The 56,816-nt window shown below is 67.9% G+C and carries 47 protein-coding genes (2 of these 47 cut by a window edge); 19 read left to right on the top strand and 28 right to left on the bottom strand.

Annotated features, from left to right (window positions below):
- The 6 genes from AC1DSC_RS07405 to AC1DSC_RS07380 form a co-directional block, all read right to left on the bottom strand.
- Nucleotides 1–152, bottom strand: partial view of a YjbF family lipoprotein gene (locus tag AC1DSC_RS07405; protein WP_436289126.1) — the beginning only. 487 nt of this gene lie to the left of the window's left edge; the window shows 152 of its 639 coding nt (coding positions 1–152); it begins with the start codon at nt 150–152; its stop codon lies beyond the left edge, outside the window.
- A 709-nt stretch (nt 153–861) separates the two neighbouring features.
- Nucleotides 862–2,226: a four-carbon acid sugar kinase family protein gene (locus AC1DSC_RS07400; RefSeq protein WP_436298342.1), complete on the bottom strand. Its 1,365-nt coding sequence runs from the start codon at nt 2,224–2,226 to the stop codon at nt 862–864.
- Entirely contained in the window at nt 2,226–3,497 is a 1,272-nt protein-coding gene (locus AC1DSC_RS07395) for a ribulose-bisphosphate carboxylase large subunit family protein (protein ID WP_436298343.1), read from the bottom strand. Before AC1DSC_RS07395 ends, AC1DSC_RS07400 begins: the two co-directional genes overlap by 1 nt.
- Entirely contained in the window at nt 3,494–4,033 is a 540-nt protein-coding gene (locus AC1DSC_RS07390) for a VOC family protein (RefSeq protein ID WP_018902920.1), read from the bottom strand. Before AC1DSC_RS07390 ends, AC1DSC_RS07395 begins: the two co-directional genes overlap by 4 nt.
- A 37-nt stretch (nt 4,034–4,070) precedes the next feature.
- A complete protein-coding gene (locus AC1DSC_RS07385; RefSeq protein WP_436289129.1) occupies nt 4,071–5,978 on the bottom strand; it encodes a TRAP transporter large permease in 1,908 nt (635 codons plus the stop codon).
- Nucleotides 5,979–5,984: 6 nt separating this feature from the next.
- On the bottom strand, nt 5,985–7,013 hold the full coding sequence (locus AC1DSC_RS07380) for a TRAP transporter substrate-binding protein (protein WP_436289130.1): 1,029 nt from the start codon (nt 7,011–7,013) through the stop codon (nt 5,985–5,987).
- Nucleotides 7,014–7,138: 125 nt separating this feature from the next.
- Between AC1DSC_RS07380 and AC1DSC_RS07375 the strand changes: the two genes are divergently transcribed.
- Nucleotides 7,139–8,194, top strand: coding sequence for a LacI family DNA-binding transcriptional regulator (locus tag AC1DSC_RS07375; RefSeq protein WP_012747082.1), 1,056 nt, complete (start codon nt 7,139–7,141; stop codon nt 8,192–8,194).
- A 25-nt stretch (nt 8,195–8,219) separates the two neighbouring features.
- On the opposite strand, the gene hpaI is transcribed toward AC1DSC_RS07375, so the two are convergent.
- Genes hpaI through AC1DSC_RS07355 form a run of 4 tightly spaced genes read right to left on the bottom strand, consistent with a single transcriptional unit; the run spans nt 8,220 to nt 13,070 of the window.
- On the bottom strand, nt 8,220–9,023 hold the full coding sequence (hpaI, locus tag AC1DSC_RS07370) for a 4-hydroxy-2-oxoheptanedioate aldolase (RefSeq protein ID WP_018902917.1): 804 nt from the start codon (nt 9,021–9,023) through the stop codon (nt 8,220–8,222).
- Nucleotides 9,024–9,059: 36 nt separating this feature from the next.
- On the bottom strand, nt 9,060–10,529 hold the full coding sequence (locus AC1DSC_RS07365; RefSeq protein ID WP_018902916.1) for an NAD-dependent succinate-semialdehyde dehydrogenase: 1,470 nt from the start codon (nt 10,527–10,529) through the stop codon (nt 9,060–9,062).
- A 22-nt stretch (nt 10,530–10,551) separates the two neighbouring features.
- Nucleotides 10,552–12,075, bottom strand: a complete 1,524-nt coding sequence (locus tag AC1DSC_RS07360; RefSeq protein ID WP_018902915.1) for a UxaA family hydrolase — start codon at nt 12,073–12,075, stop codon at nt 10,552–10,554.
- On the bottom strand, nt 12,075–13,070 hold the full coding sequence (locus tag AC1DSC_RS07355; protein WP_012747086.1) for a tripartite tricarboxylate transporter substrate binding protein: 996 nt from the start codon (nt 13,068–13,070) through the stop codon (nt 12,075–12,077). Before AC1DSC_RS07355 ends, AC1DSC_RS07360 begins: the two co-directional genes overlap by 1 nt.
- Before the next feature lie 134 nt (nt 13,071–13,204).
- Here AC1DSC_RS07355 and AC1DSC_RS07350 point away from each other — a divergent pair, with 134 nt between their 5' ends.
- Entirely contained in the window at nt 13,205–14,146 is a 942-nt protein-coding gene (locus tag AC1DSC_RS07350) for a LysR substrate-binding domain-containing protein (protein WP_018902914.1), read from the top strand.
- A gap of 79 nt (nt 14,147–14,225) precedes the next feature.
- Nucleotides 14,226–14,645, top strand: coding sequence for a Crp/Fnr family transcriptional regulator (locus tag AC1DSC_RS07345; protein ID WP_018902913.1), 420 nt, complete (start codon nt 14,226–14,228; stop codon nt 14,643–14,645).
- An 8-nt stretch (nt 14,646–14,653) separates the two neighbouring features.
- Here AC1DSC_RS07345 and AC1DSC_RS07340 read toward each other — a convergent pair whose 3' ends face one another.
- The 5 genes from AC1DSC_RS07340 to arsC form a co-directional block, all read right to left on the bottom strand.
- Nucleotides 14,654–14,860, bottom strand: coding sequence for a hypothetical protein (locus AC1DSC_RS07340; protein ID WP_012747089.1), 207 nt, complete (start codon nt 14,858–14,860; stop codon nt 14,654–14,656).
- 46 nt (nt 14,861–14,906) lie between these two features.
- The gene (locus AC1DSC_RS07335; protein WP_012747090.1) at nt 14,907–15,167 is read right to left on the bottom strand and encodes a hypothetical protein; all 261 of its coding nucleotides are present in this window, start codon (nt 15,165–15,167) and stop codon (nt 14,907–14,909) included.
- A gap of 329 nt (nt 15,168–15,496) precedes the next feature.
- Nucleotides 15,497–16,777: an NUDIX hydrolase gene (locus AC1DSC_RS07330; RefSeq protein ID WP_018902911.1), complete on the bottom strand. Its 1,281-nt coding sequence runs from the start codon at nt 16,775–16,777 to the stop codon at nt 15,497–15,499.
- A gap of 92 nt (nt 16,778–16,869) precedes the next feature.
- On the bottom strand, nt 16,870–17,607 hold the full coding sequence (arsH, locus tag AC1DSC_RS07325; RefSeq protein ID WP_018902910.1) for an arsenical resistance protein ArsH: 738 nt from the start codon (nt 17,605–17,607) through the stop codon (nt 16,870–16,872).
- Complete coding sequence (gene arsC, locus AC1DSC_RS07320) at nt 17,573–18,019, bottom strand: arsenate reductase (glutaredoxin) (protein WP_018902909.1); 447 nt, start codon at nt 18,017–18,019, stop codon at nt 17,573–17,575. Before arsC ends, arsH begins: the two co-directional genes overlap by 35 nt.
- Nucleotides 18,020–18,048: 29 nt before the next feature.
- Here arsC and AC1DSC_RS07315 point away from each other — a divergent pair, with 29 nt between their 5' ends.
- From AC1DSC_RS07315 to AC1DSC_RS07300, 4 genes are all read left to right on the top strand, one after another.
- Nucleotides 18,049–18,363 carry an ArsR/SmtB family transcription factor gene (locus tag AC1DSC_RS07315; RefSeq protein ID WP_018902908.1) on the top strand — a complete coding sequence of 105 codons (315 nt, stop codon included), beginning with the start codon at nt 18,049–18,051 and terminating at the stop codon, nt 18,361–18,363.
- Nucleotides 18,357–19,436 carry an ACR3 family arsenite efflux transporter gene (gene arsB, locus AC1DSC_RS07310; protein ID WP_018902907.1) on the top strand — a complete coding sequence of 360 codons (1,080 nt, stop codon included), beginning with the start codon at nt 18,357–18,359 and terminating at the stop codon, nt 19,434–19,436. The genes AC1DSC_RS07315 and arsB overlap by 7 nt, the downstream gene beginning before the upstream one ends.
- 62 nt (nt 19,437–19,498) lie before the next feature.
- Entirely contained in the window at nt 19,499–20,281 is a 783-nt protein-coding gene (locus tag AC1DSC_RS07305; protein ID WP_012747096.1) for an exodeoxyribonuclease III, read from the top strand.
- Nucleotides 20,282–20,374: 93 nt separating this feature from the next.
- A complete protein-coding gene (locus tag AC1DSC_RS07300; protein ID WP_012747097.1) occupies nt 20,375–21,121 on the top strand; it encodes an EAL domain-containing protein in 747 nt (248 codons plus the stop codon).
- A 12-nt stretch (nt 21,122–21,133) separates the two neighbouring features.
- Here the strand turns inward: AC1DSC_RS07300 and AC1DSC_RS07295 are convergent, their stop codons facing one another.
- The 3 genes from AC1DSC_RS07295 to AC1DSC_RS07285 all read right to left on the bottom strand — a co-directional run bounded on the left by AC1DSC_RS07295 (nt 21,134) and on the right by AC1DSC_RS07285 (nt 28,044).
- Nucleotides 21,134–23,062, bottom strand: a complete 1,929-nt coding sequence (locus AC1DSC_RS07295) for a GspE/PulE family protein (protein ID WP_436287655.1) — start codon at nt 23,060–23,062, stop codon at nt 21,134–21,136.
- A gap of 109 nt (nt 23,063–23,171) precedes the next feature.
- A complete protein-coding gene (locus AC1DSC_RS07290; protein ID WP_436287656.1) occupies nt 23,172–26,258 on the bottom strand; it encodes a sensor domain-containing diguanylate cyclase in 3,087 nt (1,028 codons plus the stop codon).
- Between the two features lie 121 nt (nt 26,259–26,379).
- Nucleotides 26,380–28,044, bottom strand: a complete 1,665-nt coding sequence (locus tag AC1DSC_RS07285; protein WP_012747100.1) for an alpha-amylase family protein — start codon at nt 28,042–28,044, stop codon at nt 26,380–26,382.
- Between the two features lie 60 nt (nt 28,045–28,104).
- Here AC1DSC_RS07285 and AC1DSC_RS07280 point away from each other — a divergent pair, with 60 nt between their 5' ends.
- Complete coding sequence (locus tag AC1DSC_RS07280) at nt 28,105–29,715, top strand: alpha-amylase family glycosyl hydrolase (RefSeq protein ID WP_018902902.1); 1,611 nt, start codon at nt 28,105–28,107, stop codon at nt 29,713–29,715.
- Nucleotides 29,716–29,750: 35 nt separating this feature from the next.
- On the opposite strand, the gene AC1DSC_RS07275 is transcribed toward AC1DSC_RS07280, so the two are convergent.
- The 5 genes from AC1DSC_RS07275 to AC1DSC_RS07255 all read right to left on the bottom strand — a co-directional run bounded on the left by AC1DSC_RS07275 (nt 29,751) and on the right by AC1DSC_RS07255 (nt 33,207).
- The gene (locus tag AC1DSC_RS07275; RefSeq protein WP_369664411.1) at nt 29,751–31,097 is read right to left on the bottom strand and encodes an erythromycin esterase family protein; all 1,347 of its coding nucleotides are present in this window, start codon (nt 31,095–31,097) and stop codon (nt 29,751–29,753) included.
- Nucleotides 31,098–31,109: 12 nt separating this feature from the next.
- On the bottom strand, nt 31,110–31,775 hold the full coding sequence (locus tag AC1DSC_RS07270) for a phosphoribosyltransferase (RefSeq protein WP_369664412.1): 666 nt from the start codon (nt 31,773–31,775) through the stop codon (nt 31,110–31,112).
- A gap of 143 nt (nt 31,776–31,918) precedes the next feature.
- On the bottom strand, nt 31,919–32,293 hold the full coding sequence (locus AC1DSC_RS07265) for a hypothetical protein (RefSeq protein WP_369664413.1): 375 nt from the start codon (nt 32,291–32,293) through the stop codon (nt 31,919–31,921).
- Nucleotides 32,294–32,307: 14 nt separating this feature from the next.
- On the bottom strand, nt 32,308–32,727 hold the full coding sequence (locus AC1DSC_RS07260) for an Hsp20/alpha crystallin family protein (RefSeq protein ID WP_012747105.1): 420 nt from the start codon (nt 32,725–32,727) through the stop codon (nt 32,308–32,310).
- A gap of 42 nt (nt 32,728–32,769) precedes the next feature.
- Nucleotides 32,770–33,207 carry an Hsp20/alpha crystallin family protein gene (locus AC1DSC_RS07255; protein WP_018902897.1) on the bottom strand — a complete coding sequence of 146 codons (438 nt, stop codon included), beginning with the start codon at nt 33,205–33,207 and terminating at the stop codon, nt 32,770–32,772.
- Between the two features lie 275 nt (nt 33,208–33,482).
- On the opposite strand from AC1DSC_RS07255, the gene AC1DSC_RS07250 reads away from it, so the two are divergent.
- The 9 genes from AC1DSC_RS07250 (at nt 33,483) to AC1DSC_RS07210 (ending at nt 51,619) form a co-directional block, all read left to right on the top strand.
- The gene (locus tag AC1DSC_RS07250) at nt 33,483–33,842 is read left to right on the top strand and encodes a hypothetical protein (RefSeq protein WP_369664414.1); all 360 of its coding nucleotides are present in this window, start codon (nt 33,483–33,485) and stop codon (nt 33,840–33,842) included.
- 105 nt (nt 33,843–33,947) lie between these two features.
- Nucleotides 33,948–34,268 carry a hypothetical protein gene (locus AC1DSC_RS07245; protein ID WP_012747109.1) on the top strand — a complete coding sequence of 107 codons (321 nt, stop codon included), beginning with the start codon at nt 33,948–33,950 and terminating at the stop codon, nt 34,266–34,268.
- A gap of 194 nt (nt 34,269–34,462) precedes the next feature.
- Complete coding sequence (glgB, locus tag AC1DSC_RS07240; RefSeq protein WP_369664415.1) at nt 34,463–36,361, top strand: 1,4-alpha-glucan branching protein GlgB; 1,899 nt, start codon at nt 34,463–34,465, stop codon at nt 36,359–36,361.
- Nucleotides 36,358–38,412, top strand: a complete 2,055-nt coding sequence (locus AC1DSC_RS07235) for an alpha-1,4-glucan--maltose-1-phosphate maltosyltransferase (RefSeq protein WP_369664416.1) — start codon at nt 36,358–36,360, stop codon at nt 38,410–38,412. The genes glgB and AC1DSC_RS07235 overlap by 4 nt, the downstream gene beginning before the upstream one ends.
- Before the next feature lie 10 nt (nt 38,413–38,422).
- Entirely contained in the window at nt 38,423–41,752 is a 3,330-nt protein-coding gene (gene treS, locus AC1DSC_RS07230; protein ID WP_012747112.1) for a maltose alpha-D-glucosyltransferase, read from the top strand.
- Between the two features lie 58 nt (nt 41,753–41,810).
- Nucleotides 41,811–42,551 (top strand): mechanosensitive ion channel family protein, encoded by a 741-nt coding sequence (locus tag AC1DSC_RS07225; protein WP_012747113.1) that lies wholly within the window; start codon nt 41,811–41,813, stop codon nt 42,549–42,551.
- A 26-nt stretch (nt 42,552–42,577) separates the two neighbouring features.
- Complete coding sequence (glgX, locus tag AC1DSC_RS07220; protein WP_012747114.1) at nt 42,578–44,743, top strand: glycogen debranching protein GlgX; 2,166 nt, start codon at nt 42,578–42,580, stop codon at nt 44,741–44,743.
- The gene (treZ, locus tag AC1DSC_RS07215; RefSeq protein ID WP_012747115.1) at nt 44,740–46,575 is read left to right on the top strand and encodes a malto-oligosyltrehalose trehalohydrolase; all 1,836 of its coding nucleotides are present in this window, start codon (nt 44,740–44,742) and stop codon (nt 46,573–46,575) included. The genes glgX and treZ overlap by 4 nt, the downstream gene beginning before the upstream one ends.
- 22 nt (nt 46,576–46,597) lie before the next feature.
- Nucleotides 46,598–51,619, top strand: coding sequence for a malto-oligosyltrehalose synthase (locus tag AC1DSC_RS07210; RefSeq protein WP_062361900.1), 5,022 nt, complete (start codon nt 46,598–46,600; stop codon nt 51,617–51,619).
- Nucleotides 51,620–52,353: 734 nt separating this feature from the next.
- Here AC1DSC_RS07210 and AC1DSC_RS07205 read toward each other — a convergent pair.
- Nucleotides 52,354–52,926 (bottom strand): helix-turn-helix domain-containing protein, encoded by a 573-nt coding sequence (locus AC1DSC_RS07205; RefSeq protein ID WP_012747117.1) that lies wholly within the window; start codon nt 52,924–52,926, stop codon nt 52,354–52,356.
- Nucleotides 52,927–53,230: 304 nt separating this feature from the next.
- Here AC1DSC_RS07205 and AC1DSC_RS07200 point away from each other — a divergent pair, with 304 nt between their 5' ends.
- Nucleotides 53,231–53,494, top strand: coding sequence for a helix-turn-helix domain-containing protein (locus AC1DSC_RS07200; RefSeq protein ID WP_307597013.1), 264 nt, complete (start codon nt 53,231–53,233; stop codon nt 53,492–53,494).
- Between the two features lie 457 nt (nt 53,495–53,951).
- Here AC1DSC_RS07200 and AC1DSC_RS07195 read toward each other — a convergent pair whose 3' ends face one another.
- Nucleotides 53,952–54,272 (bottom strand): helix-turn-helix domain-containing protein, encoded by a 321-nt coding sequence (locus AC1DSC_RS07195; protein WP_018902889.1) that lies wholly within the window; start codon nt 54,270–54,272, stop codon nt 53,952–53,954.
- Nucleotides 54,273–54,497: 225 nt separating this feature from the next.
- On the opposite strand from AC1DSC_RS07195, the gene AC1DSC_RS07190 reads away from it, so the two are divergent.
- On the top strand, nt 54,498–55,061 hold the full coding sequence (locus AC1DSC_RS07190; RefSeq protein ID WP_174545069.1) for a helix-turn-helix domain-containing protein: 564 nt from the start codon (nt 54,498–54,500) through the stop codon (nt 55,059–55,061).
- A 401-nt stretch (nt 55,062–55,462) separates the two neighbouring features.
- On the opposite strand, the gene AC1DSC_RS07185 is transcribed toward AC1DSC_RS07190, so the two are convergent.
- From AC1DSC_RS07185 to AC1DSC_RS07175, 3 genes are all read right to left on the bottom strand, one after another.
- Nucleotides 55,463–55,594: a hypothetical protein gene (locus AC1DSC_RS07185; RefSeq protein ID WP_018902887.1), complete on the bottom strand. Its 132-nt coding sequence runs from the start codon at nt 55,592–55,594 to the stop codon at nt 55,463–55,465.
- Between the two features lie 296 nt (nt 55,595–55,890).
- Nucleotides 55,891–56,229, bottom strand: a complete 339-nt coding sequence (locus AC1DSC_RS07180; RefSeq protein ID WP_012747121.1) for a PRC-barrel domain-containing protein — start codon at nt 56,227–56,229, stop codon at nt 55,891–55,893.
- Between the two features lie 155 nt (nt 56,230–56,384).
- On the bottom strand, nt 56,385–56,816 hold the 3' portion of the coding sequence (locus tag AC1DSC_RS07175; RefSeq protein ID WP_012747122.1) for a helix-turn-helix domain-containing protein. 12 nt of this gene lie beyond the right edge of the window; only the last 432 of its 444 coding nucleotides appear in the window; its start codon lies off the right edge, out of view; it ends in the stop codon at nt 56,385–56,387.

Raw genomic sequence — 56,816 nt, 5'->3', positions numbered from 1 at the left:
GGACCTTCGGGATGGGGGTCGACGTATCCGAGCACGAGAAACACGGTGCGGCCTTCGAACGTGGCCCGCAAATAGCTGAATTCCGGACGGAATGTGTGGGAGTCCGACGGCGAGGCGTTGTTGTTATAGAGGTGCCGGGCCGTGGCAAGCATTGCCGAGGAGCCCGAGGAGCATCCGCCCAAAAAAAAGGATGATGCGAGTACGCAACATCCTAGTTTTTGCACCGCGCTGGCGGTGCTTTGGAATCTCGCTGGGAACCCCCCCTTGCGGAGGGCTCCGATCATTACCTGGTGCCGGTGGTACCGGTGGTGCCAGTGCCGCCAGGGCCACCGGGGATGATGAAACCGCCACCACCACCGCCGCCGCCACCGCCGAGAGCCGCTGCCAACAGCACGCCGCCGCCAGCTGCCGCACCGATTTGCTGGGTGGTCAGGCCGCCACCGCCAGCAGCGCGAACGGCATCAGCGGCGGTTGTCGGGGGCACAGGCAGTTGTTGTGCAAGGGCCGGCGCAGAGGCCAGGGCTGCAAGAGCCATGGCTGCGATCAGGTGACTATGTTTCATTGAGTTTTTCCCCGTTCGGATGAAGCTTGGAAGTGAGCGACAGCGTCGACAACCGATAGTAACCGGCGATTGCGCATTGTTACCCTAGTCAACGGGGCCGATCTTACCACTGCACAGAGGGAAACAGGTACCTAAAACAGGGGAGGCGGGGCAGGTGGCGGGCCGCTGTACCGAGGCTATTTTGGTGTTACAGGCAGAAACTTAGCCCGGAATTAGAACTTTTGCTCTGCAATTTCAAAATGTTTGACAATTGCAACTTGGTTGCTGTAAATCGGTTATTACCATTGAATTGTTTTGTTTCAACAATTGCGTGACGAGACGGCGCTGCCTGCATCGCCATGCACCAGCCGCTCGAACACATCCTCCGAGCCCATCTGGCCCCCCTTGAGCATGATCTCCATGCCATCCAGCGCGGCATCGTCGCTGTGCACGCGGCACAGCGACGCGCCGGCGCCCATGTCGGCCACATAGGAAAGCCCCCAGGCGTCGAGCGCCTGCACGGCGTGGCTCGAGGTGTCGCCGCCGGCAATGCCGACGCGCTGGAGCGGCGCCATGGCCAGCACCCTGGCGAGCAGGTCGCCGCCGGCGCGCGAGAGGGCCTGGGCGTCGACCTCGTTGTCGGCCTCGGGGGGCGCCTCTTCGGCGGGCCGGGTGCAGGCCAGCACGTTGCGGCCGCGGGCGAGGCCCTGCGCGATCTCGCGCGCATGCCGCTCCAGCGTGGCCGCGTCGCGCTGCGCAAGGCGCGGCGCGTCGAGCCACACGGTGTCGAATGAGTGCGCCGCCGCCACCTGGCGCGCGGTGACGGGCGAGAGGCTGCCGGCAAGCACCAGCACGGGGCTGCGCGCTGGGCCCGTACGGTGTGGGTCCGCTTGCGCACCGGCTCGTGTGCCGAGTGCGCCGGCCAGCGCATCGACCACGCTGCTCGGCCCCACGGCCAGCAGCGTGGCGCGCCCAGCTTCGGCCCACAGCACCTGGCCGATGGCGGCGAGCTGCGGCGCATCGGCCACATCGAACAGCACGGCTTCGGCGGTGTTGCCGGCGTCCGGGCGCAGCGCGCGTTGCAGTGTCTCGCCGAGCACCTGCGGCCCCTGCGACGCGGCCGTGAAAGGAATGGAGCGCACGCCGGCCAGGCCCTGCTTGGCCAGGTGCAGCCTCAGGTCCGCCTCATGCATCGGCGTGACCGGATGCCGGCTCATCGTCGGATGGCGGTCGATGCGGAACACCTCGCCGCCGGCGCCGGCTGCGGCGAACAGGTTGCCGAACAGGCAGTGCCGGCCGATGTTGGGCTGGCCGCCGACGATCGCGGTCCAGGGCTGTTCGACGGCGCCGCGCAGTGCCCGCATGGCCGCGCCGATGGAGCCGATGTGCGGCGCGCTGTCGAAGGTGGAGCAGGTCTTGTAGTGCAGCACGCGCGCGCCGAGCGAGCGGAACAGCGCGGCGACCGGGGCCAGCTCGGCCCGCATGGCTTCGGGCGCCATGGCGCGCGCGGCGCCCGCGATGCCCAGCACGTCGAGTGGCCCGGCCTGCGCGAGCCGCGCGGCGTCGGGCGTCTTCAGGAAGAGCAGGGCACGCAGGCCGGCGCGCGCGGCGGTGCCGAGGGTGTCGGTGGCGCCGGTGAAATCGTCGCCGTAGTAGACGATGGCCGGCGCTTGCGTGGCTGGCATCACGGCTTGCCGAAGAAGGCCAGCGCGCGCGCCAGCTCGGGCGCGCCGCGGGCGGCTTCTTGCAGCGCGGTGCCGGCACGCGCGGCCGACCAGGCCTGGCGGATGCTGGTGACGCCGGCCGCCGCGCCATCGGGATGCGCGAGGATGCCGCCGCCGGCCATGAAGAGCAGATCGTCGCTGCCGATGGCGGCCCAGGTGGCGGGCACGGTGCCGGCCCACTGGCCGGACGAGAAGGCCGGCATCACGCGGTCGTCCGCAGCATCGGTGAGCGGCGTGAAGCAGTCGCGCGCCGATTCGATGACTTCGCTGTCGGGCTGCGAGAACTTGCCCTGCAGGCCATGCACGTGCATGTGGTCGACGCCCGTGAGCCGCCAGAGCGTCTGGTAGGCCTGGAACGAAATGCCCAGCAGCGGATGGCGCGACAGCGCGCCGTAGCCGTTGCGGTGGCCGTGCAGCGCCAGGCCGGTGTGGCGGCGCAGCGTCTGCATGCCCGAATGGCCGCACCAGTTGAGGCTGGCCATGACGCACGAGCCGCCTTCGCGCTCGACGAGGTCGGCATGCCGCTTCATCGCATCGGTTTCGTCGGTGATGTTGAAGGCCACCATCACGTGCTTGCCGGTGCGCTGCTGGTGCGCGCGCACCACGGCCATCACGGCGGGCACGCGCTCGGCGAGCGGGGCGTGCGCAGGGTTGGCGCAGACCTCGTCGTCCTTGATGAAGTCGACGCCCGCGGCGCAGAGCCTGGCGACCAGCTCGGCGGTTTCGCTGGCGGACAGCCCCACGTTGGGCTTGATGATGGTGCCGACCAGCGCGCCGCTTGCCACGCCGGTGATGCGCCGCGTGCCCGCGATGCCGGCGCGCGGCATTTCGAACTGGGCGCGGTAGGCGGCCGGCAGCTGCAGCGATTCGAGCCGCAGGCCCGTGACTTCGCCCAGGTCGTAGAGGTTGCCCGACACGGTGGCCGCGAGCGTCGGCAGGTTGGCGCCGATGTTCGCCACGGGAAAGGAGATGTCGATGTGCGCACGCCGCCATGGGCCGCGCGTGCCTTTGCGCTCCAGCAGTGCATTGGGCAGGCTCGGTGCCTCGGCGGGCGCCAACTCGGTGACCGCCTCGACCGTGGCGCGGGCACGTTCGCGCAGCGCATCGGTCTCGCCCTCGACGCGCGTGAAGGTGCCGCACGATTGTTCGCCGGCCATCACCTCGGCCACGGCGGCCGGGTCGAGCGGCGTCTCGACGAGGTAGCGCGCGCGGATGCGTTCGGCCACGGTCACAGCTTGCTCAGGTCAGGAAAGGGCCGTACCGGCTCGCTGCCGTCCCAGCCTTCGGAGGCGCTGCGGATCAGGTCGAACATCTTGCCCTTGGGCCCCGCCACTTCGGACAGCTCGATCACCGTGCCCGGGTGGTACTCGGTGTCGAAGTAGATGAAGCGGCCGCGCTCGCCCACCTCGCCGCTCATCACGGGCTTGAAGCCCTGCGCGGTGAGGCGCGCCAGGTCGGCGTCGTAGTCGGCCGTCCAATAGGCGACGTGCTGCAGGCCCGTGCGGCCGGCCTGCAGGAAGTCGCGGTACATCGAGGGCACGTCGTTGCGCGTCTGGATCAGCTCGACCTGCACATAACCCGAGTTGGCCAGCGCCACCGAGTTGTGGGGCTCGTGCGCCTGGCCGTTGTAGCGGTAGTTCTTGATGGGCACCTTGGGGTTGTAGAACCACGGGCCCACGCCCAGCGTGGTGCTCCAGTAGTCCATGGCGGCCTCGATGTCGTGCACGACATAGCCCAGCTGGCGAATCTCGCCGAGGAATCGACTCATTGCGGTTGGCTCCGTTGATGTGAGTGTGTTGTTGTGATCAGAACTTGAGAAAACCGGTCGAGAACCACGGGAACGCGGCCACGATCACCAGGCCCACCAGCATGGCGGCGATGTAGCCCCAGATGTGCTTGATGCCTTCGTCGGGGCTGACCTTGCTGACGGCGCAGGCGCCGTAGTAGCCCACGCCGAAGGGCGGCGCGAACAGGCCGATGCCCATCGCAAAGATCACGACCATGGCGTAGTGCACTTCATGCACGCCCGCGGCCTTGGCAATGGGAAAGAGAAGCGGCCCGAACAGCACGATGGCCGGAATGCCCTCGAGCACGCTGCCCAGCACGATGAAGGCGACGATCGACACCGCCAGGAAGCCGTAGGCGCCGCCCGGCAGCGCGCCCATGACGCGTGCCAGGTCCTGCGAGAAGCCCGACTGCGTGAGGCCCCAGGCCATGGCGGTGGCGCAGCCAACGATGAAGATGATCGCGCCCGAGAGCGAGGCCGTGTCGACCAGCATCGGCTTGAGCCGCTTCCAGTCGAACTGCCGGTACACCACCAGCCCGACGATGGCCGAATAAACGATGCCGATGGTCGACACCTCGGTCGCCGTGGCCACGCCCTCGACCACGGCGGCGCGGATCACGAAGGGCAGCAGCACCGCGGGCAGCGCCACGAGCAGCAGCTTGCCGATCTCGCGCTTGCTGTGGCGCTGCACACCGCGGAGGTCTTCGCGCCGGTAGCGCCACCACACCACGATGCACAGCGCCGCGCCCAGCACCACGGCCGGCAGCAGGCCGCCCGTGAACAGCGCCGCAATCGAGATGCCCGTGACGGAGCCGATGGTGATGAGCACGATGGACGGCGGAATGGTCTCGGTCTGCGCGCCCGTGGCCGACAGCAGCGCCACCAGGTCGCCGGGCTTGGCGCCGCGCTTGACCATCTCGGGGAACAGCACGGGCGCAATGGCCGCCATGTCGGCGATCTTGGAGCCCGAGATGCCCGACACCAGGTACATCGCACCAATCAGCACGTACGAGAGGCCGCCGCGCACGTGGCCCAGCAGGCTCGCAAGAAACTGGATCATGGCGCGCGCCATGCCCGTCATCTCGATCAGCGCGCCCAGGAAGATGAAGAGCGGCACCGCAAGCAGGATCAGGTGCGACATGCCTTCGTCCAGCCGCCCCACCATCACCAAGAGCGGCGTGCGCGTGGTGAGCGCCAGGTAGCCGAAGGTGGCCAGCGCAAAAGAGAACGCGATGGGCACGCCTGAGAGAACGGTGGCCGCCACCACCACCACGAAGAAGATCACCAGGTTGAACTTGCCGAGCGTGGCAAAGACCGGCGCCGCCAGCCAGAAGGCCGCCACCAGCGCTGCCATGCCGAGCACCGCGACGGCAATCTGCCGCCCGGTGCACACGCGCACGAGCCGCAGCAGCGCCATCGCCAGCATGATGGCGATGCCGGCCGGAATGGCCGCGGCGCGCCAGGCGTTGCTGATCTCCAAGGCGGGCGTGACGATGAACGATTCTTCGTGCGCATAGTCGACCGAGGGCCAGACGATCAGCACCAGGAAGGCGACCGAAGCCGCGATGGCAAAGGCGTCGAGCATGGCGCGGGTCGAGGGCTGCACCTTCTGCAGCAGCGCCGTCATGCGCATGTGCTCGCCGCGGCGCAGCGCCACCACCGCACCCAGCATCGAGAGCCACAGGAAGAGGATGGACGCGAGCTCGTCCGACCACACCAGCGGTGCGTGGAACACATAGCGCGACACCACGCCCGCGAACAGCACGCAGATCTCGGCCAGCACCAGCAGCGCGGCCGCGGCCTCGACCAGGCCGCCGAGCACACGGTCGACGCGCCCCGCGATGCCGCTCAGCGCGTTGGCGGACGGCCCGGCGCCCACGTCCCCGTGCAGGAGGGGCGCCGCCTCGAAAGTGGATTCATGCACCATGGCCGCTCAGGCCAGCTTGCCGACGGCGCCTTCGAGCAGCGCCCACGCCTCGGGGCCGAAGCGGCCCTTCCACTCGCCGTAGAAGCCCGATTCGCGCAGCTTGGCGCGAAAGCTCTCGGCCACCGGGCGGTTGATGCTGAGGCCCTTGGCCTGCAGGTCGCCGACCACCGATTCGTTGAGCTTCCTGATGTCTTCGCGCTGCTGCATGCCGGCGTCGTTGATGGCGCGCGCGACGATGGTCTTGAGGTCGTCGGGCAGGGCGTCCCATGCGCGGCCGTTGGCAATGAACCAGTAGCCGTCCCAGATGTGGTTGGTGAGCGAGCAGAACTTCTGCACCTCGAACAGCTTGGCCACCTGGATGATGGGTAGCGGGTTTTCCTGCGCATCGACGATCTTGGTCTGCAGGGCCGAGTACACCTCGCTGAACTGCAGGCTCGCGGGCGCGGCGCCCAGGCCCTTGAACATCGAGATCGACAGCGGGCTCACGGGCACGCGGATCTTCAGGCCGTCCATGTCCTTGGCGCTGGTGACCGGCGCCTTGCTGCTGGTGGTCTGGCGAAAGCCGTTGTCCCACATCTTCTCGAAAGCGTAGAGGCGCGACTTGGCGATGGCGCCGCGCACATGCGCGCCGAGCTTGCCGTCCATGGCGCCCCACACCTGCGCGTAGTCGTTGAACGCAAAGCCCACCGCGTTGATGGCGGCCACCGGCACCAGCGTGGCAATTACCAGCGCGGAGGGCGTGAAGAACTCGATGCCGCCCGAGCGCACCTGCGCCAGCATGTCGGTGTCGCCGCCGAGCTGGTTGTTAGGGAAGATCTTGATCTCGACCCGGCCCTTGCTTTCCTTGGCGATGCGGTCGGCCGCCTCTTGCGCGCGGATGTTCAGCGGATGGCTGAGCGGCAGGTTGTTGCCGTACTTGTACGAGAACTCCGCGGCGCGCGCGATGCGCGGCAGGGCCGACACGATGCCGGCGGCGGGGAGGGCGGAAAGCGTGCGCAAGGCACCGCGGCGGTTCAGGCGAGTGAGCGAGGTCATGTCTTTTGTCTCCAGGATCTTCGGAATGCGGTTGATGCAATCTGATGCACCATTGGATTCGAGCCACAGCGAAGATAAAAGCATGCATGATCCGGGTCAAACTCGATCTTGATGGTTTTTGATGTATGCGGGATAACCCTTCACCTCCTGCCGATGCGCGGCGTGCGCGCGTGGTCGACATCGCGCGGGCCGCGCAGGTGTCGACCGCCACCGTCGACCGCGTGCTCAACCGCCGCCCCGGCGTGCGCGACGCCACGGTGCAGCGCGTGCTCAAGGCCGCGGGCGAGCTCGACTACCTGCCGGGCCCCGAGCTCTATGCCGCGCTCACGCCGCCGCCTTTGCGGCTGGTGTTCCTGCTGCCGGCCGGCACCAACCGCTTCATTCGTATGCTGGGCGACATGGTGGGCTATTCGCAGGAGCACTGGGCGCCGTTCAACGTGCAATGCCGCACGGTGTTCATCGAGAGCTTCAATCCGCACGAGCTGGCGGACGCGTTGCGCAAGCATGGCCAGCGTTGCGACGGCATCGCGATGATGGCGCTGGAGCACCCCGCGGTGCGCGAGGCGGTGGCGGCGCTGGCGGCGCGCGGGCTGCCGGTGGTCACGCTGATCTCCGACCTGTCGAACTCCGAGCGCGCCGCCTTCGTGGGGCTGGACAACCGCGCGGCCGGCCGCACCGCGGGCTACCTCATCGGCCGCTTCATCGGCGCGCGCGCCGCAAAGGTCGCGCTCATCGCGGGCAGCCTGAGCTACAAGGCCCATGAAGAGCGCGAGGCCGGCTTCCTGCACGTGATCGACGAGATGTTTCCGCGGCTCGAAGTGGTGGGCCTGCGCGAAGGCCAGGACGATGCCGGCAAGAACTACCGGCAGACGCGCGCGCTGCTGGAGCAATACCCCGACATGGGCGGCATCTACAACATCGGCGGCGCATCCGACGGCGTGGCGCGGGCGCTGAAGGAGGCGGGGCGCGAGCAGAAGGTGGTGTTCATCGGGCATGGGCTCACGCCCGACACGCGCACGCTGCTGATCGACGGCAGCATGGACGCGGTGATCACGCAAAGCCCGCACACCACGCTGATGAGCTGCGTGCGCATCTTTGCCAACCTGCGCGACGGGCGCGAGGCGCTCAGCGGCGTGGAAACCACGCGCAGCCAGGTGATCTTCCGCGAGAACCTGCCCTAGGTTTTTCTCGCGCTTAAGCCTTCGATCAGTAGGCCGCGCGCGGCGCGGGCTCTTCGGCCGGCGGCGCGCCGCTGAAGTCGGCCGCGAGCTTGCGAGCCGCGCCCGCGAACAGCAGCACGTCGACACCCACCGCAACAAAGCTGCAGCCCAGCTCCAGGTAGCGCCGGGCCAGCTTCGGATCGGAGGTCAGCGTGCCCGCGGCCTTGCCCGAGGCCACGATGGTGCGCATGGCGGCCTCGATGGCGGCCTGCACTTCGGGGTGGCCGGGCCGGCCGCGGTGGCCCATCGACGCGGCCAGGTCGGCCGGGCCGATGAAGACGCCGTCGATGCCGTCCACCGCGCAGATCTGCGGCAGGTTGGCAAGCGCCGCCACGGTTTCGGCCTGCACCAGCAGGCAGACTTCCGCATCGGCGATGTCGAGGTAGTCGGTGCGCGCGCTCCACTGCGAGGCGCGGCCCACCGCGCTGCCGACGCCGCGGATGCCCAGCGGCGGATAGCGCGTGGCCGACACCAGCGCGCGCGCCTGTTCGGCCGTGTCGACCATGGGCACCAGCAGGTTCTTGGCGCCGATGTCGAGCAGCTGCTTGATGAGCGCCGTGTCGCCCTGCACCGCGCGCACCACGGGCTGGGCGCGGTGGGGCGCCACGGCCTGCAATGCGGCCAGCGTCGAGCGCAGGTCGTTGGGCGCGTGCTCGCCGTCGATCAGCAGCCAGTCGAAGCCGGCGGTGGCGCTCACCTCGGCCATGTAGGGGTCGGCCATCGAAAGCCAGAGGCCGATCTGCGGTTGTTTGGCGGCCAGGGCTGTCTTGAAGGCGTTGAGGGCGGGCATGTTTTTTCCGTTGATGTGTGGGGCGTAGGCGCGGCGTCAGTCGAGCTGGCCCTGGCAGACGTATTTGGTGTGCAGGTAGTCGTCCAGGCCGTGCACCGAGCCTTCGCGGCCGTAGCCTGAATCCTTCACGCCGCCGAAGGGCGCGGCCTCCGCGGCCAGTGCGCCTTCGTTGATGCCGACGATGCCGGCTTCGAGCGCATCCGCCACGCGCCAGATGCGGCGCACGTCGCGCGAGTAGAAGTACGCGGCCAGGCCGAAGGGCGTGTCGTTGGCCTGGGCCACCACCTCGGCTTCGCTGGCGAAGCGCGTCAGCGGAACGACGGGGCCGAAGGTTTCTTCGCAGGCGCAGGCCATGGTGGCGTCGGCGTTGACCAGCACGGTGGGCGCGAAGTAGTTCGGCCCGAGCGCGGGCAGCCGCGCGCCGCCCGCGAGCACGCGTGCGCCGCGTGCCACGGCGTCCTGCACATGGCGCTCGATCTTCTCGATGGCACGCGCATTGATCATTGGGCCGATCTGCGAAGCGGGGTCGCTGGCCGGACCGACGCGCAGCGATCCGACACGGGCCGCGAGCAGCCCGGCAAACTCGTCATGCACGGCCTCGTGCACGAACACGCGGTTCGGGCACACGCAGGTCTGGCCGCCGTTGCGGAACTTGGCGGCCATCAGGCCGTCGACCGCGGCGTGCAGGTCGGCATCCTCGAACACGATGAAGGGCGCATTGCCGCCCAGTTCGAGCGACAGCTTCTTGAGCGTGTCGGCCGAGGCGCGCGCCAGGTGCTTGCCGACCGGCGTCGATCCGGTGAAGGTGATCTTGCGCACGCGGGCATCGCCCAGCCACGCGTCGACCACCTCGGGCGTGCGCTCGCGCGAGGCCGTCACGATGTTGAGCACGCCCGCGGGCACGCCGGCCTGCGCGGCCAGCGCCACCAGCGCGAGCGAGGTGAGCGGCGTGTCCTCGGCCGGCTTGCACACCACGGTGCAGCCCGCGGCCAGCGCCGGCGCGATCTTGCGCGCGATCATCGCGGCCGGAAAATTCCAGGGCGTGATCGCGGCCACCACACCGACCGGCTCCTTGATGGCGAACATGCGCCGGCCCGGAACGGGCGCGGGAATCACGTCGCCATTGGCGCGCGTGGCCTCTTCGGCAAACCACTCGATGTAGCTCGCGGCGTAGGCGACCTCGCCGATGCCTTCGGCCAGAGGCTTGCCTTGTTCGCGCGAGATCAGGCGGCCGAGGTCGTCTTGATGCGCGAGCACCAGGTCGTTCCAGCGCTTGAGGATCTGCGCACGCTGCTTGGCCGGCGTGCGGCGCCAGGCGGGGAAGGCGGCGTGCGCGGCATCGGCGGCGGCACGGGCTGCATCGGCGCCGGAGTCGGGCACCTGCGCGATGAGCGCGCCGGTGGCGGGATCGGTCACGTCGAGCGTGCGGCCGGCGGCAGAGCACCATTCGCCGGCGATGAAGTTGGCGGTGCGCTGCAGGTCGGGGCGGGTGAGATTGAGAGGCATGTCCGTCGGTATCAAAAGAAGGTCAACTCACGATGCCGAGGTGCCACGGCACGAACTCGTGGTCGCCCAGGCCCAGCGCTTCGCTGCGTGTCCGCTCGCCGGAGGCATGGCGCAATATCTGCTCGAAGATCCGCTGGCCCAGCTCGGGCACCGAGAGCTCGCCGTCGAGCACCACGCCGCAGTTGATGTCCATGTCCTCCTCGAGGCGCTTGAACATCGGCGTGTTGCTGGCCAGCTTGATGGTGGGCGCGGGCTTGCTGCCGAACATCGAGCCGCGCCCGGTCGTGAAGCAGATCAGCTGCGCGCCACTCGCGATCTGTCCGGTCACGGCCACCGGGTCGTAGCCCGGCGAATCCATGAAGACGAAGCCGGCCTGGTCGATCGGCTCCGCGTATTCGTACACGGCCTGCAGCGGCGTGGTGCCGCCCTTCATGGCCGAGCCGAGCGATTTCTCGAAGATGTTGGCGAGGCCGCCGGCCTGGTTGCCGTGCCCGACCACGCCGTTGAACTGCGCGTTCTGGCCGGCCGCATAGCGCTCCCACCAGGCCAGCCGGTCGAGCAGCTTCTGGCCGACCTCGGGCGTGGCGGCGCGCCGCGTGAGCATGAATTCGACGCCGTGGATCTCGGGCGTTTCCGAAAGAATGGCGGTGCCGCCGTGGCGCACCAGCACGTCCATGGCCGCGCCCAATGCCGGGTTGGCCGTGATGCCCGAGAAGCCGTCGGAGCCGCCGCACTCCAGGCCGATCTTCAGGTGGTTGGCACCCACGCGGGTGCGCTCGGCGGCATTGGCCTCGGGCAGCATTTCTTCCACGGCGCGGATGCCGGCCTCGATGGTCTGGCGCGTGCCGCCCACCTCCTGCATGACCATCGTGCGCATCAGGCGGCCCTGCTGCAGGCCCTGCGAGTCGACCAGCGCATCGACCTGGTTGCGCTCGCAGCCCAGGCCCACGATCAGCACGCCGGCCAGGTTGGGATGGCGCGCATAGCCGGCCAAGGTGCGGCGCAGCACGTCGAAGTGCTCGCTCGGCGACGACATGCCGCAGCCGCTGGTCTGCGCGAAGGCGGCCACGCCGTCCACGTTGGGAAAGGCCGCCAGGCGCTCGGGCGTGAAGTGCGCCGCGATGCGCTTGATGACAGTGGCCGAGCAGTTGACCGACGACAGGATGCCGATGAAGTTGCGCGTGCCCACGCGGCCGTCGGCCCGCACAAAGCCCATGAAGGTGGCGCGCTCGGCCTCGGGCACGTAGGCCACCGGCCGCAGGTCCTGGCAGAAGGCCGGGTCGCGGTAGGAGTCGACCAGCGTGAGGTTGTGGCTGTGCACGTAGTCGCCCGCCTCGAGGTCGCGCGAAGCCACGCCAATGACGGTGTCGTACTTCTTCACCTGCTCGCCGGCCGCAATGGCGCGCGACGCAATCTTGTGCCCCGCGGGAATCTGCGCGCGCGCCCGCACGCCAAACTCGGCAATCGTTTCGCCGAGGGCGATGGGTGTCTTGGCAACCAGCACGTTGTCGTGCGGGTGCAGGCGAAGCAGGGGGCTGTCGGCCATCAACCTTTCTCCATCAGTTCCTTGAGATTGAGCTTGCGGATCAGCTCGGTCTCCTGGCGGTAGACGGCTTCGACGTACTTGCGGTACTCGGGGCCGTCCTGGTACATGACCGGCGCATCGATGCTGTCGGCCACCTTCTTGAATTCCTCGCTGGCAACGGCCACGCGGAACGCATCGCGCAGCTTCTTTTCCACCGCGGGCGGCAGGCCGCGCGGCGCGCCGATGCCGTTGGGTGCTTCCACCACCACGTCGTAGCCCAGTTCCTTGAGCGTGGGCGTGTCCTTGAAGCGCGGCGTGCGCGCCTCGCCCCAGGTGGCGAGCAGCCGCAGCTTGCCGCTTTCGACGTGCGGCGCCCAGGAGCTGCTGTCGGCCAGCATGTCGACCTGTTCGCCCAGCACGTCCTGCAGCGCGGCCGAGCCGCCCTTGTAGGCAATGGCGTTGAACTTGACGCCGGCCGCCTGCGCGAACTGCTCCATGCCCACGTGGGTGGCGCCGCCCACGCCCGCATGCGCGTAGCTGACGACGCCCGGCTTGGCCTTGGCCTGCGCCACCATGTCGCGCAGCGACTTGAAGGGCGAACTGGCCGGCACCGCGATGCCGAAGGTCTGGCCCGAGGTGCGCGCGAGGTAGCTCAGGTCCTTGAGCGGATCGATCTGCACGGTGCCGATCTGCGCGAAGCGCGTCACCGAGATCGGGATCTGCCCGATGGTGTAGCCGTCCGGCCGGGCCGAGGCCAGCGCCTTGGTGCCGATCATTCCCGAGGCGCCCGCGCGGTTCTCCAGCGCAATGGGCTGGCCGAGTTCGCGCGCTGCAATCTGGCAGATGGCGCGCATCGAGCGGTCGGCCGTGCCGCCGGCGGGCCACGGGCAGATGAAGGTGATGGGGCGTTCCGGATAGTCGGCCGCAAAGGCGCGGCCGGTGGCGGTGGCGAGCGCGGCGGCGCCAAGGCCGCCCAGCACCAGTTGGCGCCGCTGCAGGGTGCGATGCAAGGTCATGCGTATGTCTCCGACGATTGTTGTTCGAGAAAGCTGGGCGCATTCTTCAGTAGACAATCATTGCAATCCAATGAAATAGCGGACTCGCTTCATAGCCCGGAGGTTATGAAGCGGAAAACACCGCACCCACCACGATGAGCCAGATCGACCGCGTCCTGCGTTCCAACCTCAAGTTGCGCCACCTGCAGATGCTGGTGGCGCTCGACCAGTTCCGCCACCTGGGCCGTGCGGCCGAGTTCCTGTCGGTCACGCAGCCGGCGGTGTCCAAGTCGCTGGTGGAAATCGAGCGCATGTTCGGCCTCGCGCTGTTCGAGCGCTCCACGCGCGGCACCGAGCCCACGCCCTATGGCGAGAGCGTGGTGCGCTTCGCGCGCTCGGTGCTGGCCGACTACGACCGCACGCGCGACGAGATCGCCGCCGTGGCCAGCGGCGCCGCCGGCCGCACCAGCGTGGGCGCCATGGTGGTGGCCATGCCGGTGCTGCTGGCGCGCGCGGTCGAGATGCTCAAGGCCAACTCCTCGCAGACCACGGTGCTGGTGGAGGAGGGCGACCTCACGCGCCTCTTGCCCAAGCTGCGCCTGGGCGAGCTCGACCTGTTCGTCGGGCGGCTGGAGCCCGGCTACGCCGCGCCCGACCTCGAAACCGAGGCGCTGCTTGCCGAGCCCATGCAGGCGGTGGTGCGGCCGGGGCACCCGCTGGCCGCGAAGCGCCGGCTGGGCTGGGCCGACCTGGCGAAGGAGCACTGCGTGATGCCGCCGCCCTGGGCTTCCTTGCGCGTGAAGCTCGACCAGATGTTCTTTCGCGACGGCGTGCATCCGCCGGCCGACATCATCGAATCGGCCTCGTTCCTCGCGCAGATCAGCTTTTTGCAGCAGCGCGACGCGGTGGCCTTCATGGCGCGCTCGGTGGCGCGGCATTTCCAGCAGCAGGGCATGCTCAAGGTGCTGGCGCTCAAGGTGCCGATCGAGCTGCCGCCGGTGGGCCTCATCACCATGCGTGGGCGCCGGCGCACGCCCAGCACGCAGCAGCTGATCGAATGCCTGCGGCGCGCGGCCAGGGTGAAGTCCGCGGCTTGAGGCGGCGCCGTGGCTTTCCTGCACCGAATACCCAATTCATGGGAATGCACTCTGCAGTGCCTTCGGCGACCATTCGGGCATGTATTTGCATACCCTGGTCGCCGATCTGCCGCATGCGGACCGCACGGCATTGGACGAGGCCAGCGAACTGCGCGCCTACCAGTGCGATGAAACCGTTCTTGCCTCTGGCGAGTGGACCGACCGGGTCTATTGCGTGGCGAGCGGGCTGCTCCAGGTGGTGAGCCACGGACGCGCGAGCGGCGCCGATGTCGTCACCGACCTGATCTGCCAGCACGACTTCTTCCTTGGCCCTTCGCTCGGCGAAAACCGCTACCAGGCAAAGCACACGCTGGTGGCGGCCGAGGCTTCGTCGGTCTACCTGATTCCCGTGGCGGCCCTGCGCGGGCTCTGCGAGCAGTACCCGCAGATGGCGCTGAAGCTGCTGGGCATGGCCATCGAGCGCACGAGGGCGATGCGCGGGCAACTCGGCCTGGGGTAGGCCACGCGCTATTTGCCCGGCGGCGGGCTGGCCGGAGCCGTTTGCGGCGCGCTCTGGGTCGGCGTCGACGGCTTGACCGGTGCTTCCTCGCGCGTCTGCGCCAGGAAGTTGTAGGCCAGCGCCAGGATGAACACGAAGATGGCCGCGCCGATGCCCCAGCGGAACAGCCGCGCATTGTCACGCTCGTCGGTCTTGAGTTGTCGAGAAGACTTCATTCTTGCGATTTCCCTTCAGTGCAGAAGGCGGGGGCCAGGCGCCCGGTCAGGCCGTGGCCTTCGCGCGTTCGATGATGCCGCGCACTGCAAACGACAGGGTGCAGAGATAGCGGGCGTCGGCCGAAAGCGACCGGCTCATGGCGTGGATGAGTTCGTCGAAATCCTCGTCCGCGGGGCCGCTGCCGAGATCGCGGTTGCGGCGGGACAACGAGTCGCGGATCCGGCTCTGGACCTGCACGTAGTCGGCGCGCAGCAGTACGCTGCGCGCGAGCAGTACATCCAGGTTCAGCAGGTCCAAGGCGTTCATGGATGTTCCTTCCAGCGCGGTGTCGACATCAAAGATTCGGATCGCGATCGAAGGTGCCGCGTAGGAACCTTTCGCATGTGAGGTGGCAGCGCAGACTACATCCAGCGGCCGCGGCAAGATGCTGCTTACGGGATTACACGAGCGGTGGCTGGAACTGCTCGAGGCGGCGGCGCCCGGCCACGCGCGAGCTGCCTTCGATCGCGATGTCCGGCTTCGGCCGCCGCGCCGATGCACGCCGGGCGCTGGAGGCCGGCTTCAACGCGCATCTGCCGAAACCCGCTTCGCTCGAGGAACTCAAGGCCGCCATCGGCCGGCTGTGAGAGCTTGCGCTAGCGCTGCGCGCGGAAGATGAAGCCGCTGGCCGGAGCGATCCATTCGGCCTCGCCGGTCGCATGCGCTGCGGGCGCCGCGGCGCAGCCGGTGAACAGCATGCGTTCCTCGGCCAGCAGGAACTGGCGCGCGGGGACGCCCCGATCGGCCGCTTGACTGACGTGCAGCGTTGCGCCCGCAAGGCGCAGGGTGTCCCCGGGCTGCGGCCACAGCACGGCAGCATCGGGCCATGCGGATCGAAGCGCATCGAGCGTCGCGGCCGAGGGCTGCGTACCCGCCGCGGTCCAGAGCAGCCACTTCACCTGGCCCGGCGCTGCGTTCTGCGCAAGGCCGTGCGGCAGGGGATCGATCAATGCCCAGTGGCCGCCTTCGCCGCCGACGAAATAGCCGTGGTGCGAATCCGCTGCGCCCGCCACGCGCACGACGCGCGCCGACAGCCGCGTGACCAGGCCCGGCTCGAGCGCATAGTGCGCATGGCCCTTGCCGTCGGGGTCGAGGTGGCCGATCTCCTCGTAGGCGGCTTCGTCGATGTTCACCGCGCGGCGGCCCGCAGGCCCGTCGGCCAGCCGCGGCATGTTCAGCACGATCCGCGTCAGCGCCCGCGCATGCGCCATGCAGTCGGCAGCGCTGCCGAAGCCTGCCAGCTCTTCGAGCGTGCGCCGTGTCACGTTCATCAGCTTGAGGCCGCGGCGCGGGTCTGCTGCCTCCGCGGGCTTGAGCCACATGTGCGCCACGGTCTCGCGGCCGTCGGGCTTCACGGCCTGTGCCGGCGGCATCTGCGCAATGAAGAAGCGGGTGTCGAAGCGGCGCGGCATGCCGGGCGGCGTGAGCCAGTGGCTGAAATAGGCCAGCCGGTCCATCGCAAGGCGCCAGCCCTGCGCCTCGCACATGGCCAGCAGCGCATCGGTGCCTTGCTCGGCGGCATGCCGCATCGATTCGAGCCGGCTCGGCGGCAGGCCGTCGAGTTCGACCAGGCGGTCTTCGGCATCGCTTGCAAACAGGACGCCCGCTTCCTCGAAGCATTCGCGCACCGCGGCGGCGTAGTAGTCGAGGCCGCCGTCGGGCAGGCCCAGGCGCGCGCTGGCCGCGGCGTCGTCCAGGCCCTTGCACATCAGGTGCAGGCGGCGGTCGTGCGCGTCGACCACGCCGCCCGGAAAGACGCTGGCGCCGCTGTTCTGGTCGTTGGCCTTCTCGGCGCGGCGCAGCAGCAGCACTTCCATGCCGTCGGCGCCGTCGCGCAGGAGGATCAGGGAGGCCGCGACGCGGATGGGGCGCGGCATGGACGGCGCTGGACCCGGCGGGGTCGTTGTCGTCGAAGGCTTGGCGTTCATGGGCGCCGATTGTCGGGCCAACGACGGCCTCGGGCACCGCGTCAGATCGCGCGCTGGTTCACCCGCCTGGAGAACTGCTCGGCGCTTTCCTTGCGTTCGCTGTAGCGGTCGACAAGGTAGGCGGCCGCATCGCGTGTGAGCAGGGTGAACTTCACCAGCTCTTCCATCACGTCGACCACCCGCTCGTAGTAGGCGGAGGGCTTCATCCGTCCCGCTTCATCGAACTCCAGGAAGGCCTTGGCGACCGACGACTGGTTGGGAATGGTCAGCATGCGCATCCAGCGCCCGAGCACGCGCAGCTGGTTCACGGCATTGAACGACTGCGATCCGCCCGACACCTGCATGACGGCCAGCGTCTTGCCCTGCGTGGGCCGCACGGCGCCCATGCTGAGCGGAATCCAGTCGATCTGCGCCTTCATGATGCCGGTCATGGCGCCGTGGCGCTCGGGCGAGCACCACACCATGCCTTCGGCCCATTGCGCGAGCTCGCGCAGCTCTTGCACCTTCGGATGATCGTCCGGTGCGCTGTCCGGCAGCGGCAGGCCGGCCGGATCGAAGATGCGCGTTTCGCCGCCCATGGCCCGCAGCAGCCGCGCGGCCTCTTCGGTCAGCAGCCGGCTGTAGGAGCGATCGCGCAGGGAGCCGTACAGCAGCAGGAAGCGCGGGGCGTGGCGCGACGGTGCCGCATGGGAGAAGCGCTCGGGCGAGGGCCTGTCGAACAGCTCGGCATCGATGTTCGGAAGCTCAGGCAGCGCGGTCGACACGGCGGCCCTCCGCATCGATGACCAGCTCGCCGTCTTCCTTGGTGAACGGGCCTTTTTGCGGCGAGGGCAGGATGTCGAGCACCTCTTCCGAAGGGCGGCACAGGCGCGTGCCGATCGGCGTGACCACGATGGGGCGGTTGATGAGGATCGGATGCGCGAGCATGAAGTCGAGCAGTTGCTCGTCGGACCACTTGGGATCGTCGAGTCCGAGTTCGTCATAGGGCGTGCCCTTGCGGCGCAGCAGTGCGCGCGGCGCCATGGCCATGGCGGCGAGCAGTTCGCGCAGCGTTTCCCTGGTGGGCGGGGTCTTCAGGTATTCGACGACCCGGGGCTCTTCGCCGCTGTTGCGGATCAGCGCGAGCGTGTTGCGCGAAGTGCCGCACGCGGGGTTGTGAAAGATGGTGATGGAGGGGCTGGTCGGTTGCATTCTTGCAATTATGCAACTATTATTGAAATATGGAAGAACAAGACATCGTCAGATCCCTGGCCGCGCTGGCCCAGCCGGTGCGCCTGCAGGTGTTCCGTGCCCTGGTGGTGGCGGGCCCGGCGGGGCTCACGCCCGGCGCGCTGGTGGAGGCGCTCGACGTGCAGGCCACCAGCCTCTCGTTCCACCTGAAGGAGCTGACCCATTCGGGGCTGGTGACGCAGGAGCGCAGCGGCCGCAACCTGATCTACCGCGCGGCCTTCGAGCAGATGAACGCGCTCATCGGCTACCTCACCGAAAACTGCTGCCAGGGCGAGGCTTGCCTGCCCCAGGCTTGTGCATGCTGAACCCCACCGCCGCCGCTGCACCGTCCGCACCGCCGCCCGCCATCGGCTTCTTCGAGCGCTACCTCACGGTGTGGGTTGCGCTGTGCATCGTGGTGGGCATTGCGCTGGGCCAGTGGCTGCCGGGCGTGTTCCGCGGCATTGCGTCGCTGGAGGTGGCCAAGGTCAACGTGCCGGTGGGCGTGCTGATCTGGGTGATGATCATCCCGATGCTGCTGAAGATCGACTTCGCGGCGCTCGGGCAGGTGAAGGCGCATTGGCGCGGTATCGGCGTCACGCTCTTCATCAACTGGGCCGTGAAGCCGTTCTCGATGGCGCTGCTGGGCTGGATCTTCATCCGGCACGTGTTCGCGCCGTTGCTGCCGCCAACGCAGCTCGACAGCTACATCGCGGGCCTGATCCTGCTGGCGGCGGCGCCCTGCACGGCGATGGTGTTCGTGTGGAGCCAGCTGTGCAAGGGCGACCCGTACTTCACGCTGTCGCAGGTGGCGCTCAACGACGCAATCATGGTGGTGGCCTTCGCCCCCGTGGTCGCGCTGCTGCTCGGGCTGTCGTCGATCACGGTGCCCTGGGACACGCTGCTGACCTCGGTGGGCCTGTACATCGTGGTGCCGGTGGTCATTGCGCAGCTGCTGCGCAGGCATCTGCTCAAGAGGGGCACGGCGCACTTCCAGGCGGTGGCGGCGCGGCTCGGGCCTTGGTCGATCTCGGCGCTGCTGCTCACGCTGGTGCTGCTGTTCGCGTTCCAGGGCGAGGCCATCCTCCGGCAGCCGCTGGTGATCGCACTGCTCGCGGTGCCCATCCTGATCCAGGTGTTCCTGAACTCGGGGCTGGCCTACGTGCTCAACCGCAGGCTGGGCGTGGCGCACTGCGTGGCCGGCCCGTCGGCGCTGATCGGCGCGAGCAATTTCTTCGAGCTCGCGGTGGCCACGGCGATCAGCCTGTTCGGCTTCCAGTCGGGCGCCGCGCTGGCCACGGTGGTGGGCGTGCTGATCGAGGTGCCGGTGATGCTGCTGGTGGTTTCGGTGGTCAACCGGTCGCAGGGCTGGTACGAAAAAGGCGTGCGGGCCGCCTGAGGGTCCGCAGGGCGTGTTCTCCGACATGGGCCGGCGGGCTTTGGGGCCATGATCGGCCACGCATGAAGATCGCGACCTTCAACGTCAATGGCATCAACAGCCGGCTTGCGCTTGTGCTGTCCTGGCTGGCCGAAGCCCGCCCGGACGTGGCCTGCCTGCAGGAGCTGAAATCCCCGGACGAGAATTTTCCGGCCGCGGCCATCCGCGAAGCGGGCTACGGCGTGCTGTTCCATGGCCAGCGCGCATGGAACGGCGTGGCCATTCTTGCGCGAGGCAGGGAGCCGATCGAAACCGGCCGCGGGCTCGACGGCAACTCCGAGGACAGCCAGAGCCGCTATCTCGAAGCGGTGGTGAACGGCGTGATCGTCGGCTGCCTGTACCTGCCCAACGGCAATCCGCAGCCCGGCCCCAAGTTCGACTACAAGCTCGAATGGTTCGAGCGGCTCAACGCCCATGCGCGCCTTCTCTACGGCTGCGGCATGCCGGCGGTGCTGGCCGGCGACTTCAACGTGGTGCCCACCGACGCGGACATCTACAACCCGGCTTCATGGCAGGACGATGCGCTGCTGCAGCCGGAAAGCCGCGCGGCCTTCGCCCGCCTGCTGAAGCAGGGATGGACCGACGCGATCCGCACGCGCCACCCCCGCGAGGCGATCTACACCTACTGGGACTACTGGCGCAACCGCTGGCCGCGCAATGCGGGCCTGCGCATCGACCACCTGCTGCTCAACCGCGAGCTCGCACCCTTTCTGGCCGATGCGAACGTGGACCGCGAGGTGCGCGGGCGCCCTGGAGCGAGCGACCACGCGCCGGCCTGGGCCCTGCTCGACCTGCCCGCCGGTTGATCAAAAGGAGGGGGTTGTGAACAAAGGGGTTACATTTACGTACTTATCAAGCCGCCTGAACGACGCGTCCCCTTTCCCGCGAGATCCACTCCAGTGACCATCGGAACAACGGCGGATGCCTGCTTTCCCGGCTTCGACAGCGGGTTCGTCATGGCTTTCCAGCCGATCGTGGATTTCCAGCGGCGCGAAGTGTTCGCGCACGAAGCCCTGGTGCGCGGCACCTCGGGAGAGGGCGCCTTCGAGGTGCTCTCGCGCGTCAACCCGCGGCTGCGCTTCGCCTTCCACGAGGCCTGCCGCGTGAAGGCCATCGAAACCGCTTCGGCGCTGGGCATGGAGTCGCGGCTGAGCCTCAACATCCTGCCCAACGACGTGGCGGGGCATCAGGACGAGTGCTTCCACACCGCCATGCTGGCCGCGCAGCGCTGCAACTTTCCGGTGGACCACCTGATGTTCGAGATCACCGAAGGCGAACGCGTGGCGGACCTGCCCGCGCTGGCGTCGGTGTTTCGTACCTACAAGGACTACGGCTTCACCTCCGCCATCGACGACTTCGGCGCCGCCTATGCGGGCTTCGAGCTGCTGGCGGGCTTCCAGCCCGACGTGGTGAAGATCGACATGGGCCTGGTGCGCAACATCCACAACGACGCGGTCCGGCTCAGCATCGTGAAGGGCTTCGTGGGCACCTGCGGCGAACTCGGCATCCGCGTGGTGGCCGAAGGCGTCGAGGCCTCGGAAGAGGTCCATGCGCTGCGCGCGCTGGGCGTGGACCTGTTCCAGGGCTTCCTGTTTGCCAGGCCCGGCATCGCCATGCTGCCGGCCGTGGCGTGGGACGCGGCCTGAGACTTCAGCAGCTCAGGCGTTGCTGGTTGCGCGGACTTCCTCGATGGTGGTCTGCCCCGACAGGACCTTGCCGATGCCGTCCTGGCGCAGCGTACGCATGCCCTCGCGCAGCGCCGCTTCCTGCAGTTCCTCGGCGCGCGCGCCGCTTTGCACCAGGCGCCGCAGCGTCCTGGAGATCACCATCAGCTCGTGGATGCCGACGCGGCCGCTGAAGCCGGTGTTGTCGCAATGCGTGCATCCGGGGCTCGAAAAGGCCTGCAGCCGGCCGTCGCGGCCGTGCTGGCCGAGCCAGCCGCTGTGCACGGCCTCGCGTTCGGCCGGCGTCTCCTGACCCGCGAACGCGTGCATGTAGTCGGCCAGCAGCTCCTCGACTTCCTCGGGGCGCATGGGGCGGCTCTGCAGGCAGTGGCTGCACAGGCGCCGCACCAGGCGCTGCGCCAGCACCGCGAGCAGCGAGTCCGCGAAGTTGAAGGGGTCCATGCCCATGTCCAGCAGCCGCGTCACGGTTTCGGGCGCGCTGTTGGTGTGCAGCGTGGAAAGCACCAGGTGGCCCGTGAGCGAGGCCTCGATCGCCGTCTTGGCCGTTTCCTCGTCGCGGATCTCGCCGACCATGATGACGTCGGGATCGGCGCGCACGAAGGCCCGCAGCGCCTTGGCAAAGGTCCAGTCGATGCGCGGATTCACCTGCACCTGGCGCAGGCCGGGCTGGGTGATCTCGATCGGGTCTTCGGCGGTCCAGATCTTCCGCTCCGGCGTGTTGATGTGCATCAGCGCCGAATGCAGCGTGGTGGTCTTGCCCGAGCCCGTTGGCCCGACGCACAGCACCATGCCGTAGGGGCGCTCCACCGCCTTGGTGAGCTCCAAGAGATTGCGCGGCGAGAGCCCGAGCTTGTCCAGCGCAATCGGCTTGGCCGAGGCCAGGATGCGCATCACCACGTCTTCCAGCCCGTTGGCCGTGGGGATGGTGGCCACGCGCAGCTCGATGCGGTGCTGCGGCGAGTACTTGGCGAAGTTGATCTTGCCGTCCTGGGGCTTGCGCTTTTCGCTGATGTCCAGGTCGCACATGATCTTCACGCGTGCGACCACCGCGTTGCGGTAGCTGGCCGGCAGCTCCAGGTGGGTGTGCAGCCGCCCGTCGCGGCGAAACCGGATGCGGGTCTTTTCCTTGCCCGGATAGCTCTCGATGTGGATGTCCGACACGCCTTCGCGGTGCGCGTCCACGATCATGCTGTTGATCATCCGCACCAGCGAGTTGTCCGACTGCTCGATGGCCGCCTCCTCGATGGCCGGTGCGGGGCGCTCTTTCTCGAGCGTGACCAGCAGGTCGCTGGTGCCCAGGCTGGTGCCCGGGCCGGGGCTGCTGCCGAGGCCCGCGCCGCCCATGTCGAAGTCCAGCGGCCGCGAGGGATCGTGCACGACGGTCGGGTCGGCCGATTCGGTGCCGATCTTGCCGTAGGCCTTGTAGAGCACGGTGTCCAGCACCAGGCATTCGCCGATCACCGGCACCACCTTCCTCTGGGAGATGAACTCCACTTCGTCGATGGCCGCATGGCGGCTGGCCGGATCGTCGAGCGCGAGGATGAGGCGCCCATCGTGGATCATGAGCGGCATCACCTGCAGGCGGCGGGCCACGGCATGGCTGATGGTGCGCAGCGCGTCCACGGCCACCGGGAACTCGTGCAGGTTCACGAGCGGGTAGCCCATCTTGCGCACCAGTGCCGCCTGCAGCTGGGCCCGCGTCACCGCGCCCATGCGCACCAGCGTCTCGCCCAGCGGCACGCTGCGGTCCAGCTGCTGCTGCTCGAGGCCGGCGCGCAGCTGCTCTTCCGTGAGCATGCCCAGCGCCATCAGGGCCTGGCCGATGCGCAGGATGGGCATGCGGCTCTGGACTTCCAGTGCGTGCAGCAATTGCTCGGGCGTGACGACTTCGGTGGGGGACATGAAATGGTTTCTCCTGTGAAGGGGATTCTGAGGCCGCCAGGGCGCGCTTGTCAGCAGGAATGCGCGCCTCGCCACCTGCATTGGCGATGGGCAACCACTACCAAAGTTCTCAATCGGAGAAGCCGAAGGTGTTGCGCCCCGCGGCCTTGGCGCGATAGAGCGCGGCATCGGCGCGTGCCAGCAGGTCGGCGGCGCCGGCCGAGGCGTCCGCCGCCTGGTGGAAGGCAATGCCGATGCTGGTCGTCACGTTCAGGCTGCGGCCGTCCAGCTCGAAGGGGACGGTGCCCACCCGCTCGACGATCTTCCGCGCGACGGCCACGGCGGCTTCCCGCGTGTGCACGTTCTCCAGCACGACCACGAACTCGTCGCCCGCCAGCCGCGCCACGGTGTCGGTGCTTCGCACGCTGGCCAGCAGGCGCTGCGCATATTCCACCAGCACGCCGTCGCCTGTGGCGTGGCCGAGCGTGTCGTTGATGGTCTTGAAGTAGTCGATGTCGAGGAACAGCACCGCCAGCGCATTGCCCGAACGCTGCGCGCGGGCGATGGCGCCGGGCAGGAACTCGTTGAAGGCGAGCCGGTTCGCGAGGCCGGTGAGGGTGTCGATGCGCGCCAGGTCGATCAGCTTGCGCTCCACCGCCTTCAGGGCGCTGATGTCCAGGCTCAGCGAGAAGATGCCGCGCGTGCTGCCGTCGGGGCCGATGTCGGGCACGTAGCTCACGCGGGTGGTGCGGTCGGCGCCCTTGGTCCTGGTCTGCGCCTCGAACTCCACGCGCTCGCCGGCCAGTGCGCGCGCGATCATGGCCTTGCGCGAGAGATACAGCTCGGGGCCCGCGACGTCGCCGACGTGGCGGCCCAGGATCTCGGCCGGCTCCACGCCGAGCCATTCGCGGTAGGTGGCATTGGCGAAGGTGATGTTCTCGTCGCGGTCGATGTAGGTGATGAGTGCCGGCAGGTTGTCGGTGATGGTGCGCAGGCGCCTTTCGCTTTCGGCCTGCCGCAGCTCCGCGCGCTTGAGCGCGGTGATGTTGAAGGTCATGAGATAGAAACCCACGAGCCCGCCCTGCGGGTCCATGTCGGCCACCAGGTTGACCTGGAAGAAGCCATCCTTTCCATGCAGCGGCGCATGCACCGGAAAGCGCACCGACTTGCCCTCGCGCACCAGCGGAAGATAGGGCCGGATCTGACGGTGCACCGCCTTGCCCAGCGCCGAGCGCAGCGTGACGTTCTCGAGCGGGCCGCTGCCCAGCCCCGCCATCTGCCGCGCGCGGCTGTTGGCGAAGAGGCAGTTCTCTTTGCTGTCGAAATAGCCCACCAGCGCCGGGATGCTGTCGGTCACGTCGCGCAGCCGCTTCTCCTGCTCGGTCAGGGCCTTGCGTATGTTCACCTCGTCGGTGATGTCGAAGGTCATGGCGAACACTCCCTGCACCACGCCGTTGGCGTCGCGGTCGGGAATGTAGTGGGCCTTGAAGGTGCGCTCGCCGATGCCCAGCGCCGGATCGCCGGATTTCTCGACCACCACCGTCTCGCCGGCCAGCGCGCGCTCGTAGGCCGGCGCCACGATGGCAAAGTCCGACGGGCCGCGAACCTCCGGCATCAATTGCCCCACCATGGCCCGGTCCTTGTGCAGTGCCTTCACCTGGGCATTGACGAAGGTGTATCTCAGCGAGGAATCGACGTGCGAGACCAGCGCGGGGATGTTGTCTGCAATGACGCGAACCTGCGCTTCGCTGTGGGCCAGGCTGAATTCGATGCGCTTGCGCTCGGTCACGTCGGAGGTCATGGCGTAGTAGCCGCGGACCTGCCCGGCCTGGTCGCGGTCGGGAATGAGTTCGGTCTGGAAGTAGCGGTCTTCCTCGCCGCGCTTCGCTTCGCCGCGGCTCTCGAAGCTCACGGCCTCGCCGGCCAGCACGCGCCGCACGGCGGCGTCCACCGTCTCGTCCTCGCCGATGTCCTGCACCGTGCGCCCGATCAGCTGGGCTGCGCCGCGGTCGAGCTTCCTGCACAGCGGGGCGTTCACGAAGGTGTAGCGGCCCTGCGCATCGACGTGCGACACCAGCGCGGGCAGGTTGTCGGTGATGTCGCGCAGGAACTTCTCGCTCGACTTGCGCTGCTGCATCAGCGTGTCGAAGGTGCGCGCGAGATCGCCGATCTCGTCGTGCCGGTAGGTGCGCGGCACGGCCGTCTGCAGGGCCGGGTTGTCCACGTCCAGCATGTGCCGGTGCAGGTGCCGAAGCGGCGTGAGCTGCTGGCGCACGAAGCCCAGCACCGCGGCCCCCGCGAGCATGGCGAGCACCACCGTGCCGATCCATGCCGAGCGCTCGATCGCGTCGACCCGGGCGAAGGCTTCCGTGCTCGGGTACATGGACCCCAGCACCCAGTTGGTCTGCGGGATGCGCTTGAAGGCGTACAGGCCGTGCACGCCCGCATGGTTGAAGCCTTCGGTCGCGCCTTCGTAGCCTTCGATCGGGCGTTCGATCTCGGGATTGCCGACCCCCTTCAGGCCCGTCTGGTTGATGATGCGCTCGGTGCGCGGATGGTCGATCACCACGCCTTCCGTGCTGGTGATGAACAGGTAGCCCGTCTCGCCGAATTTCAGGTCGGCGAGCTCGCCCAGGATGTTCCGGTCCTTCAGGTTGATGGCGCCAGAGATCACGTACCGCACGTTGCCGGCGGCGTCCAGCACCGGCTCGGTCATGGCGATCTGCGCCAGGCCGGTGAGCCGGTTGAGGTAGGGCTCGGAGATCACGCCGGCGCGGGCCGCGAGCGTTTGCTGGAAGTACGCACGGTCCTTGATGTTGACCTTGCCGGGCTGCTGCGCGCCGCTCAGGCTCGCGACCAGGTCGCCCTCGGCCGTGAAGAAGGCGACGTTGCTGAAAGCCTTGCGCAGCGATGGGTGCTTTTCGAGAAAAGCCTGCAGCGCCGGCGTGTCGGGAAACTCGTTGAGCGCCGTGCTGTCGGCGAAGGTCTCCAGCAGCGTGCGGCGGCTGACGAACTTCTGGTCGATGGTGTTCGCAATGGCCGACAGGCGGGCGAAGGCTTCGCTTCCGATGGAGGCCTTCATGCTGGTCTTGACCAGCTGCAGGGCGACCGTCGCAATGGCCAGGGTGGCCGCCAGGACGACCGCGGCGATGCCCAGGCCGAGGCGTGTGTTCAGGCTGATGCGGATGTTCCGAAGACCGGGCAATTTCATTGGCATGGACGTGCACCGCGACGAGATCCGCGCTGCGCCTGCACGTAGTGTGTCACGTAGTGTGTCAGAAGCGGGGAACGGGCCGCTTCGCGCAATCCCGCATGCGCCGCCAGCCCATGGCGCACCCTCACATCTCCTCGCGCTTGAGAAGATAGTCGAGCGGGCCGACGCGGAACCACCGGTAGCCGTAGGGCTCCAGCAGCATGCAGTGCTTTCCCTTCGAGTTGGCGCGGCTGTGCGCGTTGGAGAGCAGGTTGATCAGCTGCCCGCCGTGCCTGCCGAGCGCCTTGGCGCCGAGCTTTATTTCCAGCGGGCTGTCGCCCAGGTTGTGCACGAAGACCGCCGCGTTGCCGCGCCATTCGTAGCGCATGACGAGCACCGCGCGCTCCTCGTTGGGAACCACCTCGAAGTCGCCCCAGCCGATCTCGGGCACTTCCTTTCGCATGCGGAACACGCGCTCCATCCAGTTGAGCAGCGACTCGGGGTCGCGCCGCTGCGCCGCCACGTTCACATGCTCGAAGCCGTAGGCACCACCCGTGATCACCGGCAGCACCGGCTTGGAAGAGGTGGTGAACCCGCCCTGGCGCTCGGTGGACCACTGCATCGGCGTGCGCGCGCAGTTGCGCTCCGGCAGGCTCAGGTCGTCGCCCATGCCGATCTCGTCGCCGTAGCGGACCACCGGCGTGCCGGGCAGGGTGAGCATCAGGCTGTAGGCCAGCTCGAGGCGCCGCCGGTTGCCGCCGAGCATCGGTGCCAGCCTGCGGCGTATGCCGCGGTCGTACAGCTGCATGTCCTTTTCGGGGCCGAAGGCGGCGAACACGCGCTGGCGCTGTGCGGGCCGCAGGCGGCCCAGGTCGAGCTCGTCGTGGTTGCGCAGGAAGATGCCCCACTGCGAGGTCGCGGGGCGCGCCCGGGTCGCCTCCAGCGCCTTGGCCAGCGGCCGCGCGTCGGCCACGGCCATCGCATAGAAGAGGTGCTGGTTGACCTGGAAGTTGAACATCATGTGCAGCCGCTCGCCCTCGTCGCCGAAGTAGGCCATGTTGGTGCTGGGCAGCACGTTGGCCTCGGCAAGGATGATCGCGTCGCCCCGGCGCCACTGGAGCAGTTCGCGGAACTGCCGCAGCATGTCGAACTTCTCGGTCGGGCGCACCACCCTCGGGCCCTTGGCGCCGATCACGAAGGGCACGGCGTCCATGCGGAAACCCGAGACGCCCATCTGGGTCCAGAAGCCCATGATCTTCAGGATCTCCGCCTGCACGTCGGGGTTGGCGGTGTTCAGGTCGGGCTGGAATTCGTAGAAGCGGTGGAAGTACCAGCGCCTTGCGAGCTTGTCGAAGGTCCAGGTCGATTTCTGCACGCCCGGGAAGACCACACCATCGGTGTAGCGGGCCGGCTTCCTGTCGGACCACACATACCAGTTGTGATACTTTGACTTGCGGTCCCTGCGTGCCTGCTGGAACCACGGGTGCTGGTCCGAGGTGTGGTTCACCACCAGGTCCATCAGCACGCGCATGCCAAGGCGCGAAGCCGAGTGCGTGAATTCGACGAAATCGCCGAGCGTGCCGAAGCGGGGATCGACGTTGTAAAAGTCCGAAACATCGTAGCCGTCGTCCTGCCTCGGCGATGGATGGAAGGGCATCAGCCACAGGGTCGTGACACCCAGGCCGTGAAGGTACTCCAGCCGCCGTGTCAGCCCCTCGAAGTCGCCGCAGCCGTCGCCGTTGGAGTCCATGAAGGTTCCCACGGAGAGGCAATACACCACGGCGTTTTTGTACCAAAGGTCGTTGATCATGCCGGGGAACCTCCTGAAGATCGGAGCCTCGCAAACACGGAACACACGAAAGGAAACCCGATGTCGGCCGATGCTTGGTGGAAGAACGGAATCGTCTATCAGATCTATCCGCGTTCATTCCAGGACAGCGACGGAGACGGCATCGGCGACCTGCGTGGCATCCGCAAGCGGCTCGATTATCTGGTCGAGCTTGGCGTGGATGCCGTCTGGATATCGCCGATCTACCCCTCACCAATGGCCGACTTCGGGTACGACATATCCGACTACTGCAACATCCATCCGCGCTTCGGAACGCTCGAGGACTTCGACGCGCTCGCGGCGGAGTGCAAGGCGCGCGGCCTGAAGCTGGTGCTGGACTTCGTGCCCAACCACACCTCCGACCAGCACCCGTGGTTCGTGCAGAGCCGCGCCTCGCGCACCAGCCCCAGGCGCGACTGGTACCTGTGGCGCGACCCGGCACCCGGCGGCGGCCCGCCCAACAACTGGCTCAGCAATTTCGGCGGTCCCGCGTGGACCTTCGACGAAGCCAGCGGCCAGTACTACTGCCACTCCTTCCTGAAGGAGCAGCCCGACCTCAACTGGCGCAACCGGGAGGTGCGCGAGGCAATGTACGAGGTGCTGCGCTTCTGGCTGCGGCGCGGCGTGGACGGTTTCCGCATCGACGTGCTCTACCACCTCATCAAGGACGACCAGTTCCGCGACAACCCGCCCAACCCGTCGTTCCAGCCGGGGCAGGATCCTTCGCACCGGCTGCTGGCGCTCTACACGACGGACCGGCCGGAGATGCAGGACATCGTGTTCGAGATGCGCCGCGTGGTCGATGCGTTCAGCAGCGAGGCTTCGGCGCGCGTGCTGATCGGCGAGCTTTATCTTCCGCTCGAGCGGCTCATGGCCTACTACGGGCTCACGTCGGAAGGCCTGCTGCAGGGCGTGCAGCTGCCGTTCAATTTCCAGCTCATCGCGGCGCCGTGGCATGCGGCCGAGATCGACCGCATCGTGCGCAGCTACGAAGCGGCGCTGCCGCACGGCGCGGCGCCCAACTGGGTGCTCGGCAACCACGACAAGCCGCGCATCGCGAGCCGCGTGGGGCAGGAGCGGGCGCGGCTCGCGGCCATGCTGCTGCTCACGCTGCGCGGCACGCCCACGCTCTACTACGGCGACGAGATCGGCCTGACCGACGTTCCCATTCCGCCCGATGAGGTGCAGGACCCGTTCGAGAAAAACGAGCCGGGCAAGGGCCTGGGGCGCGATCCGCAGCGCACGCCCATGCAATGGAGCCGGGCCCACATGGCCGGCTTCACCGACGGCACGCCGTGGCTGCGCCTGGGCGGCGACTGGGGCATGCGCAACGTCGAAGCGCAACTGGCCGATCCGGCCTCGATGCTGCAGCTCTACAGGAAGCTCATCGCGCTGCGCCGCAAGGAACCCGCGCTGCACGAAGGAACCCACGAACAGCTCCACGCCGGCGACGACGTGCTGGCCTATGCAAGAGCATCGGGAACGCGGCGGCTGATCGTGCTGCTGAACTTCTCGACCTCCGACACCCGGATCGCGGCCGAGCTGCTGCCGCGCGAAGTGGTCGTGCTGGCCTCGACGCATCCTGAGCGCACCGGAACGGTGGCGGGCGAGCTGGTGCTGCAGCCGCTGGAGGGCGTGATCGTCGCGCAGTGATCGGTGCGTGAAAGCGGCGCGTGAACGCGACGCGGCTACTGGCCCGAGGGATAGGTCTCGGGCACCTCCGCGTCCGTTGCGGCCGCATCGCGCTCCAGCGGCTCGACCGCGCGGCTCTGGTCGAAGTGCAGCAGCGCATCGAACTGCACCGGCAGCCGCGCGAAGAAATAGTGGCTCTGCCGTTCGGTCTCGGGCCGGTAGATGACGCCAATGGCGCGTTCGAGCCGCGGCTCCCGCAGCGCGAAGAAGTGGCTTCCTTCGCCGCGCAGCGGCAGCATGAAGCGCTCGAGCCCGGTCTCGTGCATGAGGCCCTCGTAGCTGTCCTCGCGCGAGGGAAGCACCTGCTTGCGTTCGGCGGCCGCGCCCCAGTCGGAGGCCGCCATCACGCTGCCGGTGTGCGTGGTGAAGCCCACCAGCACCGCATCGCGGCCCTGGCGTTCGCGCACCAGCTGGCCCACGTTGAGTTCGCCGCGGCGCTCGCCCATCTCGGTGGCGCGCGCATCGCCCAGGTGCGAGTTGTGCGCCCACACCACGATCTTCGGACGATCGCTCGCGCGCCACAGGTGGCGCTCGATCTCGCCCAGCGTCTCCACCATGTGCCGGTCGCGCTGGTTCCAGGAGGACACGTCGCTCAGGTACATCGAGCGGTAGTAGGCTTCGGCGTTCTTGACGAGGCGCGCGTTCTGCTCGGCGTTGAAGGCGTCTTCCTCATTGGCCGCGCTGCCGCTGCGCCATGCTTCGCCGGCGGCGCGGCGCATCTCGACCAGCATCTCGACCACCTCGCGCTGGCAGGAGGGCGTGTTGCCGAGGCCGGCCATCAGGCCGTAGACCTGTCCGCCGTCGCCGAAGCGGTCGAAGCATGCGTATCGCTCGCGGGCGCTGCGCGCCGCCACGGGATCGGTGCGGTCGAAGTAGCCGAGCACGGCTTCGATGGAGGCGTGCAGGCTGTAGAGGTCCAGGCCGTAGAAGCCGGTCTTGCCCTGCGGCGGGCCCGCGTCGTTGAAGGCGCGCTGCCATTCGATGAAGCTCGCGACGTCCTCGTTGCGCCACATCCAGGTCGGAAAGCGCCGGAAGCCCGCGAGCGCTTCGCGCGCATTGGCGTCGCTGCCGGCGCCCCGCACGTAGCGGTTCGCGCGATAGGCATCGGGCCAGTCGCCTTCGATGGCCACCGCGTGGAAGCCTTTCTCGGCCAAGAGGCGCCGCGTGATGTCGGCGCGTGCCGCATAGAACTCGTGCGTGCCATGCGAAGCCTCGCCGAGCAGCACATAGTGCGCATCGCCGATCAGCTCGAGCAGCGCGTCATGGTCGCTGGAAGATCCGTCCATCGGATGCGCCACGGCACGCAGCGCCTCCGCTTCGTTTGAAATGCGTGAGGGATTCATCGTCCACGGTCCTCATGCGGGAAGCGTGCCATGAGGGTTGGCGTCTTCGATCAGGTGGCAGACCTCCTCGTCGCTGGTCTGCGAGAAGTCCAGGTACCAGCGCCCCACGCCGAGGAAGGGCTCCGGCGTCTCGGCGCAGACCACGTCGTCGGCCTCGCCGAGCAGCAGCGCGCAGGCTTCGCGCGATGCCACGGGCGCCGCAACCACCACGCGGGCCGGCGCCTGCCGGCGCACCGCGCGCACGGCCACGCGCATGGTCGCGCCAGTGGCCAGGCCGTCGTCCACCAGGATGGCGGTGCGGCCATGCAGGTCGGGCGCGGGCCGGTCGCCGCGGTAGGCGCGTTCGCGCCGCTCGAGTTCGTCCTGCTCGTTGCGCACGACCTCGTCGACTTCCTTCGCGCCGATGCCGAGTTCGCGCACGAGGTCTTCATCGAGCACCCGCTCGCCGCCGCCCGCGATGGCACCCATCGCGTATTCCTCGTGTCCCGGCACGCCGAGCTTGCGCACCACGAGCAGGTCGAGCGGCGCATGCAATGCCTTGGCCACTTCGTAGGCCACCGGCGTGCCGCCGCGCGGCAGGGCCAGCACGACGACATCCGGCTTGTGCGCATAGGCGGCGAGCCTTTGAGCGAGCACGCGGCCCGCCTGCTGCCGGTTCCTGAAAAACTCGAAAGCCATTTCTCGGGTGTCCTTGCGGCCACCTTATTTTTCCTGGCACAGCGGTGCTGTAGGGGGATGCGCACATTGGCGTAGGCGTGCACTGCCATGGGGCGGCGCGCCGTGCCCCCCGTCTCGCAGCGGCAGCTATGGGTGCTGCTGGATCAGGCGCCAGCCTGGCGCAGCCCACCCCGCCCGCGCCGCGCCCCCTCCCGCCACGCATTCACGATCAGCTCGCGCGCCTTCGGGTGCTCGGGGTCGCTGACCACCCATTCGGGATACGCGTGCGGAAGGCTGGCCGCGGTGGCGCGGATCGCGTCGAACTCGATGGGGGAGAGCGGCGCGGCCGCGCCGGCGCGGTGGGCCAGGGTCTTGCGCAGGCCCGCCTTCCATGCGTCCGGCAAGTGGTCGACGGCAGGCAGGAGCGCCAGCGCGATGTGCGCGGCGCGCGGGCTCAGGGCCGCGGCGTCGGCGCGCAGCCGCGCCAGGCACTCGGTGCCGCTCATCTTTCTTCTTCCATCGCCTTGGTCGCACGGCATGCTGCGCCCCTCGCTCAGGCCGCCTGGATCTCGATGCGCCGCGGCTGCGCGTGCTGGGCCTTGGGAATGCGCAGCTTCAGCACGCCCTGCGAAAGCTCGGCCGAGATGGCGTTGGTGTCGAGCTCCTTGCTGAGCGTGAAGACGCGGCGGAAGCGGCCCAGGCCCACCTCCGTGTGGCTCGACTCGAGCCCCTCGGGTATCGAGAGCCCCGACTCGGCCTCGATGGTCAGCGTGTCGGACGCGACCTGCAGGCTGAGCTTGTCGCGCGAGACGCCCGGCAGGTCGGCAAAGAGCGTGATGCCGCCGCTGTCCTCGACCACGTCGACCGGCGGCGTCAGCGCCGCGTCGCTGTAGCGCGTGCTGTCGTCCTTGCGCGCGAGCTCCTTCGACCCGGCCGCGCGGGTCGAAGTGCTGGGGGTGTTGCTGCTGTCCATGATCGTCTCTCCTTTCTTCATTTCAGGGTTGCGTCATCGTCATCACTGAACGGTGATGCGCCGCGGCTGCGACGAAGCCTGGCGCTGCACGCTGATGTGCAGCACGCCGTCGCGGTACTTGGCGGTCACGGCGTCGGGGTCGGCATCGTCGGGCAGGGTGAGCACGCGGCGGAACGAGCCCTCGAAGCGCTCGTTGATGTGCACGGCTGCCTTGGCGTCGGACTCGGGCAGCTTGTTGGCGCGCTGGCCGGCGATGGTGAGCAGGCCGCGCTCCAGGTTCACCTCGAGGCTGGACGGGTCGACACCGGGCGCGAACGCGTAGATCTCCACGGTCTGCGGCGTGCCGCCGATGTTCAGGGCCGGAAAGCCGTTGCGGCCGAAGCCCCGGATGGTCGGAGACAGATCGAAGGCCTGCTGCATCTCGCGCTGCAGGCGATCCATCTCTGCAAACATGTCGCGCGGAAACAGGGATCGGTACATGGCGAAAACCTCCATTCAAAGAAAGAACAACAGGTTGAACGGTGCGCTCGAGGCGTGCGCCTCCAGCGCTTCCGATCAGCGAAATAGGCGCTGGCGGCAGGTTTTCAAGAGGGGATGTCCGGGGGGCGGTAGCCCCGATTGCGCGAGTGCTATGAAGGCCGATGCCGCAATTGAAAAAAACTCGACACGGGGCCTCTTGAAGGGGCGCGGCGCGGACCTAAATCGATCCTCGTCGAAATCGTCAATCGTCATTCCAAACCTGAAGGAGATTTGCCATGCCGATGGACCTGCTCAAGCAGATAGCCGCATCCCGCCTGCCCGTGTCTTTCCGCACGCCCAAGGAGATCGACGAGGTCAGGATCCTGCGCCAGGCGGGGCTCGTGATTGCACTGATTCCGGCGCCAGCCGACCCCCTGAAGCTCGCGGGCAGCGAGCCCGCGGCGCAGGTGCTGGCCATCACCGAGAAAGGACGCGAGGAGCTCGCGCGGATCCGCTACCCGGGTGAGTTGCCGCAGCAGTCGAAACGCCGCCATGCGGGCCTGAAAGGCTGGCTTGGCGAGAAGCGCTTCGGACATGCATTGCAGCAAGTCTTACCCGCCCGAAGCCGCGATTCGCACCCGTCGCAGGGTTTGTAGGCCGCATCCTTCCTGAACATGCGCGCAAATCCATGCCGCCGGATGCGTGCTTCCGCGCTGAATCCGATTCGCTCATGCAAGCGAAAAATTCATCAGGAGACAGACATGGACTTCGAAGGCATCTATTGCTTTGACACGGCGGCCGTCCGCTTCGCGATCTACCCGGACGGCCACGATGGCGCGCGGATCATCGGGCAGATTTCGGAGGAGACCCTGCACGACGTGTTCGGCACCAGGGACCTGGGCGACCGCCTGCTGGAAACCTGCAAGGCGCACTTCGATGCCATTGGCGCCGCGGCGCTCAAGCGCTACCGCACCGACCCGAACCAGCCGATCGTGCTGACCGTGGACGATTTTTCCCAGCGCCTTTCGCCCCGCTCCGGCGGCTCGCAAACCGCACCGCAGGCCACGCCGCTGGCTGCCTGAAAATGCCGCGCCCGGTGCGCGGCCGGTTTTCGCCCCTGGTCGCGTGATGGGCAACTCTCCGACACGGCAAGGAGGTTTCAGCCTTACCCGCTGCGCCCGGATTCTTTGCAAATTGTGTGCTCAGGCCTTGTAGATGCCGAAAGCGTGTCCGTTGGACACCCGGTCGCTGGCCTTCATGCAAGCAAGGAACACCGGTGCCAGTGACCCAACTGCTTTCAGAGCCTGAGGCGCAAGACGCCTACCTGTTCCGCGAAGGAACGCATTCCCGCCTGTACGACCTGCTGGGCTGCCACCTGCTGAAGGAGGGCGGCGCGCGCTTCGCGGTGTGGGCGCCCAACGCGGAATCGGTGACGGTGGTCGGCGACTGGAACCACTGGTCCGGCGATGCCGATCCGCTGGCGCCGTCCGCGGACGGCACCGGCATCTGGCTGGGCCGCGCGCCCCATGCCGCGCCGGGGCAGGCCTACAAGTACCGCATCCGCTCGCGCTTTGGCGGCTACACGGTCGACAAGGCCGACCCTTTCGCGTTCTGCGCCGAGCTGGCGCCCGCCACGGCCTCGCGCATCTGCGAACTTTCTTATGAATGGAAGGACGCCCAATGGATGGCCACGCGGGGCGCGCGCAATGCGCTCGATGCGCCGATGTCCGTCTACGAGGTGCACCTGGGTTCGTGGCGCCGCCGCGAAGGCCGGTTCCTGGGCTACCGCGAGATCGCGCATGAACTCGCGGCCTACGTGAAGGGGATGGGCTTCACGCACGTGGAGCTCATGCCCGTGACGGAGCATCCTTTCTACGGCTCCTGGGGCTACCAGACCACCGGCTACTTCGCGCCCACGGCGCGCTACGGCTCGCCGCAGGACTTCATGTACCTGGTCGATCACCTGCACCAGAACGGCATCGGCGTGCTGCTGGACTGGGTGCCTTCGCACTTTCCGACCGACGAGCACGGCCTCGCGTTCTTCGACGGCACGCACCTCTACGAGCATGCCGATCCGCGCCAGGGCTTCCACCCGGAGTGGAACTCCAGCATCTTCAACTACGGCCGCGCGGAGGTGCGCAGCTTCCTGGTGTCGTCGGGCCTGTTCTGGCTCGACAGGTACCACGTCGATGGGCTGCGGGTCGATGCGGTCGCCTCCATGCTCTACCTGGACTACGCGCGGCAGCACGGCGAATGGATTCCCAACCGCCACGGCGGCCGCGAGAACCTGGAGGCCATCGATTTCCTGCGCACCCTGAACCGCGCCGTCTACCGCGAGCACCCCGACGCGATCACCGTGGCCGAGGAATCCACGGCCTGGCCGCGCGTCTCGCGGCCGACCGACATGGACGGGCTGGGCTTTGGCGAGAAATGGAACATGGGCTGGATGCACGACGTGCTCGCCTACATGAAGGAAGAGCCGATCCATCGCAAGTACCACCACCACAAGATGACCTTCTCGCTGGTCTATGCCTTCCACGAGAACTTCGTGCTGCCGCTGTCGCACGACGAGGTGGTCCACGGCAAGGGCTCGCTGCTCGGCAAGATGCCGGGCGACCACTGGCAGCAGTTCGCCAACCTGCGCGCGCTGTTCGGATTCATGTGGGCGCATCCCGGCAAGAAGCTGCTCTTCATGGGAGGCGAGTTCGGCCAGCGGCGCGAGTGGACGCACGACGGCGAACTCGAATGGTGGGTCTGCGAACTCGAGGGGCACGGCGGCCTGCAGCGGCTGGTGGCGCAGCTCAACCGCGTGTACCGCGATGCGCCCGCGCTCTACCAGCAGGATTTCTCGGCCTCGGGCTTCGAATGGGTTGCGGCCGACGATGCCGACGCCAGCGTGTTCGCCTTCCTGCGCAAGCCGCGCGACGGCCACGCGCCGCTGCTGGTGGTCAGCAACATGACGCCGGTGCCGCGCACCAACTACGTGCTGGGCGTGCCGCTGCCCGGCTTCTGGAGCGAGCTCATCAACACCGACGCCGTCGAGTTCGGCGGCTCCGGGTGGGGCAACCTTGGCGGCGTCGAGGCCGCACCCGTGCGTTCGCATGGCCGCATGCACTCGGTGTGCATGACCCTGCCGCCGCTGTCCACGCTGATTCTCGAGCACCGGCCATCATGAAAAAACTGTTCGCAAATCCGCAGGCCCCCGCGGCTTCCTCCGTGGCGCCCGAGGTGCAGGACGGCAACCGGCGCGCGGTCGTCGATGCCGTGCTGCCATCGGTGGACAACGGCCGCTTTGCCGTGAAATGCATCGTCGGCGAAAGGATGCAGGTGAAGGCGCACTGCTTCACCGACGGCCACGATGTGCTGCGCGTGCAGCTGTGCTGGCGTCCGCAGGGCAAGGCCGAGTTCCGCGAAGTGCCGATGAAGCCGCTCGTCAACGACGTGTGGGAGGCATCCTTTGCGCCGCCCGCGCTCGGGCGCTACTTCTACACCGTGGTGGCCTGGGTCGACCCGTTCGAATCGTGGCGCCATGAAATGACGCGCCGCGTGGACCCCGACGACGTGCGCATCGCATCGCAGGTGGGCGCACTGGAGGTGGCCGGCGCAGCCGAGCGGGCCGAGGGCGCGGACCGGCAGGCGCTGGCCAACTGGGCCACCGAGCTCGATGCCGTGGCGGCCGACCCCGGCGCGGACGTGTCGGCGCTCAAGGCGCTGGCGCTGGACGAGGAGCTCGCCATGCTGGCGCGCCGCCACCCCGACCGCCGGCACGAGGTGCGCTTTTCGCTCGAGCTGCCGCTGGAGGCCGAGCGCGAGCGTGCGCGCTTCAGCACCTGGTACGAGCTGTTCCCGCGTTCGGCCGGCACCACGCCCGGCGTGCACGGCACCTTCAAGGACGTGGAGGCGCGGCTGCCCGCCATTGCCGCCATGGGCTTCGACGTGCTGTACTTTCCGCCGATCCACCCGATCGGCCGGCTGCAGCGCAAGGGCCCCAACAACGCGCTGGCCAGCGGCGCGGACGACGTCGGCAGCCCCTGGGCCATTGGCGCGGCCGAGGGCGGCCACAAGGCCATTCTTCCGGCGCTGGGCACGGCGGAAGACTTTCGCCACCTCTGCGCAGAGGCGGCCTCGCACGGGCTGGAGATCGCGCTGGACATCGCCTTCCAGTGCGCGCCTGACCATCCCTACGTGAAGGCGCACCCCGACTGGTTTCGCTGGCGCCCCGACGGCAGCGTGCAGTATGCGGAGAACCCGCCCAAGAAGTACCAGGACATCTACCCCTTCAACTTCGAGAGCGAGGACTGGCGCGGCCTTTGGGCCGAGCTGCGCAGCGTGATCGAGCACTGGATAGGCGAGGGCGTGCGCATCTTCCGCGTCGACAACCCGCACACCAAGGCCTTCGCGTTCTGGGAATGGGTGATCGGCGAGATCCGGCGCCAGCACCCCGAGGTGATCTTCCTGGCCGAGGCCTTCACGCGGCCCAAGGTGATGCACCGGCTCGCGAAGCTGGGCTTCTCGCAGTCCTACACCTACTTCACCTGGCGCAACACCAAGCAGGAGCTGGTCGAATACTTCACCGAGCTTTCCACGCCACCGGGCGTGGACTACTTCAGGCCCAACGTGTGGCCCAACACGCCCGACATCCTGCACGAGCAGCTGCAGGGCGGAGAGGCCTCGGTCTACATGGCGCGGCTGGTGCTGGCCGCCACGCTCGCGGCCAACTACGGCATCTACGGGCCGGCCTACGAGCTGCGCGAGCACCGGCCGCGCTCGTCCGGCAGCGAGGAATACCTCGACTCCGAAAAATACCAGCTGCGCCACTGGAACCACGACGACCCGGGCAGCCTGGCGCCGTTCATCACGCGCGTGAACCGCATCCGCCGCGAGAACCCGGCGCTGCACTGGGACCGCGGCCTGCGCTTCCTGCGCATCGACAACGACCAGCTGCTGGCCTATGCCAAGGTGTCGGAGGCCGGCGACAACGTGGTCGTGACCGTGGTCAACCTCGATCCGCACAACGTGCAGTCGGGCTGGCTCGAGCTCGACCCCGAAAGCGTGAACGTCGAGCGTTCGCGCCCGTTCCAGATGCACGACCTGCTGAGCGGGCAGCGCTTCATCTGGCAGGGCGGCTGGCACTACGTCAAGCTCGATCCGCACAGCGTGCCCGCGCACATCTTCGTGGTGCGGCGGCGCCACGGCGACGAGCGCGACTTCGACTACTTCCTGTGAGGCCGCAACGATGAACGCCCCTGTCTCCCACATTGCGCTCGAAACGGTAGAGATCGACATCAGCGACGACCCGCTGTGGTACCGCGATGCGGTGATCTACCAGCTCAACGTCAAGGCGTTCTTCGACTCCAACAACGACGGCATCGGCGACTTCAAGGGCGTCACGGCCAAGCTCGACTACGTGAAGGAACTGGGCGTCAACACCATCTGGCTGATGCCCTTCTATCCATCGCCGCTGCGCGACGACGGCTACGACATCTCGGCCTACGAGGACGTGAACCCGCAGTACGGCACGCTGGACGACTTCCGCGAGATGCTCGACGCCGCCCACGAGCGCGGGCTGCGGGTGATCACCGAGCTGGTCATCAACCACACCTCGAGCGACCACCCCTGGTTCCAGGCCGCGCGGCGCGCGCCGGCGGGCTCGCCCGAGCGCGACTTCTACGTGTGGAGCGACACCGACCAGATCTACCAGGGCACGCGCATCATCTTCACCGACACCGAGACCTCCAACTGGGCCTGGGACCCGGTGGCCAAGGCCTACTACTGGCACCGCTTCTTCAGCCACCAGCCGGACCTCAACTTCGACAACCCCGCGGTGCTCGAAGCCATCTTCAAGGTGATGCGCTTCTGGCTCGACATGGGCGTGGACGGCTTCCGGCTCGACGCCATTCCCTACCTGGTGGAGCGTGACGGCACCAGCAACGAGAACCTGCCCGAGACCCACGCGGTGATCAAGCAGCTGCGCGCGGCGATCGATGCGCAGTACAAGAACCGCTTCCTGCTGGCCGAGGCCAACATGTGGCCGGAAGACGTGCGCGAGTATTTCGGCGATGGCGACGAGTGCCACATGGCGTACCACTTTCCGCTGATGCCGCGCATGTACATGGCCATTGCGCAGGAAGACCGGCACCCCATCGTCGAGATCATGCAGCAGACGCCCGACATTCCCGAGGGCTGCCAGTGGGCCATCTTCCTGCGCAACCACGACGAGCTCACGCTCGAGATGGTCACCAGCAAGGAGCGCGACTACATGTACACCATGTACGCGGCCGACCTGCGCGCGCGCATCAACCTGGGCATCCGCCGGCGCCTGGCGCCGCTGATGGAAAACGACATCGACCGCGTGAAGCTCATGAACGGCATGCTGCTGTCGATGCCCGGCTCGCCGATCATCTACTACGGCGACGAGATCGGCATGGGCGACAACGTGTTCGTGGGCGACCGCAACGGCGTGCGCACGCCCATGCAGTGGAGCCCCGACCGCAACGCCGGCTTCTCGCGCGCCGATCCGCAGCGGCTGTACCTGCAGCCCATCATGGACCCGATGTTCGGCTACGAGGCGCTCAACGTGGAGGCACAGGCGCGCGACAGCAGCTCGCTGCTCAACTGGACCAAGCGCATGCTGGCCGTGCGCAAGACCAGCCACGCCTTCGGCCGCGGCAAGCGGCGCTTCCTGAAGCCGGGCAACCGCAAGATCCTGGCCTACCTGAGCGAGTACGACGAGGACATCATCCTCACGGTGTTCAACCTGTCTCGCGCCGCGCAGCCGGTGGAGCTGGATCTCTCGGCCTTCAAGGGCCGCGTGCCCATCGAGATGCTGGGCCGCGCGCCGTTTCCGCCCATCGGCGAGCTGCCCTACCTGCTCACGCTGGCCTCGTACGGCTTCTACTGGTTCAGGCTCACTTCCGATGCCGAGATGCCGAGCTGGCACCAGGAAGGCGTGGCGCTGCAGGAGTGGCCCACGCTGGTGCTGTTCGACGGCTGGACCAGCTTCTTCCGCGACCGCGTGATGCCCTGGCGCATCGGCATGTCGGAGCGCATGCGCAACCAGTTCGAGCTGGAGACGCTGCCGCGCCACATCGAGATCCAGCGCTGGTATGCATCCAAGGGCACCCCCATCGAGCGCGCGCGCCTGGCGGACCACGTCATCTGGGAGGCAGGCCCGCTCAGCTGGATGCTGCCCTTGCTCGAACTCGATGGGCCGCCCGGCGGCGCCACCTACTTCATGCCGCTGGCACTGGCCTGGGAAGAGCGCGACGAGGAGCGCATGGCCGGCGTCGCGCAGGCCGCGCTCGCCAAGGTGCGGCAACAGGCGCAGGTGGGGCTGATGGGCGATGCGTTCTATGACGAAGCCTTCTGCCGCGAATTGGTGCTGGCCATCCGCAGCGGCATGGAACTGGAAACCGCCCAGGGGCGGCTGCGCTTTCGCGCGACGGCGGCCTTTGCCGAAGTGGAGGCCGACATCGCCAGTCTGCCGATCGGCCGGCCGAGCGGCGTGAGCAGCAACACCGTGGTCACGCTCGACGAAACCCTGTTCCTCAAGGGCTACCGCCACCTGCGCGAAGGCCTGAACCCCGAGCTGGAGATGGGCCGCTTCCTGACCGAGGTGGCCAAATATCCGCACTGCGTCCCGGTGCTGGGCGCGCTCGAATACACCGGCAACGACGGGCGCACCATGACCCTGGCCATGGTGCAGTCCTATGTGTCGAACCAGGGCGATGGCTGGGACCACACGCTGGGCTACCTGGAGCGCTTCCTGCGCGACTTCGCCACCACCAACGGCGCGCTGCCGGACCCGATGGCCGTGCACGGCGGCTTTCTCGCGCTCATGGCCACGCTGGGCCGGCGCACCGCCGAGCTGCACCAGGCGCTTGCGCTGCGCACCGGCGCGGCGGCCTTCGATCCCGAGCCGCTGCTGGACAGCGACATCGCCCGCTATGCGGAGCAGGCCCGCGCCGACGCCACCGCCACGCTGGCGCTGCTGCGCGAAAGGCTGGCCCAGCTGCCGGCGCCGGCGCAGCCCGATGCCCAGGCCCTTCTGGCCATGGAGGACGCGCTGCAGGGCTCCATCGCGGCGCGCAGGCCGCAGGCGCAAGGCGGCATCAAGAGCCGCTACCACGGCGACCTGCACCTGGGGCAGGTGCTGCTGCGGGACAACGACTTCGTGATCATCGACTTCGAAGGCGAGCCCGCGCGCAGCTTCGACGAGCGCCGCGCCAAGGGCTCGCCGCTGCGCGACGTGGCCGGCATGCTGCGTTCGTTCAACTATGCGCGCTGGTCCGCGCTGCGCCGCGTTGCGCAGAGCGTGGAGGAGGCCGCCTACCTGGGGCCGCCCGCCGCGGCCTGGGAGCAGTCGGCACGCCAGGCCTTCCTGGACGGCTACATGGAGGCCGGCGCGGGCGAGGAGGCCACCCGCATCGACGCCGACCTGCTCGCGCTGTTCGAGACCGAGAAGGCGCTGTACGAGCTGCGCTACGAGCTCAACAACCGCATCGACTGGGCGCAGGTGCCGCTGAACGGCGTGCTCGCGCTGCTGCAGGTGGAGCGGCCCGGTTGATGCTTGCACCGCATCCACCGCCTTCGTCCGCAACCGCAACCACGCACCGGAGAGAAACATGGACCGATTTGGCATTCACCTGGAGCCGCTGAACGCAATGCTCTACCAGGTCGGGGCCTTCGTGCCCCGCCTGGCGATTGCATTGGTGGTGGTGCTTGCCGGCTGGCTCATTGCCAAGGCCGCGCGCTTTGCGGTGACCAAGGCGCTGCGCGCGATCAACTTCAACGTGCTGACCGAGCGCGCGGGCCTGGACAACTTCCTGCGCCAGGGCGGCTGGCCGGGCGACACCTGCAGCCTGTTCGGCGTGCTGGCCTATTGGCTGGTGATCTTTGCGGCACTGCTGCTGGCGTTCAACGGCATGGGCCTGAGCTACATCGCCGACCTGCTCGGGCGCGTCGTGTGGTTCGTGCCCAATCTCTTCGTGGCCCTTTTGGTGCTGGCCTTCGGTTCCTACTTTGCCCGCTTCGTGGGAGAGGCGGTGTCGAGCTACTTCCGGGGCGCGCAGCTGCGCGACGCCATGCTGCTGGGCCAGATCGCGCGCTACGCGGTCATGGCCTTCGTCATCCTGATTGCGCTGGACCAGGTCAAGGTGGGCGGCGACATCGTGCGCGAAAGCTTCCTGGTGATCCTGGCGGGCGTGGTGTTCGCGCTGGCGCTGGCCTTCGGCCTGGCGGGCAAGGATTGGGCGGCCGAGCAGATCGAACGCTGGTGGCCGCGCCTGCCGAAGGACGGCAGCGACAGCAGCAGCGGCACGGCCAGGCCCAAGCCGAACCCGTTCGACGAGCGCCCGCCGCGCTGAAATTTCTTTCTCCCACATCCAACTTGATGACACGCAGCAGCCAACGCAATCCGATCTCGGCCGTCTGGCCGGGGCGCCCCTATCCGCGGGGCGCCAACTGGGACGGGGAGGGCGTGAACTTCGCGCTTTTTTCCCAGCACGCACAAGGGGTGGACCTGTGCCTCTTCGACGACAAGGGCCGCCACGAAATCCAGCGCATCCCGATCCGGGAGCGCACCGACGGCGTATGGCACTGCTACCTGCCCGAAGCCCGCCCGGGCCAGGCCTACGGCTACCGCGTGCACGGCCCCTACAAGCCCGAGGAGGGCCACCGCTTCAACCCGCACAAGCTGCTGGTCGATCCCTACGCAAAAGACCTGGTGGGCGAACTGCGCTGGGGCGATGCGCTCTACGGCTACACGGTCGGCAGCAAGCGCGAAGACCTCTCGTTCGACCGCCGCGACAGCGCGCCGCTGGTGCCCAAGGGCCGCGTGCTGGAGCCGGCCTTCACCTGGGGCGACGACCGCCGGCCCTCGGTGCCCTGGCAGGACATGGTGATCTACGAGCTGCACGTGCGCGGCTTCACCATGCGCCACCCCGACGTGCCGCCCGAGCTGCGCGGCACCTACGGCGGCCTGTGCTGCGCGCCCGTGGTCGACTACCTCAAGCGCCTGGGCGTGACCACCATCGAGCTGCTGCCGGTGCACAGCTTCCTCAACGACCGGCACCTGGCGGAGAAGGGCCTGCAGAACTACTGGGGCTACAACTCGCTGGCCTACTTCGCCCCCGAGACGCGCTACAGCGCCTCGGGCAAGGTGAAGGAGTTCAAGACCATGGTGAAGACGCTGCACTCGGCCGGCATCGAGGTGATCCTGGACGTGGTCTACAACCACACCTGCGAAGGCAACCAGCTCGGGCCCACCCTCTCGATGCGCGGCGTGGACAACGCCTCCTACTACATCGTCAACGCCGACAACCGGCGCTACTACGACGACTTCACCGGCTGCGGCAACACCGTCAACCTGGAGCATCCGCATGCGCTGCAGCTGGTGATGGATTCGCTGCGCTACTGGGCCGAGGAAATGCACGTGGACGGCTTCCGCTTCGACCTGGCCTCGGCGCTCGCGCGCGAGGCCGGCAAGGTCGAGAACCTGGGCGGCTTCTTCGACGCCATCCGCCAGGACCCGACGCTCAACCGCGTCAAGCTCATCGCCGAGCCCTGGGACCTGGGCCACGGCGGCTACCAGGTGGGCAACTTCCCGCTCGGCTGGGCCGAATGGAACGACCGCTACCGCGACGGCATGCGCGGTTTCTGGAAGGGCGACCCGGGCGTGATCGGCGAGGTCGGCAAGCGGCTCACCGGCTCGGAAGACCTGTACGGCTGGTCGGGCAAGCGGCCCAACGCGAGCATCAACTTCATCACCGCGCACGACGGCTTCACGCTCGACGACCTGGTCTCCTACAACGACAAGCACAACGAGGCCAACGGCGAGGACAACCGCGACGGCAGCAACCACAACATCTCCTGGAACTGCGGCGCCGAAGGGCCGACGGAGGACCCCGAGATCGCCGCGCTGCGCGAGCGCCAGAAGCGCAACCTGCTGGCCACGCTGCTGCTGTCGCAAGGCGTGCCGATGCTGCTGGCCGGCGACGAGCGCGGCCACACGCAGAACGGCAACAACAACGCCTACTGCCAGGACAACGACATCAGCTGGCTCGACTGGACGCCCACGCCCGAGCGGCAGGCGCTGATCACCTTCGTGGAGCGCACCATCGCGCTCAGGCGCGCCCACCCCTCGTTCCGGCGCCGCAGCTTCTTTGCCGGCAAGCCCTCGGAGGCCGAGAGCGTGACCGACGTGGTCTGGCTGCGGCCCGACGGCGCCGAGATGCGCCCCGAGGACTGGAGCGACGCCAACGCGCGCTGCCTGGCGATGTACATGTCCGGCGGCGGCATTGCCGACCGCGGGCCGCGCGGCGAGGCGCTGCACGACGATGATTTTCTGGTGCTGTTCAACGCGCACCACGACGAGATCCCGTTCACCCTGCCGCCCGCTCCCTATGGCGCGTGGCGGCTGCTGCTCGACACCGCCAGCGGCACCCCGCCGCCCGCCACCGAGGACGTGGCCGCGCTCGCGCCCGCCTGGTCCGAGCCCGCCTATCCGCTGCAGTGCCGCTCGCTAGTGGTGCTGAGCCGGCCGGACGTGCGGCCATGAAGCGTTTCCACCGCATGCCGTTCGGCGCCACGGTGCGCGGCGATGGCGGCGTGGACTTTGCACTGTGGGCGCCGTCCATGCATGGCGTCACGCTCGTGCACACACCGGCGGGCGGGAAGGAGGCCTCGCACGCCATGGCGCAGGACACGGACGGCTGGCACCGCCTCACGCTCGCCGATGCGCGCGCTGGCGACCTCTATGCCTACCGGCTCGCCGACGGCACCACCATGCCCGACCCGGCCTCGCGCTTCAATCCGCAGGACGTGCACGGTCCGAGCCAGGTGGTCGATCCGGCCCTCTACGAATGGGCCGACACCGCTTGGCGCGGCAGGCCCTGGCACGAGGCCGTGGTCTACGAACTGCACGTTGGCACCTTCACCGCGGAAGGCACCTTCCGGGCCGCGCGCGAGCGGCTCGGCGAGCTGGCGGAACTGGGCATTACCGCGGTCGAGCTCATGCCGCTCGCGGATTTTCCCGGTGCGCGCAACTGGGGCTACGACGGCGTGCTGCAGTTCGCGCCCGACGCCAGCTACGGCACGCCCGACGAGCTCAAGGCCCTCGTCGACAGCGCGCATGCGCTGGGGCTGATGGTGCTGCTCGACGTGGTCTACAACCACTTCGGGCCGGAGGGCAACTACCTGCACGCCTGCTGCCCCGAATTCTTCGACGCGGCCCAGCACACGCCATGGGGCGCGGCCATCAACTTCGACGGGCCGGGCTCGCGCACCGTGCGCGACTTCTTCGTCCACAACGCGCTGTACTGGGTGAAAGAATTCCACTTCGACGGCCTGCGCATGGATGCGATCCATGCCATTCGCGATGCCTCGCCCAGGCACATCGTGCAGGAGATCCGCGAGGCGCTGAACGCCGGGCCGGCGCGCGAGCGGCAGGTGCACCTGGTGCTGGAGAACGACGCCAACCAGGCCTCGCTGCTGGCGCGCGACGGCAACGGCCTGCCGGTGGCGGGCACCGCGCAATGGAACGACGACCTGCACCACGCCGCCCATGTGCTGGCCACCGGCGAGCGCGACGGCTACTACGCCGACTATGCCGACGACGCCGCGGCCCGCTTTGCGCGTGCGCTGGCCGAAGGCTTCATCTACCAGGGGCAGCCCTCGGCCTTTCGCGGCGGGGAGCCGCGCGGCGAACCCAGCACGCAGCTGCCGCCGACCGCTTTCGTGTCCTACCTGCAGACCCACGACCAGGTCGGCAACCGCGCGTTCGGCGAGCGCATCCATGCGCTCGGCGATCCGGTGCTGGTGCGCGCCGCGCTGGCCTGCGTGCTGCTGTCGCCACACGTGCCCATGTTCTTCATGGGCGACGAGTTCGCGGCTTCCTCGCCGTTCCTGTACTTCTGCGACTTCGGCCCCGAACTGGCCTCGGCCGTGGCCGAAGGGCGCCGCGCAGAGTTCGGCCGCTTCGCCGCCTTTGCCGACGAAGCCGCGCGTGCGCGCATTCCCGATCCCAATGCGGACCAGACCTTCCAAGCCTCGAAGCTGCGCTGGCGCGAGCGCGGCACGCGGGCGCATTTCGCGCAGCTGTGCGAGGTGCAGCAATTGCTCGACGCGCGCCATCGGCTGCTGGTGCCGCACCTGGCCGGCGTGCGCGGCGCGGGAAGCCATGGCTGCGAAGACGGGATGATCCGGGTTCAGTGGAAGCTCTCGGACAAGCGCCTTCATCTGCTTGCGAATCTTGGTGCGCAGCCTGCGGTGGAAGCAGCCGCGCCTGCGGGCACGGTGCTCTACAGCAGGGGCGCCGTGGCCGCGGCGGCGGGCCTGCAGCTCGAGCGGGGCGCCGTGCATGCGACGCTGGAGGACATCGCCGGTGGCTGATCCGGGTCATTGGAGCGACGATGTGCTGGAGCGCCTGTGCCGGCACTACGGCATCTCGCCGGCCTACCACGACGCCTTCGGAACGCTGCGCCATGCATCGCCCGAGAACCTGGCCGCGCTGCTGGCCGAGTTCGGCGTGCAGGCGGGTGCCGCAACTGGCGCAGAGGCCGATGCGCCCGCCATGCCACCGGTGCAGGTGGTGCAGGCGCATGCACCGCACTGGTCGCTGCAGCTGCCGCAGCGCTCAGGCAGCCTGCGCTGGCGGCTGCGCGACGAGCAGGGGCTCGTGCGCGAGGGCGAAGCCGACGCGCAGCCCTGGCCGCATGGCAGCTGCACGCTGCAGCTGGCCGAGCCGCTCGCGCCCGGCTATCACTGGCTGCAGATCGACGGCCTGGCCGGCGAGACCCTGCTCGTCGCTTCGCCCGGCCGCTGCTACCGCCCGCCCGCCGTGCAGGACGGTGGCCGCGTCTGGGGGCCGGCGCTGCAGCTGTATGCGCTGCGTTCGGCGCGCAACTGGGGCATCGGCGATTTCGGCGACCTCGAAGCGCTCGTCGACCGCATGGCCGGGCAGGGCACCGACCTGATCGGCCTGAACCCGCTGCATGCGCTGTTCCCGACCGATCCGCCGCGCGCCAGCCCCTACAGCCCGTCGTCGCGGCAATGGATCAACGTGCTGTACATCGACGTCGAGGCGGTCGACGACTTCGCCGCCTGCGAGGCCGCGCGCCGGCACGTCGAATCGCCGGGGTTCCAGGGCCGGCTCGCGGCGCTGCGGGCCGCGCCGCTGGTCGACCATGCCGGCGTGGCCACCGCCAAGTTCGAAGTGCTGGAGCTGCTGTTCGAGCACTTTCGCGCGCGGCATCTTTCGCCGGCCGGCGCTCCCGATGCACGCGGCGAGGCCTTCCTGGCCTTTGTCTCGGCGCAGGGCGAGCCGCTGCGCCAGCACGCCTTGTTCGAGGCGCTGCAGGCCCACTTTGCCGCGGCCGATCCGCAGTGCTGGGGCTGGCTCGCCTGGCCCGAAGCCTATCGGGAGGCGGATTCGCCCGAGGTGCAGGCCTTTGCGGCCGAGCATGCCGAGCGGCTGCAATACCACCAGTACCTGCAATGGGTGGCCGAGCACCAGCTTGCGCGCGCGGGCGAACGCTGCAAGGCGCTGGGCATGGGCATCGGGCTCTACCTGGACCTGGCCGTGTCGGTGGACCGCGGCGGCTCCGACGCCTGGGCCGCGCGCCACTGCTTCGCGGTCGGCGCGAGCATCGGTGCGCCGCCCGACGAGTTCAACCCGGCCGGGCAGAACTGGGGCCTGCCGCCGCTGCGCCCCGACCACCTGCGCACGCACCACTACCAGCCCTTCGTGCAGATGCTGCGCGCCAACATGCGGCATGCCGGCGCGCTGCGCATCGACCATGTGATGGGGCTGATGCGTCTGTTCTGGATTCCGCCGGGCCGCTCGCCGCACGACGGCGCCTACGTGCGCTACGCGGTCGAGGAGATGCTGGCCATCGTGGCGGTCGAAAGCCATCGGCATGGCTGCATGGTGGTGGGCGAAGACCTGGGCACGGTGGAAGACGCGATGCGCGAAGCGCTCGCGCGCGCCGATGTGCTCTCCTACCGGCTGCTCTACTTCGAGAAGCAGCAGGGCGGCGGCTTCACGCTGCCTGCGGCCTACCCGGCAGCCGCGCTGGTGGCCATCAGCACGCACGACCTCGCCACGCTCGCGGGTTGGTGGTCGGGCCACGACCTGCGGCTGCGGTTGGCGCTCGGGCTTTTTCCCGATCCGCGGCTGTTCGATGCGCAGCTGCTGGACCGCGCGCAGGAACGCATCCGGCTGACGCTGGCCGTGCGCGAGGCGGGCCTGCTGTCCGCCGACGAGGCGGCGCAGGCGCTGTCGCTCGCAGTGCCTTCGCCGCGCATCATGCAGGCGGTCCACGCGTTCCTGGCCGCGGCGCCGTCGGCGCTGATGGTGTTCCAGCTCGAGGACGTGGCCGGCGAGGTGGAGCAGGCCAACATGCCCGGCACCACCGACACCCATCCCAACTGGCGGCGCAAGCTGCTGCCCAGCGTGCAGGAGCTGGCGGCGGGCGATGCGATGCAGGGGCTCACGGAACACCTGCGCGCGATTCGCCCGCGCCGCAGCCTGCGCGCGGAAGCGGCGCCGTCCACGCTGCTGCAGGCGCGCGTGCCGAGGGCCACCTACCGCCTGCAGTTCCACCAGGGCTTCGGCTTCGACGATGCGATCCGCGTGCTGCCCTATCTCGCGCAGCTCGGCGTGAGCCATGTGTATTGCTCGCCCATCCAGCGCGCCCGCGCGGGCAGCACGCACGGCTACGACGTGGTGGCCCATGCCGAGGTCAATCCCGAGCTCGGCGGCGCCGAGGGCTTTGCGCGCTTCGTCGCGGCGCTGCAGGCGCACGGCCTCGGGCAGCTGCTCGACATGGTGCCCAACCACATGGGCGTGCTCGGCGCCGACAACGCCTGGTGGATGGACGTGCTGGAGAACGGCCCGGCCTCGCTCTTCGCGCATCACTTCGACATCGACTGGCAGCCGCTCAACAAGGAGCTGGCCGGCAAGGTGCTGCTGCCGGTGCTTGGCGGGCACTATGGCGAGGTGCTCGCGAGCGGGGAGCTGGCGCTGCACTTCGAAGCGGCGCACGGCAGCTTCGCGCTGCGCTACTTCGACCACCGGTTTCCGCTGGCGCCCGAAAGCTATCCCGTGGTTCTTGCATGCGCATTGCCGCACCTGAAGGACCCGATGCTCGCAGCGCAGCTCGCCAGCCTCTCGGCCGCCTTCGGCCACCTGCCCAGCCGCCGTGCGCAGACGCCCGCCGAATGCACCGAGCGCGTGCGCGACAAGGAACTGTTCAAGGCCCGCCTCGCGCATCTGGCAGAGGCGCATCCGTCGCTCGCGCGCGCCGTGCTGGCCGCGGTGGCGGAGTTCAACCTGGCGTCGGAAGAGGCGCGCGACCAGCTGCACCGGCTCATCGACCTGCAGGCCTTCCGGCTCGCCTACTGGCGCGTGGCGGCCGACGAAATCAACTACCGGCGCTTCTTCGACATCAACGACCTGGCGGCGGTGCGCATGGAACGCGACGAGGTGTTCGAGGCCACCCAGTCCTTCGCGCTCGACCTTGCCGCGGCCGGCGTGGTGGACGGCCTGCGCATCGACCATCCCGATGGCCTGTACGACCCTGCGCGCTACTTCCGGCAGCTGCAGGAAGGCTATGCGCGCCGCGCGGGCATCGTGCTGCCGGCTACCGGCCCCGATGGACGGCCGGCGCGCCCGCTGTACGTGGTGGCCGAGAAGATCGCCGCCTCGGAAGAAGAGGTGCCCGCCGAATGGCATGTGCACGGCACCACCGGCTACCGCTTTGCCAACGTGGCCAACGGCGTGCTCGTGGACACCGCCGCGGCCGACGCCCTGCGGCAGGCCTGGCATGGCTTCACGGGCGAGGCGCAGGACTTCGGCTCGGTCGCAAGGGCCGGCAAGCGCGAGGTCATGCGCAGCGCGCTGTCGTCGGAGCTCAACGTGCTCTCCTCCGAACTGCTCAGGATTGCGCGGGCCGACCGCGGCACACGCGACTACACGCTCAACGCGCTGCGCCGCGCGCTCGCCGAAGTGGCGGCCTGCATGCCGGTCTACCGCACCTACATCGTCGACGCACCCTCCGCGCAGGACGCGCATTTCATCGACGCCGCCACCGAGGCGGCCGAGCGCCAGAGTGTCGATGCCGACCGCTCCGTCTTCGCCTTCGTGCGCCGCTCGCTGCGCGGCGAGGCCGCGGCCGCGCATGCGCCACCGGCGCTGGCCGGGCGCGTGCGCCGGTTCGCGATGCGCTTCCAGCAGTTCAGCGCGCCGGTCGCGGCCAAGGGCGTGGAGGACACCTCGTTCTACCGCTACTTTCCGCTCAGTTCGCTCAATGAGGTCGGCGGCGAGCCGGACCAGTTCGGTTTCGACGTGCCCGAGTTCCATGCATTGAGCGCCGACCGCGCGCGGCACTGGCCGCACACCATGCTCGCGACCTCCACGCACGACAACAAGCGATCGGAAGAGGTGCGCAACCGCATCGACGTGCTCTCCGAAATGCCCAGCGAGTGGCGCGACGCGCTCGCGCGCTGGCACGCGCTGTGCCGCGGCGGCGAGCAGGCGGAGGCAGCGCCTTCGCGCGCCGACGAATACCTGCTCTACCAGACCCTGCTCGGCACCTTGCCCTTCGGCGGCCTCGATGCTGCCGACGTGCCGGCCTATGCCGCGCGTGTGTGGCAGTACATGCAGAAGGCCGCGCGCGAAGCCAAGCTCCACACGCGCTGGACCCAGCCCGATGCACCGTACGAAGCGGCGCTCGAAGGCCTGGTGCAGCGGATCCTCTCGGACCTGTCGAAGGACGGCTGCCTTGCGGACATCCAGCGCCTGGCCGATCGCTTGTCATGGTTCGGTGCGTGGAACGGCTTGACGCTCACGCTGCTGAAGTACGGCTCGCCGGGCGTGCCGGATCTCTATCAAGGAAGCGAGCTGATCGACCTGAGCCTGGTCGATCCCGACAACCGGCGGCCGGTGGACTATGAACTGCGCAGCCGTCGGCTCGATGAGCTCCAGGCGATGGCAGGCGGGCACGACCTTGCTGCGCGCGTGCAGGCGCTGGCCGGGTCGCCGCACGATGGCCGCGCGAAGCTCTGGTTCATCTGGCGGCTGCTGTCGATGCGGCGCTCGCATGCGGAACTATTCCGCGAAGGCAGCTACGAAGGGCTCGCGGTCGAAGGGCCGCTGGCGCGGCATGTGGTGGCCTTTGCGCGCAGGCACGAAGGGCGGACGCTGGTGGTGATGGCGGGGCGGTTGTTTGCGGGGATTGCGTGCGCCGGGGCGGATGGTGTGCCGGTGCTTCCCGATGCGGAGGCGTGGAGGGGGACGAGGGTGGTGTTGCCTGAGGATCTCGGAGGCGCAACGCTGGTGAACGTGCTCACCGGCGAATCGCTGGCTGCCGAGGATCGCGTCGTCTCGCTGAAAGATGCGTTCTGCCGCATGCCTTGGGCTATCTTCCAAAAATAGGAGCTTGATTCATCGAATCGTTTGCAGAGTAGCGGAGTGCGGCCGACTGGACGTAGTTCAGAGATCCGCCGCTGTCGGAGACTTGGCTGAGCGAGGTCGAGAACTACTTGAGCGAAGTCGACTCATGGTTGAGCAGCGGGACGCCGAAGCAGAGGTGTGTTGGACGTCGTCGGAAATGATCGGCACTCATGATGTTGGCGCCGCAATAAACTTCAAACTGTTCGGGACCTGAGAATCTCGACAGCGCCGACGCAACGTCGGTGCACCGCCAGCCGGCCAAGCCGCCGGCGCCCGAGTTGCGCCAAGCGCCACGGGGGATCACTTCAACGTGAAATCTTATGACGCACAGAACCAACCTCTGCGCGCTCCGCGAGAGCGCTTTCTGGGCTCAAGGCCACCTTTGTTTTTGCTGTCTGCACCCGATGTAGCGCGCAGACGCGAAAGCGTTCGCAGTGGCGCATGGCATCTCGCCCGACCGGGCGCGAATGGTTCGGCTGACGGCCGAGCACCTGACCCGCGAAGATCGATGGCGGGCGCACCATTGCTTCCAACATCGTGGCCGCTTGCTGTGACTGGAACCGCTGCCGCCATGCGCTGTTCCGGGCGCCGCCCCCCACCCCGAAGCTTATTCATTCTTTGTGCTGCTGAGTGTTGCCGCCGGAGTTTGGCTTGCGAAGGCGCCGACGATTGAGGATCCGTGTCGCCCCGCAGCGCGGCAGTGCCGCCAGAACAGCCTACTCTCGCAGCGTGAACACTACGGACAGGTAAGAGACCGGCTGAGTGTGAATGGCCTCGATCCCATGCAGTGCGGTCGCTTCGAACAGCAGCGAGTCCCCAGCCCTCACCCCGACTGACTTGCCGCCATAGCGGTAGGTGACCCCCCCGGAGAGGAAGTACAGGAACTTCAAGCCGGGGTGCTGGAAGGTCACGTAGGGATCGGCGCCGGGCAGCAATGTGACCAGGTAGGGCTCGACGAACAGGTTACCCGACAGCAGGTGGCCCAGCAGCTCGTAGCGGTAGTCCGCCACCGCGCCGATGCGATCGACCAAGACACCATGTCCTGCACGCACATGGCAAAAGTCAGTGCGCCGCGCCTGGTCACTGAAGAAGCGTGAGGTCGGCACGTGCAGCCCCTGCGCCAGGCGCTCCAGTGTCTCCACCGAAGGCGAGACCAGCCCGCGCTCGATGCGAGAAAGCATCGACGCAGAAATCCCCGAGGTCTTGGCCAGTTCGCCGCCAGACACCTCGGCCGCCATGCGCAGCGCCCGCACCTGCGCGCCGATGCGGGCTGCGGAGAGGCTGCGCACAACAGGTGCGGGTTGCCGTGGCCGGACACGCGTCACCGACGCTGGCAAGCGCAACGGGTGAGCCGTTGGCAGAGGCGAAGCGAGCTGTCGACGCGCCATTTGAATCTCACTCCGCTCCAGATAGTTGAGTTGTCGAAGGAAGAAACTTGATCGAAACAAAACACACTTTGCGTTTTATTTTCAGCTAGTTTGCCAGAATCCGCCTCCTAACCAAACTGATAGTTTGTGTACTCTTAGTGTTGGAGATTGAAAACTTGGGCGCATGCCCCGAGTAGTTGCAAACAAGCCCCAGCCACTGGACTCTGTGTCCAGCAAAGAGCTGGAGCGTCTGCAACAAGCATTTGGCGAGCATCTGCGCGCCTTACGGCACGACCGCCTCATCACGATCGAGCAACTTGCGGAGTTGGCCGGCTTGCACCCCAATTACGTTGGTTCTGTTGAACGAGGCGAGCGCAACTTGTCGCTCTTCAACATTTGGAGGCTGGCCGGCGGCCTGGAGGTCTCGGTCTCGCAACTTGTGGAAACGCTGCCCGCGCGGGTGGTCAAGCGTGGCCGCCGAGCCAGCTAACAGCCCCCGTCACACTCAGGCAAAGTACGTCGCCGAGCCGAGTAATCCTCCGACGATCGACAGGCAGTGCAGGCATCTATTCGACAAGGTGCCCCGCAGGGAGCCCGTCGCCGGCGTGGGCGGGAGTTCGTCGGACTATGCCCGCCGACCTCCCGCCCATGCCATCCTTCTCATCTTGTTTGACGCGCTCTTCTCATCCTGATTGTTGCGCCGCAACCAAACGCACGCGGTCTACAACTGGGGGCGCAAGATCCGGCACCAGCTTCCGAAGCTGCGCACAATCAAGGGGCGGCGCGAAGAGAACGGGCCCTCCCTAAACGAAAAGGCCTCCAGCTCCGACCGCTCGGTCGCATGGCTCTGCCACAAGGAAAAAGGCCGAAACCCGCATGGATGCTAGGTTTCGACCGTTCTTGGTGTTGGTGGTGGCCCTGAGTAACTCGACCACTCGACCCACGGACTAAGCGTCCGTTGCTTGCGACTGCTGCCCGGCATTTTGCTGCTCGGTCAAAACGGACTCGGTTTCGAGCAGCAGTTCGCCAGCAGTACGACCGAGAGCGTTCGCGATGCGCAGGATCATGGCGAGTGTTGGCATGTGTTCACCGCGCTCGATTTTTCCCATGTGCGACCGTTCGATGCCTGCTTGGTGGGCCAATGCTTCCTGTCCGACACCATCCGCCGTTCGCAGCGCTCTCACGACGGCGCCAAATGCAAGGGCCGGCTCGACCTCAAATGTGGTTGCCCCAAGTGGCCTTCCTCTCCGCGTGACTTGCTTCTGCATGGACAGAAGGCTCGGATTTGGAGACAATTAAAACCACGTTATCTTTAACTCATAACTTCTTCTCTGGTGCAGATCTCTTAGTTTGCAATCCGCATCGCGGCTTGCCAGCGAATTCCAATGACGCGTCGACAGCTTGCCTCGCCTCTTCCAACGGCACGACCGTTGCGGCTTCCGCGCTCGGTGACGCATTTTCTGCCGCGGCAGTCAACGCCGGTCGTGCGCAGCATGTCTGCGGCGCGCATCGGCGCGCAGGTGAGGGCGCTTCGCATGGCGGCTGAGATGTCGGCTGGTTCGCTGGCAAAGGCCTCGGGGGTCTCTGCTTCGATGCTTTCGCGCATCGAGCGTGGTCTGGTGTCACCGTCGGTGGAGACCTTGGAGCGCGTTGCGCAGGGGTTGCATGTGCCGGTGTCGCGCTTCTTCGGAGATCAGGCGCGCCGCACGGACTTCTCTCATGTGCGTGCGGGGAAGGGCGTTGTTGTCGATCGGGTCGGCGCGGTCGCGGACTACCGCTACGAACTGCTGGGGCACCTCCTTTCGGGCAACCTGTTTGTTGAGCCCTATCTGGTCACGCTGTTGCCCGGTGCCGATCCCTACGTGACCTTCCAACACCCGGGCCTCAAGTTCCTGTACTTCCTGTCCGGGGAAGTGACCTACCGCTACGGTGCCAAGACAGCTGCGGTGAGGGCGGGGGACTCGCTGCTGTTCGATGCGACCGCGCTGCACGGCATCGAGGTGATAGAGGTCCAGCCGGTGTCCTACCTGTCAGTGGTGTTCACACTGCGCGAGTGAGGAGGGAGCAGGCGAGTCTTCCCGAGGGCGATCTTCGGTGTGTCTTGTGTGCAAGAGCCCGAGGAGCTCTCGCGCGGAATAAGTGAAGATGTGTTCGGGATGTCCGGCCGTAGGTCGTATGCACTTCCCGCTCGCGATGACTCGTGGCCGGGCGGCCTTGGCATCTTCCGACGACAGTTACCGAGACCTCGACGGCCAGCACTTGGTCGATTTGAACATGCATCCGGCTCGGCGGTTCTCGAGGGTCGAGGGGCTTTTTGGGGCCGTTCCTTTCGTCAGGGATTCCGCGTGTTGGCTCGCGCTCGCTGCCGTTGCCTCTGCGTCCGTTCGCCCGGTGCTATCGCGCCCGAGCGAGGATGGATTGTTCGCAGACTCGATTCGCGTGGTATCGCTCTTCTCCTTCACTCCTCGATGTTCGGCATGCCGAACATCGAGGAGTCGCGCGTGGAAAGGCGTGCTTGCCTGCTTACGTGATGGTGGCCTTGGCTGTTGAATTCCGCCGACTTTGACTGGGTCACTTCGATGGCAATCAAGGGGCTGTCCGCGCGGCGTGTTGATCCCTGCTTTGAACTATCGCCCTAATTGACGAATGTCAACCAAGCGATCGACACTCCCGGAAAGGGCCAAACCCGCGAGGAGACCAAGATGCTGTCGAACTTGAGCCAACTGTGCCGCCGCGGCCTGTTGCGGCAGAAGGATACGCTCCTCCTGATGACCACCTTGACGGCGCTGTCGTCCTGGCTCGTGTTCTGGTTCGGCGACTGACCGCCGCCCGGCGGCGATGGCAGCAGCCGCCGTATCCGGTGAGGCTACGGACGGCCGTGGGCTTTCAAAGCCCGTAGTACTTGTCCACCGTCCCGCTGTACGTATCGTCGTACTCGGGCACGCGGTCGCTCGCATACTTGGGCGCACCTTCGATCTGCGCCTTGGTCAACGGCACCACATAGCCGTCCTGCGAGGTGTCGTACTTCAGCATGGACCAGGGGAGCGGATAGCGGTCCGTGCCCATGCCCAGGAAGCCGCCGAACTCCAACACGGCATAGCGGACCTGGCCCGAGATCTTGTCGATCATGAGTTCATCGATGCTGCCGAGCTTGTCTCCCGACGTGTTGTAGACGGATGTCCCCTCGACACGATCCGACGAAATAACTGGATTGGCGCTCACCATGGAAAAGTCTCCGGCCGGCATTTCTGGGGGATGACGGCATAGATTGCAGTGCCCAGGGTTGCAACTTTCGATCCAGAAAATCCGCGCCGCATCGGCCAAGAGACCGTCGTGTTGTAGGAGGCTGTCTGGCAGCCGGGTGCAGCACGAGGCAGCACCTAATTCGGCAACTTCGGCGCCTTCTTTTTTTCGCGTGCGCCAATGGCGCCGGAGGCCGCGGCGCGGACGATGCGCCTGAAGGTCGGGCACTCCATGTGGCTGGGCGCGGGGCAGGCCGCCGCGTGCCGCAGGCCGTCGCGCATGGCGCTCAGTTTGCGGATGGTGCGGTCGAGCTCTTCGGCCTTGGCGGCGAGCATTTGCCGGTCGATGCGCGGTGCGCCCTCGGGCGCGAACATGCGCGCGATCTCGTCGAGCGAGAAGCCCGCGGCGCGTCCCACCGCGATGAGCGCGAGGCGTTCCAGCACGCCGGCACCGAACAGGCGGCGCAGGCCGTGCCGGCCGGTGGAGGCGATGAGCCCCTTTTCCTCGTAGAAGCGCAGCGTCGATGCGGGGACGCCGGATTGCTGTGCCACTTGGGCGATGTCCAGATG

The organism is Variovorax sp. 01N425, assembly GCF_056399465.1.
The sequence above is the reverse complement of the archived record's forward strand: the minus strand, read 5'-3'. Positions and strand labels throughout refer to the sequence as shown.

Coding starts and splice junctions, on each gene's coding strand:
- AC1DSC_RS07400 (WP_436298342.1), bottom strand. CDS start 2,226: ATGCCAGCCACGCAAGCGCCGGCCATCGTCTACTACGGCGACGATTTC.
- AC1DSC_RS07390 (WP_018902920.1), bottom strand. CDS start 4,033: ATGAGTCGATTCCTCGGCGAGATTCGCCAGCTGGGCTATGTCGTGCAC.
- AC1DSC_RS07385 (WP_436289129.1), bottom strand. CDS start 5,978: ATGGTGCATGAATCCACTTTCGAGGCGGCGCCCCTCCTGCACGGGGAC.
- AC1DSC_RS07380 (WP_436289130.1), bottom strand. CDS start 7,013: ATGACCTCGCTCACTCGCCTGAACCGCCGCGGTGCCTTGCGCACGCTT.
- AC1DSC_RS07375 (WP_012747082.1), top strand. CDS start 7,139: ATGCGGGATAACCCTTCACCTCCTGCCGATGCGCGGCGTGCGCGCGTG.
- hpaI (WP_018902917.1), bottom strand. CDS start 9,023: ATGCCCGCCCTCAACGCCTTCAAGACAGCCCTGGCCGCCAAACAACCG.
- AC1DSC_RS07365 (WP_018902916.1), bottom strand. CDS start 10,529: ATGCCTCTCAATCTCACCCGCCCCGACCTGCAGCGCACCGCCAACTTC.
- AC1DSC_RS07360 (WP_018902915.1), bottom strand. CDS start 12,075: ATGGCCGACAGCCCCCTGCTTCGCCTGCACCCGCACGACAACGTGCTG.
- AC1DSC_RS07355 (WP_012747086.1), bottom strand. CDS start 13,070: ATGACCTTGCATCGCACCCTGCAGCGGCGCCAACTGGTGCTGGGCGGC.
- AC1DSC_RS07350 (WP_018902914.1), top strand. CDS start 13,205: ATGAGCCAGATCGACCGCGTCCTGCGTTCCAACCTCAAGTTGCGCCAC.
- AC1DSC_RS07345 (WP_018902913.1), top strand. CDS start 14,226: ATGTATTTGCATACCCTGGTCGCCGATCTGCCGCATGCGGACCGCACG.
- AC1DSC_RS07340 (WP_012747089.1), bottom strand. CDS start 14,860: ATGAAGTCTTCTCGACAACTCAAGACCGACGAGCGTGACAATGCGCGG.
- AC1DSC_RS07335 (WP_012747090.1), bottom strand. CDS start 15,167: ATGAACGCCTTGGACCTGCTGAACCTGGATGTACTGCTCGCGCGCAGC.
- AC1DSC_RS07330 (WP_018902911.1), bottom strand. CDS start 16,777: ATGCCGCGCCCCATCCGCGTCGCGGCCTCCCTGATCCTCCTGCGCGAC.
- arsH (WP_018902910.1), bottom strand. CDS start 17,607: ATGCGGAGGGCCGCCGTGTCGACCGCGCTGCCTGAGCTTCCGAACATC.
- arsC (WP_018902909.1), bottom strand. CDS start 18,019: ATGCAACCGACCAGCCCCTCCATCACCATCTTTCACAACCCCGCGTGC.
- AC1DSC_RS07315 (WP_018902908.1), top strand. CDS start 18,049: ATGGAAGAACAAGACATCGTCAGATCCCTGGCCGCGCTGGCCCAGCCG.
- arsB (WP_018902907.1), top strand. CDS start 18,357: ATGCTGAACCCCACCGCCGCCGCTGCACCGTCCGCACCGCCGCCCGCC.
- AC1DSC_RS07305 (WP_012747096.1), top strand. CDS start 19,499: ATGAAGATCGCGACCTTCAACGTCAATGGCATCAACAGCCGGCTTGCG.
- AC1DSC_RS07295 (WP_436287655.1), bottom strand. CDS start 23,062: ATGTCCCCCACCGAAGTCGTCACGCCCGAGCAATTGCTGCACGCACTG.
- AC1DSC_RS07290 (WP_436287656.1), bottom strand. CDS start 26,258: ATGCCAATGAAATTGCCCGGTCTTCGGAACATCCGCATCAGCCTGAAC.
- AC1DSC_RS07285 (WP_012747100.1), bottom strand. CDS start 28,044: ATGATCAACGACCTTTGGTACAAAAACGCCGTGGTGTATTGCCTCTCC.
- AC1DSC_RS07280 (WP_018902902.1), top strand. CDS start 28,105: ATGTCGGCCGATGCTTGGTGGAAGAACGGAATCGTCTATCAGATCTAT.
- AC1DSC_RS07275 (WP_369664411.1), bottom strand. CDS start 31,097: ATGAATCCCTCACGCATTTCAAACGAAGCGGAGGCGCTGCGTGCCGTG.
- AC1DSC_RS07270 (WP_369664412.1), bottom strand. CDS start 31,775: ATGGCTTTCGAGTTTTTCAGGAACCGGCAGCAGGCGGGCCGCGTGCTC.
- AC1DSC_RS07265 (WP_369664413.1), bottom strand. CDS start 32,293: ATGCCGTGCGACCAAGGCGATGGAAGAAGAAAGATGAGCGGCACCGAG.
- AC1DSC_RS07260 (WP_012747105.1), bottom strand. CDS start 32,727: ATGGACAGCAGCAACACCCCCAGCACTTCGACCCGCGCGGCCGGGTCG.
- AC1DSC_RS07255 (WP_018902897.1), bottom strand. CDS start 33,207: ATGTACCGATCCCTGTTTCCGCGCGACATGTTTGCAGAGATGGATCGC.
- AC1DSC_RS07250 (WP_369664414.1), top strand. CDS start 33,483: ATGCCGATGGACCTGCTCAAGCAGATAGCCGCATCCCGCCTGCCCGTG.
- AC1DSC_RS07245 (WP_012747109.1), top strand. CDS start 33,948: ATGGACTTCGAAGGCATCTATTGCTTTGACACGGCGGCCGTCCGCTTC.
- AC1DSC_RS07235 (WP_369664416.1), top strand. CDS start 36,358: ATGAAAAAACTGTTCGCAAATCCGCAGGCCCCCGCGGCTTCCTCCGTG.
- treS (WP_012747112.1), top strand. CDS start 38,423: ATGAACGCCCCTGTCTCCCACATTGCGCTCGAAACGGTAGAGATCGAC.
- AC1DSC_RS07225 (WP_012747113.1), top strand. CDS start 41,811: ATGGACCGATTTGGCATTCACCTGGAGCCGCTGAACGCAATGCTCTAC.
- glgX (WP_012747114.1), top strand. CDS start 42,578: ATGACACGCAGCAGCCAACGCAATCCGATCTCGGCCGTCTGGCCGGGG.
- treZ (WP_012747115.1), top strand. CDS start 44,740: ATGAAGCGTTTCCACCGCATGCCGTTCGGCGCCACGGTGCGCGGCGAT.
- AC1DSC_RS07195 (WP_018902889.1), bottom strand. CDS start 54,272: ATGCAGAAGCAAGTCACGCGGAGAGGAAGGCCACTTGGGGCAACCACA.
- AC1DSC_RS07190 (WP_174545069.1), top strand. CDS start 54,498: ATGTCTGCGGCGCGCATCGGCGCGCAGGTGAGGGCGCTTCGCATGGCG.
- AC1DSC_RS07180 (WP_012747121.1), bottom strand. CDS start 56,229: ATGGTGAGCGCCAATCCAGTTATTTCGTCGGATCGTGTCGAGGGGACA.